The sequence below is a fragment of the Psychromarinibacter sediminicola genome (assembly GCF_029168335.1).
Taxonomy (GTDB): Bacteria; Pseudomonadota; Alphaproteobacteria; order Rhodobacterales; family Rhodobacteraceae; genus Psychromarinibacter; species Psychromarinibacter sediminicola.
Genome location: NZ_JARGYC010000016.1, coordinates 1 through 54,057, shown reverse-complemented (window position 1 = coordinate 54,057; position 54,057 = coordinate 1). Strand labels below are relative to the sequence as shown.

The 54,057-nt window shown below is 70.1% G+C and carries 57 protein-coding genes; 34 read left to right on the top strand and 23 right to left on the bottom strand.

Annotated elements, in window-relative coordinates; all coding sequences use genetic code 11:
• Positions 1–148: 148 nt before the first annotated feature.
• From P1J78_RS08095 to P1J78_RS08070, 6 genes are all read left to right on the top strand, one after another.
• Complete coding sequence (locus tag P1J78_RS08095) at positions 149–595, top strand: lytic transglycosylase domain-containing protein (RefSeq protein ID WP_275566832.1); 447 nt, start codon at positions 149–151, stop codon at positions 593–595.
• Positions 596–682: 87 nt separating this feature from the next.
• A complete protein-coding gene (locus P1J78_RS08090) occupies positions 683–1,471 on the top strand; it encodes an exodeoxyribonuclease III (RefSeq protein ID WP_275566831.1) in 789 nt (262 codons plus the stop codon).
• 67 nt (positions 1,472–1,538) lie between these two features.
• A complete protein-coding gene (locus P1J78_RS08085) occupies positions 1,539–2,195 on the top strand; it encodes a DUF924 family protein (RefSeq protein WP_275566830.1) in 657 nt (218 codons plus the stop codon).
• Between the two features lie 104 nt (positions 2,196–2,299).
• On the top strand, positions 2,300–3,238 hold the full coding sequence (locus tag P1J78_RS08080) for a thioredoxin family protein (protein ID WP_275566829.1): 939 nt from the start codon (positions 2,300–2,302) through the stop codon (positions 3,236–3,238).
• Positions 3,239–3,265: 27 nt separating this feature from the next.
• Positions 3,266–3,910 (top strand): LON peptidase substrate-binding domain-containing protein, encoded by a 645-nt coding sequence (locus P1J78_RS08075; protein ID WP_275566828.1) that lies wholly within the window; start codon positions 3,266–3,268, stop codon positions 3,908–3,910.
• Positions 3,907–4,098, top strand: coding sequence for a Trm112 family protein (locus tag P1J78_RS08070; protein WP_275566827.1), 192 nt, complete (start codon positions 3,907–3,909; stop codon positions 4,096–4,098). Before P1J78_RS08075 ends, P1J78_RS08070 begins: the two co-directional genes overlap by 4 nt.
• A gap of 98 nt (positions 4,099–4,196) precedes the next feature.
• Here the strand turns inward: P1J78_RS08070 and P1J78_RS08065 are convergent, their stop codons facing one another.
• Complete coding sequence (locus tag P1J78_RS08065) at positions 4,197–5,411, bottom strand: FAD-dependent monooxygenase (protein WP_275566826.1); 1,215 nt, start codon at positions 5,409–5,411, stop codon at positions 4,197–4,199.
• Between the two features lie 82 nt (positions 5,412–5,493).
• Between P1J78_RS08065 and P1J78_RS08060 the strand changes: the two genes are divergently transcribed.
• The 6 genes from P1J78_RS08060 (at position 5,494) to P1J78_RS08035 (ending at position 12,490) form a co-directional block, all read left to right on the top strand.
• Positions 5,494–6,825 (top strand): amidase, encoded by a 1,332-nt coding sequence (locus P1J78_RS08060; protein ID WP_275566825.1) that lies wholly within the window; start codon positions 5,494–5,496, stop codon positions 6,823–6,825.
• A 126-nt stretch (positions 6,826–6,951) separates the two neighbouring features.
• Positions 6,952–8,136: an aminotransferase class I/II-fold pyridoxal phosphate-dependent enzyme gene (locus tag P1J78_RS08055; RefSeq protein ID WP_275566824.1), complete on the top strand. Its 1,185-nt coding sequence runs from the start codon at positions 6,952–6,954 to the stop codon at positions 8,134–8,136.
• Positions 8,137–8,150: 14 nt separating this feature from the next.
• A complete protein-coding gene (locus P1J78_RS08050; RefSeq protein ID WP_275566823.1) occupies positions 8,151–11,147 on the top strand; it encodes a DNA translocase FtsK in 2,997 nt (998 codons plus the stop codon).
• Positions 11,148–11,242: 95 nt separating this feature from the next.
• A complete protein-coding gene (locus P1J78_RS08045) occupies positions 11,243–11,494 on the top strand; it encodes a type II toxin-antitoxin system CcdA family antitoxin (RefSeq protein WP_309568119.1) in 252 nt (83 codons plus the stop codon).
• 2 nt (positions 11,495–11,496) lie between these two features.
• Positions 11,497–11,796, top strand: coding sequence for a CcdB family protein (locus P1J78_RS08040; RefSeq protein WP_275566821.1), 300 nt, complete (start codon positions 11,497–11,499; stop codon positions 11,794–11,796).
• A 91-nt stretch (positions 11,797–11,887) separates the two neighbouring features.
• Positions 11,888–12,490, top strand: coding sequence for a LolA family protein (locus tag P1J78_RS08035; protein WP_275566820.1), 603 nt, complete (start codon positions 11,888–11,890; stop codon positions 12,488–12,490).
• 37 nt (positions 12,491–12,527) lie between these two features.
• Here P1J78_RS08035 and P1J78_RS08030 read toward each other — a convergent pair whose 3' ends face one another.
• Positions 12,528–13,109, bottom strand: a complete 582-nt coding sequence (locus P1J78_RS08030; protein WP_275566819.1) for a transglycosylase SLT domain-containing protein — start codon at positions 13,107–13,109, stop codon at positions 12,528–12,530.
• 225 nt (positions 13,110–13,334) lie between these two features.
• Between P1J78_RS08030 and hspQ the strand changes: the two genes are divergently transcribed.
• The gene (gene hspQ, locus P1J78_RS08025; protein WP_275566853.1) at positions 13,335–13,661 is read left to right on the top strand and encodes a heat shock protein HspQ; all 327 of its coding nucleotides are present in this window, start codon (positions 13,335–13,337) and stop codon (positions 13,659–13,661) included.
• Positions 13,662–13,685: 24 nt separating this feature from the next.
• On the opposite strand, the gene P1J78_RS08020 is transcribed toward hspQ, so the two are convergent.
• The 4 genes from P1J78_RS08020 to P1J78_RS08005 all read right to left on the bottom strand — a co-directional run bounded on the left by P1J78_RS08020 (position 13,686) and on the right by P1J78_RS08005 (position 16,736).
• Entirely contained in the window at positions 13,686–14,078 is a 393-nt protein-coding gene (locus P1J78_RS08020) for a rhodanese-like domain-containing protein (RefSeq protein WP_275566818.1), read from the bottom strand.
• Positions 14,079–14,088: 10 nt separating this feature from the next.
• Positions 14,089–15,672: a gamma-glutamyltransferase family protein gene (locus tag P1J78_RS08015; protein ID WP_275566817.1), complete on the bottom strand. Its 1,584-nt coding sequence runs from the start codon at positions 15,670–15,672 to the stop codon at positions 14,089–14,091.
• A 253-nt stretch (positions 15,673–15,925) separates the two neighbouring features.
• The gene (locus P1J78_RS08010) at positions 15,926–16,402 is read right to left on the bottom strand and encodes an ATP-binding protein (RefSeq protein ID WP_275566816.1); all 477 of its coding nucleotides are present in this window, start codon (positions 16,400–16,402) and stop codon (positions 15,926–15,928) included.
• Entirely contained in the window at positions 16,392–16,736 is a 345-nt protein-coding gene (locus tag P1J78_RS08005) for an STAS domain-containing protein (protein ID WP_275566815.1), read from the bottom strand. The genes P1J78_RS08010 and P1J78_RS08005 overlap by 11 nt, the downstream gene beginning before the upstream one ends.
• A gap of 96 nt (positions 16,737–16,832) precedes the next feature.
• Here P1J78_RS08005 and P1J78_RS08000 point away from each other — a divergent pair, with 96 nt between their 5' ends.
• From P1J78_RS08000 to P1J78_RS07990, 3 genes are read left to right on the top strand one after another with little or no spacing between them, the layout of a single operon-like run.
• Positions 16,833–18,011: a thiolase family protein gene (locus tag P1J78_RS08000; protein ID WP_275566814.1), complete on the top strand. Its 1,179-nt coding sequence runs from the start codon at positions 16,833–16,835 to the stop codon at positions 18,009–18,011.
• Positions 18,012–18,039: 28 nt separating this feature from the next.
• Positions 18,040–18,486, top strand: coding sequence for a free L-methionine (R)-S-oxide reductase MsrC (gene msrC / locus P1J78_RS07995; RefSeq protein ID WP_275566813.1), 447 nt, complete (start codon positions 18,040–18,042; stop codon positions 18,484–18,486).
• A gap of 37 nt (positions 18,487–18,523) precedes the next feature.
• A complete protein-coding gene (locus tag P1J78_RS07990) occupies positions 18,524–19,171 on the top strand; it encodes an RluA family pseudouridine synthase (protein ID WP_275566812.1) in 648 nt (215 codons plus the stop codon).
• Between the two features lie 63 nt (positions 19,172–19,234).
• Here P1J78_RS07990 and P1J78_RS07985 read toward each other — a convergent pair whose 3' ends face one another.
• A complete protein-coding gene (locus P1J78_RS07985) occupies positions 19,235–20,512 on the bottom strand; it encodes an ABC transporter substrate-binding protein (RefSeq protein WP_275566811.1) in 1,278 nt (425 codons plus the stop codon).
• Positions 20,513–20,770: 258 nt separating this feature from the next.
• Positions 20,771–22,165 carry a phosphatidylglycerol lysyltransferase domain-containing protein gene (locus P1J78_RS07980; protein ID WP_275566810.1) on the bottom strand — a complete coding sequence of 465 codons (1,395 nt, stop codon included), beginning with the start codon at positions 22,163–22,165 and terminating at the stop codon, positions 20,771–20,773.
• Between the two features lie 29 nt (positions 22,166–22,194).
• Here P1J78_RS07980 and P1J78_RS07975 point away from each other — a divergent pair, with 29 nt between their 5' ends.
• The 7 genes from P1J78_RS07975 to P1J78_RS07945 all read left to right on the top strand — a co-directional run bounded on the left by P1J78_RS07975 (position 22,195) and on the right by P1J78_RS07945 (position 30,634).
• Positions 22,195–22,947: a copper chaperone PCu(A)C domain-containing protein gene (locus P1J78_RS07975; RefSeq protein WP_275566809.1), complete on the top strand. Its 753-nt coding sequence runs from the start codon at positions 22,195–22,197 to the stop codon at positions 22,945–22,947.
• A 54-nt stretch (positions 22,948–23,001) separates the two neighbouring features.
• Complete coding sequence (locus P1J78_RS07970) at positions 23,002–25,050, top strand: hydantoinase/oxoprolinase family protein (RefSeq protein ID WP_275566808.1); 2,049 nt, start codon at positions 23,002–23,004, stop codon at positions 25,048–25,050.
• The gene (locus P1J78_RS07965) at positions 25,047–25,445 is read left to right on the top strand and encodes a DUF1801 domain-containing protein (RefSeq protein ID WP_275566807.1); all 399 of its coding nucleotides are present in this window, start codon (positions 25,047–25,049) and stop codon (positions 25,443–25,445) included. The genes P1J78_RS07970 and P1J78_RS07965 overlap by 4 nt, the downstream gene beginning before the upstream one ends.
• Positions 25,442–27,187 (top strand): hydantoinase B/oxoprolinase family protein, encoded by a 1,746-nt coding sequence (locus P1J78_RS07960; protein ID WP_275566806.1) that lies wholly within the window; start codon positions 25,442–25,444, stop codon positions 27,185–27,187. The genes P1J78_RS07965 and P1J78_RS07960 overlap by 4 nt, the downstream gene beginning before the upstream one ends.
• A gap of 226 nt (positions 27,188–27,413) precedes the next feature.
• Positions 27,414–29,114 carry a PAS domain-containing hybrid sensor histidine kinase/response regulator family protein gene (locus P1J78_RS07955; RefSeq protein ID WP_275566805.1) on the top strand — a complete coding sequence of 567 codons (1,701 nt, stop codon included), beginning with the start codon at positions 27,414–27,416 and terminating at the stop codon, positions 29,112–29,114.
• A gap of 161 nt (positions 29,115–29,275) precedes the next feature.
• Positions 29,276–30,073: an oxidoreductase gene (locus P1J78_RS07950; RefSeq protein ID WP_275566804.1), complete on the top strand. Its 798-nt coding sequence runs from the start codon at positions 29,276–29,278 to the stop codon at positions 30,071–30,073.
• Between the two features lie 117 nt (positions 30,074–30,190).
• Positions 30,191–30,634 carry an RrF2 family transcriptional regulator gene (locus P1J78_RS07945; RefSeq protein WP_275566803.1) on the top strand — a complete coding sequence of 148 codons (444 nt, stop codon included), beginning with the start codon at positions 30,191–30,193 and terminating at the stop codon, positions 30,632–30,634.
• 12 nt (positions 30,635–30,646) lie between these two features.
• Here P1J78_RS07945 and P1J78_RS07940 read toward each other — a convergent pair whose 3' ends face one another.
• The 6 genes from P1J78_RS07940 to P1J78_RS07915 form a co-directional block, all read right to left on the bottom strand.
• Complete coding sequence (locus P1J78_RS07940) at positions 30,647–31,969, bottom strand: ArnT family glycosyltransferase (RefSeq protein WP_275566802.1); 1,323 nt, start codon at positions 31,967–31,969, stop codon at positions 30,647–30,649.
• A gap of 165 nt (positions 31,970–32,134) precedes the next feature.
• On the bottom strand, positions 32,135–33,166 hold the full coding sequence (locus tag P1J78_RS07935) for a LacI family DNA-binding transcriptional regulator (RefSeq protein ID WP_275566801.1): 1,032 nt from the start codon (positions 33,164–33,166) through the stop codon (positions 32,135–32,137).
• A gap of 177 nt (positions 33,167–33,343) precedes the next feature.
• Entirely contained in the window at positions 33,344–34,039 is a 696-nt protein-coding gene (locus tag P1J78_RS07930) for an ABC transporter ATP-binding protein (protein WP_275566800.1), read from the bottom strand.
• The gene (locus P1J78_RS07925) at positions 34,032–34,739 is read right to left on the bottom strand and encodes an ABC transporter ATP-binding protein (RefSeq protein ID WP_275566799.1); all 708 of its coding nucleotides are present in this window, start codon (positions 34,737–34,739) and stop codon (positions 34,032–34,034) included. The genes P1J78_RS07930 and P1J78_RS07925 overlap by 8 nt, the downstream gene beginning before the upstream one ends.
• Positions 34,736–35,680, bottom strand: coding sequence for a branched-chain amino acid ABC transporter permease (locus P1J78_RS07920; protein WP_275566798.1), 945 nt, complete (start codon positions 35,678–35,680; stop codon positions 34,736–34,738). Before P1J78_RS07920 ends, P1J78_RS07925 begins: the two co-directional genes overlap by 4 nt.
• Positions 35,677–36,603, bottom strand: coding sequence for a branched-chain amino acid ABC transporter permease (locus tag P1J78_RS07915; RefSeq protein ID WP_275566797.1), 927 nt, complete (start codon positions 36,601–36,603; stop codon positions 35,677–35,679). The genes P1J78_RS07920 and P1J78_RS07915 overlap by 4 nt, the downstream gene beginning before the upstream one ends.
• Positions 36,604–36,733: 130 nt before the next feature.
• Between P1J78_RS07915 and P1J78_RS07910 the strand changes: the two genes are divergently transcribed.
• From P1J78_RS07910 to P1J78_RS07900, 3 genes are all read left to right on the top strand, one after another.
• Positions 36,734–37,321, top strand: coding sequence for a YdeI/OmpD-associated family protein (locus P1J78_RS07910; protein ID WP_275566796.1), 588 nt, complete (start codon positions 36,734–36,736; stop codon positions 37,319–37,321).
• A 258-nt stretch (positions 37,322–37,579) separates the two neighbouring features.
• Positions 37,580–38,539 (top strand): DMT family transporter, encoded by a 960-nt coding sequence (locus P1J78_RS07905; RefSeq protein ID WP_275566795.1) that lies wholly within the window; start codon positions 37,580–37,582, stop codon positions 38,537–38,539.
• A gap of 50 nt (positions 38,540–38,589) precedes the next feature.
• A complete protein-coding gene (locus P1J78_RS07900; protein WP_275566794.1) occupies positions 38,590–39,216 on the top strand; it encodes an HAD family hydrolase in 627 nt (208 codons plus the stop codon).
• A 2-nt stretch (positions 39,217–39,218) separates the two neighbouring features.
• Here P1J78_RS07900 and P1J78_RS07895 read toward each other — a convergent pair whose 3' ends face one another.
• On the bottom strand, positions 39,219–40,472 hold the full coding sequence (locus tag P1J78_RS07895) for an MFS transporter (RefSeq protein WP_275566793.1): 1,254 nt from the start codon (positions 40,470–40,472) through the stop codon (positions 39,219–39,221).
• Positions 40,473–40,592: 120 nt separating this feature from the next.
• On the opposite strand from P1J78_RS07895, the gene zapE reads away from it, so the two are divergent.
• Both zapE and thpR read left to right on the top strand, forming a co-directional pair.
• Positions 40,593–41,666, top strand: a complete 1,074-nt coding sequence (gene zapE / locus P1J78_RS07890; protein ID WP_275566792.1) for a cell division protein ZapE — start codon at positions 40,593–40,595, stop codon at positions 41,664–41,666.
• Positions 41,666–42,205, top strand: a complete 540-nt coding sequence (gene thpR / locus P1J78_RS07885) for an RNA 2',3'-cyclic phosphodiesterase (RefSeq protein ID WP_275566791.1) — start codon at positions 41,666–41,668, stop codon at positions 42,203–42,205. The genes zapE and thpR overlap by 1 nt, the downstream gene beginning before the upstream one ends.
• Positions 42,206–42,358: 153 nt before the next feature.
• Here the strand turns inward: thpR and P1J78_RS07880 are convergent, their stop codons facing one another.
• The 3 genes from P1J78_RS07880 to P1J78_RS07870 form a co-directional block, all read right to left on the bottom strand.
• Positions 42,359–43,630 carry a bifunctional folylpolyglutamate synthase/dihydrofolate synthase gene (locus P1J78_RS07880; RefSeq protein ID WP_275566790.1) on the bottom strand — a complete coding sequence of 424 codons (1,272 nt, stop codon included), beginning with the start codon at positions 43,628–43,630 and terminating at the stop codon, positions 42,359–42,361.
• Complete coding sequence (gene accD / locus P1J78_RS07875; protein ID WP_275566789.1) at positions 43,627–44,595, bottom strand: acetyl-CoA carboxylase, carboxyltransferase subunit beta; 969 nt, start codon at positions 44,593–44,595, stop codon at positions 43,627–43,629. Before accD ends, P1J78_RS07880 begins: the two co-directional genes overlap by 4 nt.
• Positions 44,596–44,658: 63 nt before the next feature.
• On the bottom strand, positions 44,659–45,528 hold the full coding sequence (locus P1J78_RS07870; protein ID WP_275566788.1) for a CPBP family intramembrane glutamic endopeptidase: 870 nt from the start codon (positions 45,526–45,528) through the stop codon (positions 44,659–44,661).
• 102 nt (positions 45,529–45,630) lie between these two features.
• Between P1J78_RS07870 and P1J78_RS07865 the strand changes: the two genes are divergently transcribed.
• The 3 genes from P1J78_RS07865 to P1J78_RS07855 all read left to right on the top strand — a co-directional run bounded on the left by P1J78_RS07865 (position 45,631) and on the right by P1J78_RS07855 (position 47,562).
• Entirely contained in the window at positions 45,631–46,311 is a 681-nt protein-coding gene (locus P1J78_RS07865) for a hypothetical protein (protein WP_275566787.1), read from the top strand.
• Positions 46,312–46,399: 88 nt separating this feature from the next.
• The gene (locus tag P1J78_RS07860; RefSeq protein ID WP_275566786.1) at positions 46,400–47,164 is read left to right on the top strand and encodes a DUF6478 family protein; all 765 of its coding nucleotides are present in this window, start codon (positions 46,400–46,402) and stop codon (positions 47,162–47,164) included.
• A gap of 14 nt (positions 47,165–47,178) precedes the next feature.
• On the top strand, positions 47,179–47,562 hold the full coding sequence (locus tag P1J78_RS07855; protein ID WP_275566785.1) for a hypothetical protein: 384 nt from the start codon (positions 47,179–47,181) through the stop codon (positions 47,560–47,562).
• 3 nt (positions 47,563–47,565) lie between these two features.
• Here the strand turns inward: P1J78_RS07855 and P1J78_RS07850 are convergent, their stop codons facing one another.
• Positions 47,566–47,952 carry a VanZ family protein gene (locus tag P1J78_RS07850; RefSeq protein WP_275566784.1) on the bottom strand — a complete coding sequence of 129 codons (387 nt, stop codon included), beginning with the start codon at positions 47,950–47,952 and terminating at the stop codon, positions 47,566–47,568.
• 291 nt (positions 47,953–48,243) lie between these two features.
• On the opposite strand from P1J78_RS07850, the gene P1J78_RS07845 reads away from it, so the two are divergent.
• Complete coding sequence (locus P1J78_RS07845; RefSeq protein WP_275566783.1) at positions 48,244–49,149, top strand: LysR family transcriptional regulator; 906 nt, start codon at positions 48,244–48,246, stop codon at positions 49,147–49,149.
• A gap of 27 nt (positions 49,150–49,176) precedes the next feature.
• Here P1J78_RS07845 and P1J78_RS07840 read toward each other — a convergent pair whose 3' ends face one another.
• The 4 genes from P1J78_RS07840 to P1J78_RS07825 are packed head-to-tail and all read right to left on the bottom strand — an operon-like array spanning position 49,177 to position 52,159.
• The gene (locus P1J78_RS07840; protein ID WP_275566782.1) at positions 49,177–50,115 is read right to left on the bottom strand and encodes an OmpA family protein; all 939 of its coding nucleotides are present in this window, start codon (positions 50,113–50,115) and stop codon (positions 49,177–49,179) included.
• Positions 50,112–50,687: a peroxidase-related enzyme gene (locus P1J78_RS07835; protein WP_275566781.1), complete on the bottom strand. Its 576-nt coding sequence runs from the start codon at positions 50,685–50,687 to the stop codon at positions 50,112–50,114. Before P1J78_RS07835 ends, P1J78_RS07840 begins: the two co-directional genes overlap by 4 nt.
• Positions 50,688–50,711: 24 nt before the next feature.
• Positions 50,712–51,431 (bottom strand): GNAT family N-acetyltransferase, encoded by a 720-nt coding sequence (locus P1J78_RS07830; RefSeq protein ID WP_275566780.1) that lies wholly within the window; start codon positions 51,429–51,431, stop codon positions 50,712–50,714.
• Complete coding sequence (locus P1J78_RS07825) at positions 51,428–52,159, bottom strand: competence/damage-inducible protein A (RefSeq protein WP_275566779.1); 732 nt, start codon at positions 52,157–52,159, stop codon at positions 51,428–51,430. Before P1J78_RS07825 ends, P1J78_RS07830 begins: the two co-directional genes overlap by 4 nt.
• Before the next feature lie 81 nt (positions 52,160–52,240).
• Here P1J78_RS07825 and sfsA point away from each other — a divergent pair, with 81 nt between their 5' ends.
• Positions 52,241–52,945, top strand: coding sequence for a DNA/RNA nuclease SfsA (gene sfsA / locus P1J78_RS07820; protein ID WP_275566778.1), 705 nt, complete (start codon positions 52,241–52,243; stop codon positions 52,943–52,945).
• Positions 52,946–53,041: 96 nt separating this feature from the next.
• Positions 53,042–53,914 (top strand): type I methionyl aminopeptidase, encoded by an 873-nt coding sequence (map, locus tag P1J78_RS07815; protein ID WP_275566777.1) that lies wholly within the window; start codon positions 53,042–53,044, stop codon positions 53,912–53,914.
• Positions 53,915–54,057 lie beyond the last annotated feature (143 nt).

The window sequence follows — 54,057 nt, the reverse complement described above, 5'->3', positions numbered from 1 at the left end:
TGTCTGGCGTCGGTGCATTCTGGCAGCCTGCCGGGTCCGGTCAAGCGTCGGCGCCGCGGCGCCTGCGCGCGGGGCGGGGGTTTCCGCCGGGCCGCCGGGGGCCTAGTCTGCGCGCGACGAAGGCGAAGACGAAGGCGGAGGCCGGCGGATGCTGCGGTGGATGATTGTCGGGCTGGGGCTGCTCCTGGCGGTGTCCTGCGGGCAGCGGGAGACGCGCGAGGCGGTGCCGCTCTACCAGGGCGAGACGCCGGCGCTGCGGGCGCTGATCAACGAGTATGCCGATTACTACGACGTGCCGCGGGCGCTGGTGCATCGCGTGGTGCAGCGCGAGAGCCGCTATCGGCCGGCGGCGCGGAACGGGCCCTATATAGGGCTGATGCAGATCCACCCGACGACGGCGCGGACGATGGGCTATCGCGGGCCGCCCGAGGGGCTTCTGGATGCGGAGACCAACCTGCGCTACGCCGTGAAGTACCTGCGCGGGGCGTGGATGGTGTCGGACGGCGATTTCGACACCGCCGTCGGGTGGTACGCGCGGGGCTATTACTACGAGGCGAAGCGGCGGGGACTTCTGGAGGAGACGGGGCTGCGCTGAGCGCTCGGCCGCCCTGGCGGGCGGTCTCGCGGGTTGAGCTTGGCCACCGGGGCGCCTATGGCTGGCGCGTCGAACGGGAGACGCGCCATGGCCTTTACCCTTGCCACCTGGAACATCAACTCGGTCCGCCTGCGCGCGCCGCTGGTGGAAAAGCTGATGCGCGAGGAGGCGCCGGACGTCATCTGCCTGCAGGAGTGCAAGTCGCCGGTGGAGAAGATCCCGGCCGAGACGTTCCGCGACCTGGGCTATCCCTACCTCGTGGCCCGGGGGCAAAAGGGCTATAACGGCGTGGCCGTGCTCTCGAAACGGCCGATCGAGGATGTGGGCGAGATGGATTTCGCCGCGCTGGGCCATGCGCGGCATGTGGGCGTGCGGCTGGAGAACGGCGTGGTGCTGCACAACTTCTACGTCCCCGCCGGCGGCGACGTGCCGGACCGCGCGGTGAACGAGAAGTTCGGGCAGAAGCTGGATTACCTGGCCGAGATGCGCGACTGGTTCCATGGTGACCGGCCGGAGAAGGCGATCCTGGTGGGCGATCTGAACATCGCCCCGCGCGAAGACGACGTGTGGTCGCACAAGCAGCTTCTGAAGATCGTCAGCCACACGCCGGTGGAGGTCGAGGCGCTGGGCGCGGCTCAGGAGGCCGGGAGCTGGGTAGACATCACCCGGCAGGACATCCCCGAGGGGCGGCTCTATTCCTGGTGGTCCTACCGCGCGAAGGACTGGAACGCGGCGGACAAGGGCCGGCGGCTGGACCATGTCTGGGCGACGCCCGACATCGCCGGCGCCGCGCATTCCAGCCGCATCCTGCGCGACGCGCGGGGGTGGGAGAAACCCTCGGACCACGCCCCGGTCTTCGCCAGCTTCGACCTCTGACGCTGGCCAGCGCCGCCGCGCCTGCGTAAGCTCTCCCGACGGGACACGGGGGGAGAGGGTATTCGCCATGCCGCAACGGGCGCCGGAGGCGGTGACGCCGCAGGACATTCTGGAATTCTGGTTTCCCGGGGCGCTGGCAAAGGGCGACGCGGACGATCACGCAGCGTTCTGGCGCAGCCGGATGCAGGGCGGGATGGACACGGCGCTGATCGGCGACTGGGCCGAGGTGACGCATGCGGCGGCGCGTGGCGCCTACGACGCATGGGCCGCGGATCCGCGCGGGCGGCTGGCGCTGCTTTTGACGCTCGACCAGTTCCCGCGGTCGGTCTGGCGCGACACGCCGGCCGCCTACGGGCAGGACATCAAGGCCTGCCGGCTGGTGCTGGAGGCGCTGGAGAATGGGCATTTCGAGGCACTCGACACGCCGTGGGAGCGGAATTTCCCCCTGATCGTCCTGTCGCATTGCGAGGGGCCCGATCACCTGGCGCGCATGGATCTGTGCGTCGAGCTGGCCGACACCATGGTCGCCCCCGCCTTCCCGCGCTACGACCATATCTACGGCGATGCCGGGATCCAGCCGCGCCGGGTGCGCGAGATCATCCGCCGCTTCGGGCGCCACCCGCATCGCAACGCCGTGCTCGGCCGGGTCTCCACCCCCGAGGAGGAAGACTACATCGCCACCGGCGACTTCCCGCACCTGCGCGCGCCCGACGCGCCGGCCTGACGCGCCCGCGCCCCCCGCCGCGCCCCCACCGCGCCCCTTGCAACGCGGGCCCGACTGCTCCATCTACAAACGCGAACACAGGCACGAGAGATGGGGCACCCGCCATGCTGGAACTGGGCCAGACGAACGACGCCGCCGCGCCGGCCGACCTGATCAAGGACGTCACCGAGCAGACCTTCGTCGCCGACGTGATGGAAGCGTCCAAGGAGGTTCCCGTCATCGTCGACTTCTGGGCGCCGTGGTGCGGCCCGTGCAAGACGCTGGGCCCGCAGCTGGAACAGGCGGTGACGGCGGCGCGCGGCAAGGTGAAGATGGCCAAGCTGAACGTCGACGAGAACCAGCGCCTGGCCTCGGCGCTGGCGCAGCAGGGCCTGCCGCTGCAGTCGATCCCGACGGTCGTGGCCTTCGTCGACGGGCAGCCGGTGGACATGTTCCAGGGCGCCGTGCCGCAATCGCAGATCAAGGAATTCATCGACCGCGTGGCCGCGATGAAGAGCGGCGGCGGCGAGGATGACGGCGGCCTGTCCGAGGCGCTGGAGGCGGCCGAGCAGATGCTGACCGACGGCGCCGCGACGGACGCGGCCCAGACCTTCGCCGCGATCCTGGGCGAAGAGCCGGAGAACGCCGCGGCCTATGGCGGGCTGGTGCGCGCCCATGTGGCGATGGACGACCTGGACCAGGCCGAGGCGATCCTGAACGGTGCCCCCGCCGGGATCAGCAAGGCGCCCGAGCTGGAGGCCGCGCATGCCAAGCTGGAGCTGGCCAAGCAGGCGGCCGGCGTCGGCCCCGTGGCCGAGCTGCAGGAGAAGGTCGACGCCGACCCGAACGACCACCAGGCGCGGTTCGACCTGGCGCAGGCGCTCTACGCCACGGGCGACGTGCAGGGCGCGGTCGACCAGTTGCTGGAACTGTTCCGCCGCGACCGCGAGTGGAACGACGGCGCCGCCAAGACGCAGCTTCTGACCATCTTCGAGGCGTTGAAGCCGCAGGATCCCATCGCATTGAGCGGGCGGCGGAAACTGTCCTCGATGATATTTGCCTGACCGGGCGCCCGGCCTAGCTTGGCCCTCATGTTTCCCGCGGCCGACCTGCCCGAGTCCATCCCGGTCTTTCCGCTGCCCGGCGCGCTCTTGCTGCCGCGCGCCAAGCTGCCGCTGCACATCTTCGAGCCGCGCTACCTGGCGATGCTGGACGACACGATGAAGACGACGCACCGGCTGATCGGCATGGTGCAGCCCTACGAGACGCCGGACGGCGACAACCACAGGCTGCACCGGATCGGCTGTGCCGGGCGGCTGACGGCGTTCTCGGAAACCGAGGACGGGCGCTACCTGGTCACCCTGACCGGCATCTCGCGGTTCCGCATCCGGCAGGAGCTGGACGGCTTCACCCCGTATCGCCGCTGCGAGGTCGACTGGGACGGCTTCGGCCGCGACCTGGGCGCGACCGAGCATGACGAGGGGTTCGACCGCGACGGCTTCTTCGACCTGCTCGGGCGGTACTTCGAGGAGGAAAGCCTGAAGACCGACTGGGACGCGCTGAAGGAGGCGGATGACGAGCTTCTGATCAACTCGCTGGCCATGCTCTGCCCGTTCGAGCCCGAGGACAAGCAGGCGCTGCTGGAGGCGCCGTCGCTGACCACCCGACGCGAGACGCTGGTGACCCTGATCGAGTTCGCCCTGCGCGGCGGCTACGGCGACGAGATGATGCAATGAGCCTGCCCGACGACACGCCCAAGTTCGACCCGCGGATGCTGGAGGCGCTGGTCTGCCCGCAGACCCACGCGGTGCTCAGCTACGACGCCGAGAACCAGGAGCTGATCTCCAAGGCCGCGCATCTCGCCTACCCGATCCGCGGCGGCATCCCGATGATGCTGATCGACGAGGCCCGCCCGCTGGAATAGCCCCGGCATCCCTGTTTCTTCTGGTCGGAAATATCCCGGGGGGTTTGGGGGGCTGGCCCCCCAACGCAAGCAACAGAACGCGCTGCAGGCGCTCCTTTTTACAGCGCCCGGCCGCGCAGGAGCTTCGGCACATCGCCCGTCACACCGGCCGCCTCGCGCATCAGGCCGCGGCGCAGGCCGGGCAGGCCGTTGATCACGCCGAGCCCGATGTCGCGGCCCAGGCGCAGGAGCGGATTGTCGTTCGAGAACAGGCGGTTGACGCCGTCGGTCATCCAGGCCAGCGTGGCCACGTCGAAGCGGCGCCAGCGTTCGTAGCGCTGCAGCACGTCGAGCCGGCCGATATCCTCGCCGCGGCGATGCGCCTCGACCAGCACCTCGGCCAGCGCGCCCACATCCTTCAGCCCGGCGTTCAGCCCCTGCCCCGCCAGCGGATGCACCCGGTGTGCCGCGTCGCCCACCAGCGCCACCCGGGGCGCGGCGAAGCGGTGGGCGATCGACAGCGGCACGGGATAGTGAAAGCGCCGGCCGGCGAGGGCGATGTCGCCCAGGAAATCGCCGACGCGCGGGCGCAGCAGGGCGAGATAGGCGTCGTCGTCCAGCTCGGCGATGCGGCGGGCGGCCGAGTCGGTCTCGGTCCAGACGATGGAGGAGCGGTTGCCAGGCAGCGGCAGGATCGCCAGCGGGCCGGGGGGCATGAAGAACTGGTGCGCGATGCCGTTATGCGGTTTCTCGTGGGAGATGGCGCAGGAGAACGAGGTCTGCCCGTAGGACCAGCTCATCCGGCCGATGCCGGCGCGGGCGGCGGTGCGGGAGGTCACGCCGTCGCAGCCGACGACCATCTGCGCCGTCAGCGCGCGGCCGTCGGACAGCGTCGCGGTGACGCCGCCGTCGTCCACCGCGTGGCCGGTGACGTCGACGCCGGTGATCTGGGTGATCCGCGGCTCGGCGTCCAGCGCGTCCTGGTAGGCGCGGCGCAGGTAGCGGTCCTCGACCACGTAGCCGGGGGGCCATTCCTCGATCTCGGCGCCGTCGAACAGCAGGAAGAACGGCGCCGCCCCCTCGCCCGCGCGGCCGTCGGTGACCTGGATCTTGTGGATCGGCTGGGCGTGGCCCGCCACCGCGTCCCAGATGCCGATGGCGCGCAGAAGCTGCGCGGGCGCGTGCGACAGCGCATAGCTGCGGCCGTCGAAATCGGGATCGGTGCGCAACTCTGGCGCGAGACGTTCGACGAGCGTGACCTCCAGCCCCGCCTGCGCGAGGGCCAGCGCCAGGGCGGGCCCGTTCAGGCCGCCGCCTATGAGGATCGCATCCATGCCCGGGTCATATGCGCCGCCGGGCGGGATTGTCCATGCGCCTTGCTGCCGCTAGCGTGGCGTTGCGAAATCGGAGGCGCGCATGTCCGAGGACTGGCTGTGGCAGACGGCGGCGGAACTCGGCCGCGGGATCGGGGCGGGCCGGATCGACCCCGTCGCGCTGACCGATACCTACCTCGCCGCGATCGACGGCCATGCCGATAGCGCCCGCATCTATGCGCGCACGACGCCGGACCGCGCCCGCGCCGAGGCGAAGGCGGCGGCCGAGCGGGCGCGGGCGGGCCTGCGCCGGTCGCCGCTGGACGGGGTGCCGATCTCCTGGAAGGACCTTTACGACAGCGCCGGCGTGGCGACCGAGGGCGGCTCCGCGCTGCTGAAAGGCCGGGTGCCGGAGCGCGACGCGCGGCTCCTGGCGAACGCGACGGCGGCGGGGCTGGTCTGTTTGGGCAAGACGCATCTGTCGGAGCTGGCGTTTTCCGGGCTGGGGCTGAACCCGGTCACCGCGACGCCGCCCAACGCGAACGACCCCGAGGCGGTGCCGGGCGGCTCCTCCTCCGGCGCGGCGGCCTCGGTGGCCTTCGGGCTGGCGGCGGCGGGGATCGGCTCGGATACCGGGGGGTCGGTGCGGGTGCCGGCGGCGTGGAACGACCTCGTCGGGCTGAAAAGCTCGCACGGGCGGCTGTCGCTGGCGGGGGCGCTGCCGCTGTGCGAGAGCTTCGACACCGCCGGGCCGCTGTGCCGCTCGGTCGAGGACGCGGCGCTGCTGCTGGCGGCGCTGGAGGGCGGCAGGGCGCCGGACCTGCGCGGCGCGGCGTTCCGGGGCACGCGCCTGATGGTCCTGACCACGGGCACGATGGACGCACTTCGCGACGAACCGCGCGCCGGATTCGAGAGCGCCATCGACCGGCTGCAGGCCGCCGGCGCGGAAATCGAATGGCGCGAGATTCCGCTGGTCGCCGAAATGCTGAAGCTCTCGCCGGTTCTCTACGCGACCGAAGCCTACGGCACCTGGAAAGAGACGATCGAGGCGGCGCCGGACAAGATGTTCCCGATGATCCTGGAGCGGTTTCGCGGCGGGGCGGCGTTCGGCGGCGCGGATTTCGTGGCTGCCTGGCGCGACCTGCGCCGCTATCGGGCCGGCTGGGCGCGTGAGGCGGCGCAATATGATGCGGTCATCATCCCGACGACCCCCAACATGCCCCCGAATGCGGCGCGTCTGATGGAGGACCACAGCTACTATGTCACCGAGAACCTGCTGACCCTGTCGCATACCCGGATCGGCAATCTGCTGGATCTCTGCGGGCTGACGCTGCCCACCGGGCTGCCCTCGGCCGGCGTGCTGTTCATGGCCCCGCCGGGGCAGGAGGAACGGCTGCTGCGCATCGGTGCGGCGGCCGAGGCGGCGCTGGCCTAAAAGCCACAACTCGCCGCGGCAAGGTCGCAAAAACGCTTGGCTTTCTGGACCGGTCCCGCCCCGCCCGTTACCTTCAAGGGCAAAACGGGGCGGCAACGACCCCGGACCTGAGGCACAAGAGCAGCAATGACGTTCCCGGAGCGGTTTTCGAACCTGCCAGAATACGCATTTCCGCGTCTGCGGACGCTGCTGGACGACTATGCGCCCGGCGGCGAGCCGATTCTGATGTCGCTGGGCGAGCCGCGGCACCCGTTCCCGGACTGGATCGGGCAGGTCATTGCGAGCCATCTCGACGAGTTCGGGCGCTATCCGCCGAACGACGGCTCGCCGGAGCTTCTGAACGCGATCACCGGATGGATCGGGCGGCGTTACGGGGTGCCCGTGGCGTTGGACCGGCAGATCATGGCGCTGAACGGCACGCGCGAGGGGCTGTTCAACGCCTGCATGGCGCTGTGCCCCGAGGTGACGCGCGGCGGGCGGGAGCCGGCGGTGCTGATGCCGAACCCGTTCTACCAGGTCTATGCCGTCGCCGCGCTGGCCGTCGGGGCCGAGCCCATCTATGTCCCCGCCACGCGCGAGACCGGGTTCCTGCCGGATTTCGCCGCGCTGCCGGCGGAGGTGCTGGAACGCGCCGAGATCGTCTATCTCTGCTCGCCCGCGAACCCGCAGGGCGTGGTCGCCGGGCGCCCGTACTGGGCGGAGCTGATCGAACTGGCCGAGCAGCACGATTTCACCGTCTTCGCCGACGAATGCTATAGCGAGCTGTACCGCGACGACCCGCCGGTCGGCGCGATGCAGGTCGCCTACGAGATGGGCGCCTCGCCGGAGCGGGTCGTGATCTTTCATTCGCTGTCGAAACGGTCGAACCTGCCGGGCCTGCGGTCGGGCTTCGTGGCCGGCGGACCGGAGAGCATCGCGCGGATCAAGACGCTGCGGGCCTATGCCGGCGCCCCCCTGCCCCTGCCGCTGCAGCGGGTGGCCGAGCGGCTCTGGGCCGACGAGGCGCATGTCGCGGAGAACCGCGCGCTCTATCAGGAGAAATACAGGCTCGCAGACGAGATCTTCGGCGACATCCCCGGCTATCTGCCGCCAGAGGCCGGGTTCTTCCTGTGGCTGCCGGTGGCCGACAGCGAGGAGGCGGCGTTGAAGCTCTGGACCGAGACCGGCGTGCGGGTGCTGCCCGGCGCCTATCTCGGCCGCGACACCGGAGACGGCAACCCGGGCGCGGGGTATATTCGGGCCGCACTGGTGGCCCCGTTCGAGGACACGCGGCGCGGGCTTACACAGCTCCGCGACTGCTTATACGGGTGAGGAACAAGAGTAACATGGCATCTTATCAGGTCAGACAGCGCGAGCGTCTTTTCGACAGCAAGACCCAGGCGGTGCTGGAGCGGCGCAGCAAGGAGCTTCTGGGCGTCACGCTGGTGGTGCTGGGCGTGCTGACGGGGATGATCCTGTTTTCCTACGTGCCGGACGACCCGTCGTGGATGTCGGCGACCGACGAGCCGGCGCGGAACCTGCTGGGCCGGTTCGGCGCCTCGATCGCGTCGCCGCTGTTCATCATCGTGGGCTTCGGCGCCTGGGGCTTTCCGCTGGTGTTCTTCGGCTGGGGCGTGCGGTTTTTGCTGCACAAGGGATCCGACCAGGCGCTGAGCCGGGTGATCTTTGCCCCGATCGCCATCGCGCTGGCCTCGGTCTATGCCTCGACCCACGTGCCGTCGAGCGTCTGGACGCATGCCTTCGGCCTGGGCGGGCTGTTCGGCGACACGGTGCTCGGCGCGGTGCTGGGCGTGGTGCCGATCACCGCGACCTTCGGGCTGAAGGTGCTGGCGCTGGTCTTCGCGCTGGGGACCGTGGGCATGGCCCTGTTCGTTCTGGGCTTCACCGTGGCGGAGCTGCGCGGGCTGGCGAAGTTCATGGGCGTGGGCTTCGTGCTGGCCTATGCCAGCCTTCTGTCGCTGCTCGGCCGCGGGGCGACCGGCGCCGTCACGGGCGCGATGCGCGGAACCGCGGCGCTGAAGGCGGCGCGGGCCGAGCGGGCGGAGCGCCGCCGGCTGGCCGCCGAACAGGCCGCCGCGGAGGAACAGGCGATGGCCGCCGAGATGGAGGTCGCCCCGCGGATGACCCGCGCGGCGCGGCCGCTGGTGGCGCGGCGGCCGGCGGAGGCGTTCGTCGAGGAGGCACCGCATCCCGAACCCGCGCCGGAGGCGTCGCAGAAGGCCGGCCTGCGCCTGCGCCTGCCGGGGCTGATGAAGCGCGAGACCGAGGACCTGCCCGAGCCGGAACTGGTGGAAACCGACGACACGCCCGAGCTGGAGCCGTTCGACGCGGAAAACGGCGACCGGATCAAGGCGAAGATCTCCAGCGCGGTGAAGGCGCGCGTGCGTCAGGTCTCCGGGCGGCACACCAGCCAGCCTGAGCCGTCGCTGACGCGCGGCCGGGGCCACGGGCCGAAGCCGATGCTGCTGAACAACCCGGCGGCGGCCGAGGGCGGGATGCCCGCCGAGCCGCCGCTGACCGCGCATCAGGCGCATCTGCAGGAGCCGCCGGTGACGACGCCGGTGCGGCCCTCCGCGCCGCAGCCCGCCGAGGACACGGAAGACGAGTCCTGGGCCGCCTATCACGCGACGCAGGCCGAGCCCGAGATGCAGAGCGAGCGGGTCGACCGCTCCGCCATCCCGGCGCCGCACCGCCCGCCGGAGCCCGAGCCGCGCGCCGTGGTCCAGCACGCCCCGCGCAAACCCACCGCGCCCTCGCGCCAGGCGCAGGCCGAGGCACAGCCGCAATTGCAGTTCGAGGAGCCGGCGGAGGCGTTCGAACACCCGCCGCTGTCGCTTCTGACCAACCCGGCCGAGATCACCCGGCATCACCTGTCCGACGAGGCGCTGGAGCAGAACGCGCGGATGCTGGAGACGGTGCTGGACGACTACGGCGTGAAGGGCGAGATCGTCGCGGTCCGCCCCGGCCCCGTCGTCACCATGTACGAGCTGGAGCCGGCGCCGGGCCTGAAAGCGAGCCGTGTCATCGGGCTGGCCGACGATATCGCGCGGTCGATGTCGGCGCTGTCGGCGCGCGTCTCCACCGTGCCGGGGCGGTCGGTCATCGGGATCGAATTGCCGAACGCCAACCGCGAGAAGGTGCTGCTGCGCGAGATCCTGTCGGCGCGCGACTTCGGCGACACCAACCAGAAGCTGCCGCTGGCGCTGGGCAAGGATATCGGCGGCGACTCGGTCGTCGCGAACCTGGCCAAGATGCCTCACCTGCTGATCGCGGGGACCACCGGCTCCGGTAAATCCGTCGCGATCAACACGATGATCCTGTCGCTCCTGTACCGGCTGACACCGGAGGAGTGCCGGCTGATCATGATCGACCCGAAGATGCTGGAACTGTCGGTCTATGACGGCATCCCGCACCTGCTGTCCCCGGTCGTCACCGACCCGAAGAAGGCCGTCGTGGCGCTGAAATGGGTCGTGGCCGAGATGGAGGAGCGCTATCGCAAGATGTCCAAGATGGGCGTGCGCAACATCGAGGGCTACAACGGCCGCGTGGACGACGCGCTGAGCCGCGGCGAGATGTTCAGCCGGACGGTGCAGACGGGCTTTGACGACGACACCGGCGAGCCGGTCTTCGAGACCGAGGAGTTCCAGCCCGAGAAGCTGCCCTATATCGTCGTGATCGTGGACGAGATGGCCGACCTGATGATGGTCGCCGGCAAGGAGATCGAGGCCTGCATCCAGCGTCTGGCGCAGATGGCGCGGGCCAGCGGTATCCACCTGATCATGGCGACGCAGCGGCCCTCGGTCGACGTCATCACCGGCACGATCAAGGCGAACTTCCCCACGCGGATTTCCTTCCAGGTCACGTCGAAGGTCGACTCGCGGACGATCCTGGGCGAGCAGGGCGCCGAGCAGCTTCTGGGCATGGGCGACATGCTCTACATGGCCGGCGGCGCGCGGATCACCCGGGTTCACGGGCCCTTCGTGTCGGACGAGGAGGTCGAGGAGATCGTCAACTACCTCAAGGCCTACGGCCCGCCGGACTACGTCGGCGGCGTCGTGGACGGGCCGGACGAGGAAAAGGAGAGCGACATCGACCTGGTGCTGGGCCTGGGCGGCAATACCGACGGCGAGGATGCGCTCTACGATCAGGCGGTTGCCATCGTCATCAAGGACCGCAAGTGCTCCACCTCCTACATCCAGCGCAAGCTGGCCATCGGCTACAACAAGGCCGCGCGGCTGGTGGAGCAGATGGAGGAAGAGGGGCTGGTCTCGGCGTCGAACCATGTCGGCAAGCGGGAGATCCTGGTGCCGGAACAGCAGTAGGATCGGAAACGTCCCGGTGTGAAAGGCCCCTGCCTTGCGCGGGGGCTTTTTCGTCGGGATGGCTTTCATGGCGCCAATGCGGTACTATTTGGGGTATGATCGGAGGTAGGGGCGCGATGACGCACCGGACACGCAGGTCCACGAGCATGACGCTGGATGGCGACGTTCTGGACGAGGCCAGGCGGCTCGGCATCAATATCTCGCAGGCCGCAGAGGGCGGGCTGGTCTCTGCAATCCGGGCGGAGCGGGCCAGGGTCTGGAAAGAGGAAAACGCCGGCGCGATCGACGATTACAACGCTTTCGTCGAAGCGAACGGCGTGCTCCTGAGCCGCTTCCGCAAATTCTGAGCTTGGCGTCGCAGTTCGACCTTTACCGGGTGGACGGCGGAGACCTTGTCGTCATCCTTCAAAGCGACCTTCTTGACCGGTTGCAGACACGTGTCGTTGCGCCGCTCGTTCCCGCCGGGTCTGTCGACCGGGTCATGACGTCGCTCAATCCCGCGGTCACATTGGGCGAGGCGCCCTACCTCGTCATGCCGCAATTGGCCGCGACGCTGGCGCTGGCGGAACTCGGAGAGCGCGTGGGATCGCTCGCCCAGATGCACGACGAGATCGTACGTGCCGTCGATGCCCTGCTGTCCGGAATCTGAGCGACGCCCGACCGCGCCGCTGTCGGCCAATCTCTGCAACGTGAAAGCCAAAGCGGGTGCAAACGCGCTGCGACATGGTTAAATGCGCGGCATGAAACTCGTTCGCTTACTCCTTCTGCCGCTGATGCTGGCGGCCATGGTGCAGCCCGCCTTTCCCGAGGCGCTGAACCTGAACCAGATTACCCGCTACCTGAACTCGATCGACACGGCGCAGGGGCGGTTCACGCAGATCAACAACGACGGCTCGATCTCGACCGGGACGATCTATATCCGCCGGCCCGGGCGCATCCGGTTCGAATACGACCCGCCCAACGACGCGCTGGTGATGGCCGGCGGCGGGCAGGTGGCGATCTTCGATCCCAAGTCGAACCAGCCGCCCGAGCAGTACCCGTTGAGCCGCACGCCGCTGAACCTGATCCTGAAGCGCGACGTGAACCTGCAGCGCGAGAACATGGTGACGGCCTTCGAATACGACGGCACGGCCACCATGATCGTGGCACAGGATCCCGAGAACCCGGAATACGGCAATATCCGCCTGAAATTCACCGGCCCGCCGGTCGAGCTGCGGCAGTGGATCATCACCAGCGGAGACGGCACGCGCACCACGGTGACGCTGAACGACCTACAGACGGACGCTTCGCTGCGCGCCGGGCTGTTCAACATCCCGCAGGAGATCCGGCGGCGCGGACGCTAACGCCCGCGCGGTCCGGGAGGGCGGGCCGCGACACGCCTCAGCGGCAGCGGTTCAGCTGCACCTCGTACATGATCGCGCGCTCCTGCACCCGGTCGGCATAGCGCATAAGCCACGGCTTGGCGCGATAGCTTTCCCGGGCATAGCCGGCCTGCCCCTCGTGATAGGCGAGGTACTGATTGCGCGCGTCGCGCTTGGAAATGCCCAGCCGCTTCTCGGTATTGGTCATGTACCAGCCGATGAAGTCGGCCGCGTCGCGGATATCGGTGCGCTTGGCGCGGCGGCGGCCCTCTTCGGCGAGGTATTCGTCCCAGGTGCCGTCCAGCGCCTGGCTGTAGCCGTAGGCCGAGCTTTGCCGGCCCATCGGGATCACGCCAAGCACGAAGCGCAGCGGTGTGCGCGCGTCGCCCTCGAACTTGGACTCGTGGTAAATGGTGGACATCATGACGTGCAGCGGCACGCCCCACTTACGTTCCGCCCGCTCGAAGGCGCGGCGGAAATCGGGACGCTCGCGCAGCATCGCGCAGGCGTTGTCCAGGTTGCGCGGCGGCGCCACGCTGCCGCCCCCGCCGCAGGACGCGACGAGAACCATCAGAATCAGCGCTCGGAGGGTCCTGCCCATTTGCCCCTCGATTTTTTCGTTGTTACCGCTTTCTAGCGAATTTTGACCGGGCCCGAAACGGATTTTCAAGACAGCCGGATCACAAAAGCGCAGGCTGTGCCGGCCGGCCCGCGCCGAATCACTGTCGGAGGCGGTTCCACACACTGTTTCTGGGAAATTCCGGCCCCCGGCATGGACAAGGACCTTCGCCATTCGCTAGGAAAATGGAGAAACGGGGGCGAAAATATGTTGAGAACGCGCGCAAAATACTCTCTCGGGCAGGTGGTTCGCCACAAAAAACACCCATTTCGCGGGGTCGTCTTTGACGTGGACGCCATGTTTTCCAACACCGAGGAATGGTACCGGGCCATCCCCGAGGACAGCCGTCCGTCCAAGGATCAGCCGTTCTACCACCTGCTGGCGGAGAACGAGAACAGCTATTACGTCGCCTATGTGTCCGAACAGAACCTCGTCGCGGATTACTCCGGCGAGCCTGTGGATCACCCCGACCTGCCGGACCTGTTCGGCGATTTCGAGGACGGGCACTACCCGCTGCATGTTCAGTTGAACTAGGCGGTTGCGGGCGGATCCCCCGCCCTACGGGTCGTCGGTCTCGACCGGCAGACCGCGCTTCTTCCACGCCGTGAAGCCGCCCTCGATCTCGGCCACGTTGTCGTGCCCGAACTGCTGCAGCGCGTCCGCCGCCAGGGCCGAGCGCCAGGCGCTGGCGCAGAACAGCACCAGCGTGCGGTCGGTGGCCAGCGGTTCCTTGTGATAGGGCGAGGCCGGGTCGATCCAGAATTCCAGCATGCCCCGCGGGGCGTGGAAGGCGCCGGGGATGCGGCCGGCGCGGGACAGCTCGCGGATGTCGCGGATGTCGACGAGCAGCGCCTCGCCCGCCTCGGCCTTCGCCCGCGCCTCGTCCGGGGTCAAGCTGGCGATGCGGGTCTTGGCCTCGGCGACCAGTTCCGTCACGGGGCGGATGGGCATGTCGATCTCCTCAATAGCCGAGCGCGCATCCGTCCTTGCGGGGGTCGGAGCCGCCCTCCAGCACGCCGATGTCGTGGTGGATGCGGATCGCCTGCGCGCCGCCGAGCCCGAAGGGCGGGCGGGCGACCTCGTGACCGCGGTTCGACAGGTTCTGCATCACCGCGTCGGAATAGCCGTCCTCGACCATCAGCGGCCCGCCCGGCTGGGGGAACAGGCGCGGGCCGTCGATGGCGGTCTGCGGGTCCATGCCGAAATCCACCATGTTGGACATGAACCGCACATGGCCGCAGGGCTGGTACTGCCCGCCCATCACGCCGAACGCGGTGTCGAGCCGCCCGCCCTTGCGCAGCATGCCGGGGATGATCGTGTGCATCGGCCGCTTGCCGCCGCCGGCCTCGTTCGGATGGCCCGCCTCCAGCGTGAAGCCGGCGCCGCGGTTCTGGAACAGGATGCCGAAGCGGTCGCTGGCCAGCCCCGACCCGAAGCTGTGGAAGATCGAACAGATCAGCGACACGGCCATGCGGTCGCGGTCGATCACGGTGATGTAGATCGTGTCGCGATGCACCGCCTCGGCCAGCGCGGCGGGGTTCGGCGCGGCGCGGTTGCGGTCGATCAGCCCGGCGAGCGCCTTGCCCGTGGCCGGATCCAACATGTGGGCCAGCCGGGTGACGTGGTCCGGGTCGGCCAGAAAGCGGTTGCGCGCGTCGTAGGCGAGCTTCGCCGCCTCCACCTCCAGATGCGCGCGGTCGGCGCAGAACGGGTCCAGCACCCCGAGGTCGAAATGCGACAGGATGTTGGCCATCAGGATCGCGGTGGCGCCCTGCCCGTTCGGCGGATGCTCCACCAGTTCCATGCCGCGGTAGTCGCCCGAGACCGGCTCGCCGTAGGCGCTGGCGGTGGCGGCGAAATCCTCGGCCGTGTGCGTGCCGCCCAGCGCGCGGAGCGAGGCGACCATGTCCTCGGCCACCTCGCCCTCGTAGAAGCCGGCGCGCCCCTCGGCGGCGATCCGGCGCAGCACCTCGGCCTGGCGGGGGTGGCGGAACAGGGTGCCGGCGCGCGGCGGGCGGCGATCGTGCAGGTAGTAGTCGCGGGCGACGCCCTGCAGCCAGCCCTTGGCCTCGGCCCAGTCGGCGGCCACGCGCGGGGCGACCGGCACGCCGGCCTCGGCATAGTGGATCGCGGGGGCCAGGACGTCGTCCAGCCCCTTCAGGCCGTAGTCGCCGGACAGCCGGCAGAAGGCATCGACGGCCCCGGGCACGGTGACGGCGGCGACGCCGTTCAGCGGCATCGTGCGGTGACCGGCGGCGCGCAGGTCCTGCGCCGACAGCCCCGCCGGCGCGCGGCCGGAGCCGTTCAGCGCCACGATCCGGGTGTCGCCGGGCGCCTTGATCAGTGCGAAGCAGTCGCCGCCGAGGCCGGTCATCTGCGGCTCGGCGATGCCCAGAACGGCGGACCCCGCCAGCGCCGCATCCACGGCATTGCCGCCCTGCTCCAGCATCGCGACGGCGACCTTGGCCGCCAGCGGGTGCGAGGTGGCGCAGATGCCGTTTTCGGCGAAGACCGGCGACCGGCCGGGCGTCTGGAACCGGCGCATGGAACCTCCCTGTTCGTGTCCGCTGCAGCCTAAGGGGCAACGCGGCCGGGGAAAACCGGAAAGCCGTATTCTCGGGGGAGGTGCAAACCCGGCGCCACGTGCTGGGTGGGGGCAAAAATCGACGCGGCGCCGGGTGAAGCCATGCAGCTACACCTGTGTTGTCGCCCCGGCGCGCGGCGCGGATAAGACCATGGCTGGGTGTTTTCGTGACAGATGCGCCCCGCCGCCACGCGGGCGCCGCAGGCGGGGCGGATCACCTGCCGGGTTCGCGCAGGCGCATTCGGAGCAGATTGCCCCCGGGCAGCCGCGCATATGTCAGGTCGTCGGCCAGGCTGCGGATCAGGTACCAGCCGAATCCACCCTCGGGCGTCCGGGCCGCGCGCGATGCCGTGTCCGGCAGGTCGCCCTGCGGAACGGTATCGCCGGGCATCGGCGCACCGTCGTCGAAGAGCCACAGGTCGAGCCCGTCGTCGCGCGTCTCGGAGTGCAGTTCGATCGTGCCGTCGGGGCGGTCCCGCTGAGCGTGTTCGACCACGTTGTTCAGCGCCTCCGCCAGCACCAGTTCGGCCCGGTCGATCAGCGCATCGGGCACGCCCTGTCCCCGCCAGTCGGCGCAGAGGTCGGCAAGGATGCGCCGCACGTCGCGCGCGCAGGGCTTCAGCCGGGTGCGCCGGAGCCGCGGGCCCGGGCGCGTGTCGCCGCAGGTCGACGCCTCCGCCTCAGGGGGCATCGGCCGTTGCGTCCATCGCCGTGGCGACATCGGGGTGGATGACGAAGACGGTATCCATCCGGGTCAGGCGGAACACTTTCTCGACCTTGCCGCGCGGCGCCGCGAGGTCGAGCCGGCGGTCCGGCGCCAGCAGTTTCATTGCCGCGACGACGGCGCCGAGGCCGCTGGAATCCAGAAACTCGACCTGGCCGAGGTCCAGGACCACCCGCCCCGGCGCATCCGCGGCGCAGTCGCGGAACGCATCCTTGAATTCGACGGCCGAGGCCGCGTCGATTCGCGGCTCGCAGACCCGGATCAGCCGCGTCCCGCCCACGGTTTCCGTTTCAAGCCGCATCACGCTCTCCTTCGTCCGGACGCGACGGCGACCCTAGACGGCAATCGTTACCATTCGGTATGCAGCGATGCGGAGACTCGGTTGGAGGACCAAGGCATGAAGGACGTCGTGATCGCCGGGGCGGCACGGACCCCGATGGGCGGATTCCAGGGCGCGCTGGCGCCGCTGACGGCCCCCGAGCTGGGCGGCGCGGCGATCCGCGCGGCGCTGGACGGGGCCGGCGCAGAGGCCGACGCCGTGGCCGAGGTGGTCATGGGCTGCGTGCTGCCCGCCGGCCAGGGCCAGGCGCCGGCCCGGCAGGCGGGCTTTGCCGCGGGCCTGGGCGAGGACGTCCCGGCGACGACGCTGAACAAGATGTGCGGCTCGGGGATGAAGGCGGCGATGCTCGGCGCCGACCAGATCGCGCTGGGCCGCGCCGACATTCTCGTCGCGGGCGGGATGGAGAGCATGACCAACGCCCCCTACCTGTTGCCGCAGATGCGCGGCGGCGCACGGATCGGGCACGGGCAGACCATCGACCACATGTTCCTGGACGGGCTGGAGGACGCCTATGACAAGGGCCGCCTGATGGGCACCTTCGCCGAGGACTGCGCCGAGAAATTCCAGCTGACCCGCGAGGCGCAGGACGAGTATGCGCTGGCCTCGCTGTCGCGCGCGCTGGAGGCGCAGGAAAGCGGCGCCTTCGACGACGAGATCGCCTGCGTCACCGTCACCACCCGCCGCGGCGAGGTCTATGTCGCGACCGACGAACAGCCGGGCAAGGCTCAGCCGGACAAGATCCCGCATCTGAAGCCCGCCTTCCGCAAGGACGGCACCGTGACGCCGGCGAATTCCTCGTCGATCTCCGACGGCGCGGCGGCGCTGGTGCTGGCCTCGGAGGAGGCCGCCGCAGCGCAGGGCCTGACCGTCCGCGCCCGGATCGTCGGCCATGCCGGCCACGCGCAGGAACCGGGCTGGTTTACCACGGCGCCGATCCCGGCGGCGCGGAAGCTGCTGGAGACGATCAGCTGGAAGACCGACGACGTCGATCTGTGGGAGGTCAACGAGGCCTTCGCCGTCGTACCGATGGTGTTCATGAAGGAACTCGCGCTCGACCACGCGCAGGTGAACGTCAACGGCGGCGCCTGCGCGCTGGGCCATCCCATCGGCGCCTCGGGCGCGCGGATCGTGACGACCCTGCTGAACGCGCTGGAGCGGCGGAACCTGAAGCGCGGGGTGGCCGCGATCTGCATCGGCGGCGGCGAGGGCACGGCCATCGCCATCGAGCGCCCCTGAGCGCCCTGCCCGATCCACGGAGCCACGCATGGACTACCCCGCCCTCGCCCGGACCATCGCCAGTCTGACCGCCGGCGAGACCGACGAGATCGCGCTGATGGCGACCGTGGCCTGCGAGCTGCACCATGCCGACGACCGGTTCGACTGGACCGGGTTCTACCGGGTCACCGCGCCCGGGCTTCTGAAGATCGGGCCGTACCAGGGCGGGCATGGCTGTCTCGTCATCCCGTTCGACCGCGGGGTCTGCGGCGCCGCGGCGCGGACGGGCGAGGTGCAGCTGGTGCCGGACGTGGCGGCCTTTCCCGGCCATATCGCCTGCGCCGCCTCCACCCGGTCCGAGATCGTGCTGCCGGTGCGGAACCGGGCGGGCGACCTGATCGCGGTCCGGGACATCGACAGCGACCGGCCGGACGCCTTCGACGAGACCGACGCGCAAGAGCTGGCGGCGATCCTGGACGCCGTCTTCGCGCGGTGACGGGCCCCTCGGCATCCCCGAGCCGGGCCGGGGCGGCATGAGCGCGGACTATGCCCCGCCCGACGTGCCGCTGGAGGTCCTCCACGCGGATCACGAGATCCTGGTGGTCGACAAGCCCGCGGGCCTGCTGTCGGTGCCCGGCAAGGGCGCGCATCTGGCCGACTGCCTGCTGGCCCGGGTGCAGGCGGCCTTCCCCGAGGCGCTGCTGGTCCACCGGCTGGACCGCGACACCTCCGGCGTCATGGTCTTTGCTCTGACGCAGCCGGCGCAGCGGCACCTCGGCCTGCAATTCGAGAAGCGGCAGGCGAAGAAGACCTACGTGGCGCGGGTCTGGGGCGCGCTGACCCCGGCGAAGGGCACCGTGGACCTGCCGCTGATCGTGGACTGGCCGAACCGGCCGCGACAGATGGTGGATCACGCGCGGGGCAAGCCGGCCCAGACGGACTGGCGCGTCATGCGGGTGGAGGACGGGACCACGCGGGTGCGATTGATGCCGAAGACGGGGCGGAGCCACCAGTTACGGGTGCATATGAAGGAACTCGGGCACCCGATCCTGGGCGACCCGTTCTACGCCGAGGGCGCGGCGCGCGACTGGCCCCGGCTGATGCTGCACTCCGAGAGCCTGCGGCTTAGGCATCCCGATGGCGGCGCCGGCGTGACCTACAAGGCGAAGGTGCCGTTCTGACCGGGCGCCCGTGTCGGACCCCCGGCCGCCCGCGCGCCTGCGACGGCGCGGCGGCGCAGCGGCTCAGAAGGACGTCGTGGTGTAGTCCACCTCGTCGGGATACATCGTGTCCTCGATCGACGTCGTGTGCACCACGTCCAGCCGCCCGTCGTTGACCCGGCTGATATATTGCTGGCCGAACACCTGGTGGGTCTTGCCGTTGAACCGCTTCGGCCCCTGCGGATGCTCGCGCGACTGCGGAAACTCGGTCATCGCCTCCACGGCCTCGACCAGAAGCTGGCGGTCCTGCGGTCCCGAATACCCGGCCGCCTCCATGGCGTCCTTGATGACGTAGAGCGTCTCCCAGCAGCCGAACATGTGGGCATAGGTCGACACGTCGGACGGGTCGCTGACCGAAGAGCCGGTGTCGTCGACGCCCACCTTCTCGCGGTAGAAGGCGTCGTACTCCGACTGGTCCGCCTGCGCATAGCGCGGCATCCCCTCCCAGAAATAGGTGTCGTTCAGGAAGTCCAGCCCCGGCGAATCCAGCGCCACGGCCTCCAGCGAGTCGATGAACCCGAAGATCGCCGGCGCCGACGGCCCGAAGAACTCGCCCAGCTCCTTCACGAAGGTCAGCACGGCGGGACCGACCATCACGTGATACAAGACTTCGGTCTCGCGCGGGATCTGCGGGAAATAGCGGGTGAACGAGGTCTCGGTCGGCGGGATCGGCACCAGCCCCACGATCTCGCCGCCATTCGCCTCGACCGCGGCCGAGAAGAAGTCGCGGTGGTCGTGGCCGAACGCATAGTCCGGAAACACCATCGTGACCTTCTTGCCGAGATTCCCCAGCACCCAGGGCGCCATCGACATCACCTGGCTCTTCACGTCGGTGATGCCGGGCTGCAGCGTCCAGCGGTTCAGCGCGCCCGAGGCCACGTGATGCCCCTCCGACACCACGAAATACGGCAGCTGCAGCTCGCCCGCGCGCGGGGCGGAGCCCATGACGACGTGGGAAAACAGCGTCCCGAAGCCGATGTCGCAGTTGTGTTGGTTGGCGAACTTCTCCACCACCTCGGCGCCCCGGCGCGGATCGGTGCCGTCGTCCTCGGCGACGATCTCCACCGGGCGGCCGTTGATTCCGCCCGCCTCGTTGATCAGCGTCGCGGCCGCCTGCGTCGTCCGGTCGTACCAGCGGCCATAGGCCGCCCCGATCCCGGTGCGGTGCACCTGGAACCCGATGCGGATCGGCTCGGCGCTCTGCGCGTGGGTGTAGCGAGCCCAGAGCGGCAGCGTCGCCGCGGCGCCGCCCCCGGCGGCAAGCGTCTTCAGCGCCCCGCGGCGCGTGGTGTTGCTGGTCATCTCCTGAACCCCCCGGTTCTGCCTGCGCGGACCCCGGTCCGCCGTTTGTGTCCCGAGTGTGCAAAGCAACCCCCGCACTGTCCACGGATTTCTTTGCGCATCCGCCGCGGCGCCACCCGCCCGAGACGCGCCCCCATGCTTCTTCTGGTCGGAAATATCCCGGGGGGCCGTTCATTGTGCGCCATCGGTGCGAGCACGATGGACGGCGGGGGCTGGCCCCCCACCTCGGTCGGATCGCGCAGCGATCCGAAACGTCCCTCAGAACCGCGGCGAGGCCAGCAGCCACAGCCCGAACAGCGTGTAGCCGATCATGAACAGCGCCAGCGGCGCCTGGCTCAGCGCCGCGCGCCGGCCGTCGCCCACCGCCTTCACCGCCAGCGCATGGGCCAGCAGCACCGCCAGGACGTGCCCGACCACGACCGCGCCTGCCTGCACCAGGTAGATCACCTGCACCGTGCCGGTGGTGTTGAAGAACCCGGTGGTGACATAGAACTCGCCCAGCCCCAGCAGATCCGCCCCGGTCAGGAACGGATCGCTCAGCGCCACCAGCGCGTACTGCCCGTCCACCATGAAGCTCGTCAGGTAATGTGCCACGTGATAGCCCAGCGCGATCGGCACCACCGACGGCGCGAACAGCGCGAAGGCCCGGGACAGGCGCATCCCGCTCCGCACCAGCCGCAGCCCGGCCCAGATGCAGCCGCTCAGCACCGCAACCAGCGCCAGGTTCGCCACGACCATCCCCGCCAGCGTCGGCCAGACGATGGCGGAGCGGCCGGGAAACTCGAACGGGTTCAGGCCCAGCACGCCCAGCCACCAGAAGGTCTCGTTGACGCCGTCGAAGCTGCCGGTGCCGAGGATCAGCACCGACAGGAGCGCCATTCCCGGCGCCGCCCGCCCGCGCAGGATCTGCCAGCCCGGCACCCCGATCCGCAGCCGCCCGCCGCGGCGGCCGAAGACGCCCACCCGCGCATAGGCCGCCAGCGCCATCGACAGCCCCTCGCCCCGGCGCAGCCAGCGCGGGCCGAAGACCAGTGCCATGCCGAAGGTGAACAGCCAGTAAAGCGCCACCGCCACGGCCAGCCGGTCCGGGTCCGCCGGCGCCGGGTCGGCCAGCAGGAAGCCGGCGAAGGCGAGGAAGGTCGCCACGCCCGGCCACACCCCGCTCCGCAACCGCCGCACCCGCCATCCGCCGGCGAGGCGCCGCAGCACGGCCAGCGGCCCGCTCCACGGGTTCAGCCAGGCCCAGAGGTTGCCCAGCAGGCCCTGCGCCACGACGAGCCCGACCCAGAAGACGGTCCAGACCACCAGCGGCAGCGGGTTCGCCAGCGGGTCGCGCGGCCCCGCGAGCCCCGCCACCACAAGCGCCGCCAGCAACAGGAAGGACAGGCAGCTTGCGACGACCCGCGCCCCCTCGGCCCGCCACCGCAGAACGGCCACCGACGCGAACAGCCGCGCCGCCCAGCCGGCGGGCAACAGCGCCAGCAGAACCACCGTTGCCGCCACCGCCGCCACGCCGGCGCCGGTGTAGAGATCCGTCGGCAGGAGCAGCACCAGCCCCTGTTCCGAGGCATGGGCCAGCGCCCGCCCCGGCACGACCGCGGCGAGCAGGAGAACGAAGGCTTTGCAGGCGCCGGGAAGAAGGTTAGCTTTCATGGCGCGGATGTTACGCGGCGGAGGGCGGCGTGAAACCCCTTTGGATCCTGGGTGCGGCAATCCTTCTCGGCCTGGCCGGTGCGGCGGTCTGGTATGTCGCCCTGCGCAGCCCCGACATCGCCCTGCGCGACGCCACGCTGGAGCCGCATGGCGACGGCCTCGCGCTGGCGCTGACCATCGACAACGCCGGCCCGCCGGACCGGCTGGTGGAGATCTCCACCGCCGCCGAGGGCCAGCTGATCCTCGCCGGCGCGCTGTTCTCCGAGGGCCTCGCGATCCCCGCCGGCGCCTCGCCGAAGCTGGCCGTCGACGGCGCCCACGGCATGCTCACCGGGCTGGAGGGCGGCACCGCGCCCGGCCGGCTGATCCCCGTGACCCTGCGCTTCGCCCAGGCGGGCGCCGTCTCCACCCGCGCCCGCATCGTCGAGGGCATGGGAGAGTCGCACGGCACCACACCCTACGCGGTGCCCGAGGGCGAGCCGGTCCCGTCGCTGTCGATGACCGTCACGCCCGAGGGCGACGGCTGGCGCGTTACCCTGGACACCGACAACATCGCCTTCGACGAGGCCGCCGTCGACGGCCCGCACGAGCCCGGCCACGGCCACGCGCATCTCTATCTCGACGGGCTGAAGCTCTCGCGCCTCTACGGCCCCAGCTACCGCATCGGCGCGCTGCCGCCCGGCAGCTACGAGGTGCGCGTCGCGCTCAACACCAACGACCACCGCGCCTACGAGGTGAACGGAGAGGTCATCGCCGCCTCGGCCCAGATCACCGTGGATTGACACCGCCGCCGCCCGCGCCTTCACTCGACCCGCGAGGGCAGGGCGAGGGACCGGATGGACAAGGCAGCGGGACAGGTCGCGGGCGTCGACGTGGGCGGCACCTTTACCGACCTCGTGCAGATCGACCCCGCCACCGGCGCCGTCCGGCTGGCCAAGGTCGCCTCCACCCCCGACAACCAGGCGTTCGGCGTGCTGAACGCGCTGTCTGCGGCCGAAACCGATCTCGCCGCGCTGTCGCTCATCGTCCACGGCACCACCACCACGACCAACGCGGTGCTAGAGCGCAAGCTCGCCCGCACCGGCCTGATCACCACCGCAGGCTTCCGCGACGTCCTCGAACTCGGCCGCCGCACCCGGCCGCAGCCCTACAGCATGAAGGGCGCCTTCCGCCCCATCATCCCCCGCGACCTGCGGCGCGAAGTGCCCGAACGCATGGACGCCGCCGGCGCCGTTGTCACCCCGCTGGACGAGCCCGCCCTGCGCGCCGCCGCCGAAACCCTGCTCGCGCAGGGTTGCGAGGCACTCGTCGTCCACTTCCTCCACGCCTACGCCAACCCCGCCCACGAGCTGCGCGCCGCCGAGATCCTGCGCGCCCTCTGGCCCAACGATCACATCACACTCGGCCATGCGCTCCTGTCGGAAAGCCGCGAGTTCGAGCGCGGCGTCACCGCCGCCGTCAACGCCTCGGTCCAGCCGCTGCTGGCGCGCTATATCCGCAGGCTAGAGACGGAACTGGCCGAGGGCGGCTATGCCGGCGACCTCCTGGTGATGAACGGCAATGGCGGCATGGTCTCGTCGCGCACCGTCGCCGACGAGGCCGCCAAGACGGTGATGTCCGGCCCCGCCTCCGGCGTCATGGCCGCCGCCTATACCGGGCGGGTGGCGGGGATGGAGAACCTGATCACCTACGACATGGGCGGCACCTCGACCGATGTGGCGCTGATCCGGAACGCCGAGCCGCAGGTCTCCAACGAGACCGAGATCGAATACGCCATGCCGATCCACGTGCCGATGGTCGACGTGCGCTCCGTCGGCGCCGGCGGCGGCTCCATCGCCCGCGTCAACGCCGCCGGGCTGCTGGAGGTCGGCCCGCAAAGCGCCGGCGCCGACCCGGGGCCGATCTGCTATGGCCTCGGCGGCACCGACCCCACGATCTCGGATGCCAACCTCCTGCTCGGCCGCCTCGACCCCGCCCGCATCAACGTCACGGGCGGCGTGTCGCTGGACGACATCCGCCGGATCTTCGCCGACCGCCTCGGCACGCCGCTGGGCCTGTCGCCGGAGGACGCCGCCGCCGCCGTGATCCGCGTCGCCAACACGCGCATGGCCGGGGCGATCCGCATGGTCTCGCTCTCGCTCGGCGCCGACCCCCGCGACTTCGCGCTCTTCGCCTTCGGCGGCGCCGGCCCGCTTCACGCCGCCGCGCTGGCCCGCGAACTCGGCATCCCCCGCGTCCTGGTCCCGCCGCGCCCGGGCATCACCAACGCCATCGGCTGCGTCGTCGCCGACCTGCGCCACGACTACGTGCGCACGATCAACACGCCGCTCGACCAGCTCGACATGGCCGACCTCCGCGCCGTCTTCGACGAGCAGGCCGCCGAGGGCGCGGCCGCGATCAACGCCGAGACCCTGCGCCTCGCCGACCTGCGCCGCGTGCATTCCGTCGACATGCAGTTCATCGGCCAGACCCACCTGATCCGCGTGCCCGTCCCCGACCCGCAGATCACGCGCGAGGCGCTGCAAACGGCGTTCGAAAGGGTCTATTTCGCCCGCTTTCGCGTCGCTCTCGACGAGATCCGTGCCAGCGTCGTCAATGCCAACAGCTCGGTCATCGGCACGCGCCCGCCCGTCGACCTGTCGACCCTGCTCGATCCGTCCGCCCGCCGCGTCACGCTGGACGCCGCCCGCGTCGCCACCCGCCCCGTCACCTTCGACAGCGGCCCGCAGGACACCCCCGTCTACCGGCGCGAGCACCTGCCGCCCGAGGCGCGGATCACCGGCCCGGCGGTCGTCGAGCAGATGGACACCACGCTCCTGATCGAACCGGGCGACACGGCCACGGCCGACCCGCACGGCAACCTGATCCTGGAGGTCGCCCGATGAGCCCGCGGATGCCCGACGCGGTCGCCGCCGCCTTCGCCGCCTTCCCCGACACGGCCCACGCCCGGCTCGACCGCGCTCGCGCGCTGATCTTCGCGCTGGCCGAAGAGACGGGGACCGGCCCGCTCACCGAGACCCTGAAATGGGGCGAGCCGGCCTACCTGACGGAACGGACGAAATCCGGCACCACGATCCGCCTCGGTCTCGTCTCGGGCGCCCCGGCCGTCCTCTTCAACTGCCAGACCACGCTGGTCGACAGCTTCCGCACCGACCTCCCCGATGTCTTCCAATACTCCGGCAACCGCGCCCTCCTCCTGCCCTACGACCCCGACGAACAGGCCCTCTCCCTCTGCCTCTCCCGCGCGCTCACCTATCACCGGGGCAAGAGACGCATATGACCCTCGACCCCATCACCCTCTCGGTCATCCAGTCCGGCCTGCAGCAGGTCTGCGACGAGATGGATCTCAGCTTCTCCCGCGCCGCCTTTTCGCCCGTCATCGCCGAGGCGAACGACCGTTCCGACGGCATCTACGCCACCGACGGCGCGCTGATCGCGCAAGGCGCCGGCGGCCTGCCGGTCTTCGTCGGCACCATGCAGGAATCCACCCGCATCCTGACCGAGCGTATCGCCGCCGGCCTTACCGCCGCGCCGGAGCCCGACGACATCTATATTGTCAACGACCCCTATCTCGGCGGCACCCACCTGATGGACGTGCGCTTCGCCCGGCCGTTCTACCGGCATGGCAGGCTCTATTGCTGGCTGTCCAATACCGGCCACTGGCCCGACACCGGCGGCGCCGTGCCCGGCGGCTTCTCGGCCTCGGCCACCGCCGTCGAGCAGGAAGGCCTGCGCCTGCCCCCGGTGAAACTCTTCAAGCGCGGCGAGATGGACCCCGAGATCTACCAGATCATCTGCTCCAACATCCGCGTCGCCGACCAGCGCATCGGCGATGTCAAGGCGCAGGCGGCCGCGCTGATGGTGGGCGAGGACCGCCTGACCGCGCTCATGGACCGCTACGGCGACGACACGGTGACCGAGGCCATCGCCGAGCTTCGCACCCGGGCGGCGCAACAGATGCGCGCCTTTATCGCCGACATCCCCGACGGCACCTATGACAGCACCGCCTGGATCGACAGCGACGGGGTCGTCAACGAACCGCTCGCCATCCGCCTGAGCGTCTCTAAACACGGCGAAGACCTGCGCTTCGACTTCGCGGGCTCAAGCCCGCCCTGCCTCGGCCCGATGAACTCGGTGCGCGCCACGACGCTGTCGTCGGTCTACCTCGCCATGCGCCACATCTTCCCCGAGGTGCCGATCTCCGCCGGCGCCTTCGAGCCGCTGCACGTCACCGGGATCGAGGCCACCTTCCTCGACGCGCAGTATCCCCGCCCGGTCTCCGGCTGCGCCGCCGAGGTGTCGCAGCGCATCGCCGAGGCCGTCTTCGCCGCCCTCGCCCCGGCGCTGCCCGACCGGGTCACCGCGGCCCCCGCCGGCACCTCCGGCAACTTCGCCCTCGGCGGCCACGACCCGGCGAAAGGGCGGGGCTATGTCATGTACCAGCTCTCCGGCGGCGGCTATGGCGGCAATGCCGACACCGACGGGCTGTCGAACGGCTGCTCGACCATCGGCATCTCCAAGGCGCCGCCGGTCGAGATCATGGAACAGGCGTTCCCGGTGCTCTACCACCACTACCGCCTGCACGAGGGCTCGGGCGGCGCGGGACGCCACCGCGGCGGCTTCGGGCTCGACTATCTCGTCGAACTGCGCCGCGGCGAGGCGCGCGCGAGCTTCGTCATGGACCACGGCCGCACCGGCCCGCAGGGCGCGCTGAGTGGCGGCGACGGGGCGCCCAACACGGTGACCGTTTGGCGCGGCGGCACCGCGCACGAACCGCCGCACCTGTCGAAGGAGCAGGACATCCCGCTGTCGCCCGGCGACCGCGTCCATGTCCGCACGCCGGGCGGCGGCGGCTATGGCGACCCGCTGACCCGCGACCCCGATGCGGTCGCCCGCGACGTGGCGTTGGGATACTACACGGCGGCGCAGGCGAAGACGCTGTTCGGCGTCGTGCTGGACACGGAGGGCGCGCCGGACCTGCGGGCGACGCAAAACTGCCGCACTAACAACATTCAATTATAAGAAGAGCTTACGCCACCCTTGTCAATGCACGGCGGAGTCGCAATAGACTGTCCACAGGGAAGCGAGTACCCATGTGAAGGGATGGCGGCTTATTGGTTCGAGGGAGTAGACCGGGTGATGCGCGCCCGCTGATCCGCAATGTGCCCTGCCCGACGGTCGGGCGCGGCACGGACGCGACGAAGGCTCCGGCAGTTCGAGGCGTGGACCCCGCAAGGGGCGCCTGACAATGCCCGAGGCGCCCGAAACGCCCACGCGCGGCCGACCGGCCGCCGGGCGCGTGCGCGGCAATTGGCTTCTGCGCCTGCTGGCCGGCGACGTTCTGCACGAGCGCGACGCATTGCGCCGTCGTCTGCAGGACGTGCGGTCCGAGCTGGAAGCCGAGCGCGCCGAATGCCGTCGCAGCGCGGCGCTGGCCGCGGAGCGCGCGGCGCGCCTGGAACAGGCGATGGACCTGGGGCAGCTCGGCTATATCGTCTGGAACGCAAAGACCGATGCCTGCGAACGATGCTCCCCCCAGATGGCCGCCGCCTTCGGCATGACGCCCCGGGAATTCATCGCCCGCGCCCACGGTATGCAGGGGCCGCACCTGCTGATCCATCCCGACGACCGCGCGACGTTCGGCGCGGCGTTCCGCAGGCTCCGGAGCGGAGAGCCCTTCGACATCGTCTATCGCACCAACAACGCCGCGGGCGCGCGTCTGCTGCGCGTCGTCGGGCGCCCCATCCGCGACGAGACGGGCCAGGTGGCCCGGTTCTTCTGCGTCGCGACCGACGTCACCGACCAGCAGGACGAAACCGCACGAAAGGCCGAATTGCTGCGGATGGAGAGCCTCGGCCGGCTGACGGGCGGTATCGCCCACGACTTCAACAACCTGCTTGCCGTGGTGCTCGGCAATCTCGAACTGCTGGACGAGGCCGCCGACCCGGCCGACCGGCAGGCGATGATCGAAGAGATGATCGCCGCCACCCTGCGCGGCCGCGACCTGACCCGCCGGATGCTGGGCTTCGCGCGGCGCGCGCCGCAGGCGCCGGACCGTGTCGACCTGGCGGCGGTGGTGCGCGACATGGGGCCACTGCTGTACCGCACGTTGCCCGAAACCATTTCGCTGGACCTTGCGCCCGGGCCTCCGACGGCGCCCGTCGTGGCGGACCGCAGCCTGATGGACAGCGCGCTGCTCAACCTCGCGATCAATGCCCGCGACGCCATGCCGGAGGGCGGCCGCCTGACCGTTTCGGTCCGCGACCTGCCGGCTGCGGACCCGGCAGCCGACGGATCGGAGGCGCAGGTGCGTCTGACCGTTGCGGATACCGGCGCAGGCATTCCGCCCGAGCTGCGGGACAAGGTGTTTCAGCCGTTCTTCAGCACCAAGGACGCGGTCGCCAATTCCGGCCTGGGCCTGGCCATGGTGCAGAGCTTCATCCGGCAGGCCGGCGGCCGGATCGAGGTGGACAGCGCGCCCGGGCGCGGCACCGCCTTCCACCTCTATTTCAACACTGTCCCGGAGGACGCCGCGGCCGACCCGGCGCCGCCGGCGGTCCGGTCCGAAGACATCCGGCCCCGGCGCGGCACGCGCGTCCTCGTCGTCGAGGACGAACCGGCCGTGCGCCGCATCCTCGCGTTGCAGCTCGAACGCTCCGGCATCGACGTGACCGAGGCGGCGGATGCCGAAGAGGCCGTCGCGGCCTTCGACGCCGGCGGGCCCTTCGACCTTCTCGTCAGCGACGTCGTGGTGCCCGGAGCGATGCAGGGGCCGGCGCTCGCGGCGCATCTGCGGGACCGGCAGCCGGACCTGAAGGTGATCTTCCAGTCCGGCTATCCGCAGGCGGCCGGAGAGATCGACGGCGACGGTCGCGGCGATATCGTGTTGCTGAAGCCGGTCAACCGGCAGGAGCTCCTGCACGCCGTACAAACCGCACTGGAGGCATGAGCGCCCTTCCCGCTGCGACCGGCTCCGGCGCGACCGGAAAGAGACACGCAGCACGGACCATCGTTCGAACGCGCGGATCGGCACGGGGTCCGCACCACCGACACGCTTGACCGCCCGCCCCGCCTGCGGCACCTCTTTCTCCGGCCGCACCGGAGGACCCCATGGACGCATTCCACGCCGACACCCACGCCCTGATCACCGGCGGCGCGCAGGGGCTCGGCCTTGCCGTCGCCCGCGAGCTGATCGCGCAGGGCTGCCGCCGGCTCGTCCTCGCCGACCGGAACCGCGAGGCCGGTCAGGCCGCCGCCGAAGCGCTCTCCGGGAACGGCGTCGACGCGGGCTTTCACCCCGTCGACATGGGCGACGCGCAGGCGGCACAGGACATGGTCGATGCCGCCGCCGGCCGCATGGGCCGGGTCACCGCGCTGGTCAACGCCGCGGCGCTCACCGATCGGGGGTCGATCCTCGACACCACGCCCGACCAGTGGGACCGCATCCAGAACGCCAACGCCCGCGGTCCGTTCTTCGCCCTCCAGCGCTTTGCGCAGCGCTGCATCGACGCCGGCCATCCGGGCGGCTGCGTCAACATCCTGTCCATCGTCGTGCACGGCGGGCTGCCCTTCCTCGCGCCTTACGGCGCCTCCAAGGCGTCGCTGCTCTACACGACGAAGAACGCGGCCAACACGCTCGCCCGTCACCGCATCCGGGTGAACGGCATCAATGTCGGCTGGATGGACACGCCGGCCGAGGACGCGGTCCAGCGCCGCTATCACGACCGGGCGGCGGGCTGGCAGGCCGAGGCCGCCGCGAACCTACCCTTCGGCGCGCTGGTCCAGCCCGAACAGGTCGCCCGCCAGACGGCCTTTTTCCTCGGGCCGCAATCCGGCGTCGTCACCGGGTCGGTCATGGATTTCGACCAGCGGGTTATCGGCGCCTACCCGGACACCAACGACACCTGACGCGGCGACTCCCGGGCCAATTCGGAATCCGAAACGCGCAATTGATCTGCATCAATTCGGCCCGCGCGCCCCGGTGGTATGTCCTTATCCCATCCGGCCAAGAGGAGTGTGCCCGAGATGCGGATTACCAAGCGGACCAACCTCGCCATGCGGGTGCTGATGTTTTGCGCCATCAACACCGATCGCAACGTGACAAAGGCCGAAATCGCCGCGGGCTGCAACTCGTCCGAGAACCACTTGGGCCACGTGGTCAACCGGCTGGGGCAGCTGGGCTTTCTGAAGACGATCCGGGGCCGCCGCGGCGGCATCCGGCTGGCCCGCGCGCCCGCGGAGATCTCGGTGGGCGACGTGTTCCGCAACCTCGAAGCCGATGTGCCGCTGGTCGAGTGCATGGTGGTCGAGGAGAACACCTGCCCGCTGGTCTCGGCCTGCCGCCTGCGCGGCTGCATCCTGGGGGCGATGGAGGCGTTCTACAGCCATCTCGACGCCGTCACGCTGTCGGAGCTCGTGGATTCGAACGACGGGCTGTGCCGTATCCTCGACCCGAGGCTCGTCGCCTGAGAGGCCGCGCGCCTAACGCAAGCAGCTTCCCGGAACCAGGTGGAGCACCTGCGGCCACCGGCGATAGGCCCCGTGATCGGGCGCGATCTCGGCCACTTCCATGACCTCGGTCGGGCACGGCGGCACAACGCCCAAACGCAGAATGAGCAGGACGTCACGCGCCTCGGGCACGCCGGACGCGCCGGGGGCATGGACGGCCACGCCGCGGCCGCGGCCGAAATAGGACAGATCCGCCCGTAATTCCGGATCCGCCGCCACGACGGCGCGGATCTTCAGGTCCGCCGCAATGTCGAGAACCGTCGCGCTCATCTCGCCGCGGCCCGCCCGGGTTTCGACCCATGGCAGGGTCTGCAGCAGGCCCCGTTCGGCCACGACGGGCGCCAGCGGCACGGCCAGGCAGACCAGCGCGTTCACGGCCAGACAGATCCTCCGCCAGCGCCGCTTTCCACGCAGCCAGGCCAGCGCCACCGGCAGCCCGGCCAGCCACGCCGCGGCCCAGCCGCCGCCGCCGATCCCCAGCGGCGCGGACAGCGCCGTCAGCGCGGCGACCGGTCCGAAGAAGATCAAAAGGAACTGCACGACCGGGTTGCCGGGCCGCTCCGCCGCCAGCACCAAGGGCACCGCCAGCGGCCCGGCCCCGAGGACCACGGCCAGGAACGCACCCCAGCCGCCCCAAGGGCCCGACACCGCCCAGGACAGCCCGCCTTCGACGGCACCGACCACCAGGTGCGGCGTCATGACGGCGCCCCAGACCGCCATCAGCAGCACCGCCTGCGACCGCGACGGCCGCGCCTCGGAGAAGACGCGGCCGGCCAGAACCGCGCTGGCCAGGAACAGGATCGCCCAGTAGCTCGCCAGGCAGGCCAGCCCCAGAAACAGGCCCGTCGCCGCCGCGACCCACGCCCGGTACTCGTCCAGAAGCTTCATGTAAAGCGCCAGCGCCGCGGCCAGCAGCGGCGCCATGACCGTCCCCGGTCCGGTGCCCAGCGCGGCGATGGCGACGGCCGGCAGCGTGATCCAGCCCACCGCCACCAGAGCCGCGACGCGCGCGCCGAACAGGCGGTCGGCGATGCCGCCCAGGATCAGCGCCGCCGCGGCATGGAGCAGCGGCCCCGGCAGGCGCAGCCAGACCGGGCCGTCCCCGAATTGCGCGAACAGCCAGATCACCCAGCCGGTCAGCGGCGGCGCGCCCAGCTGTCCGAGCCAGGGCGCCCCGGCCCAGGCCCGCGCTTCCGCGGCCGTGGCGTCGGCGCCGTCGAGCCACAGGAGGGCGACGCGACACAGCGTCACCGCGACGACCGCGGCCGTCGCCGGGACCAGCCAGCCCCGCGTCACCGCGCGCCCCGGCGCCTGTCCGGTGCCGCGCCGGCCCGATCATCAACGCAAAAACCTGCCACCGGCATGAACCGCACCGAACCCGTTCTGCCCGTGCCCGCACGGCACGGTCGCGTCATCCAGATATTCCGCGCCGGCCCGCCGACCAGGGCCGGCGGCGCACGGTCAGCGTTTCAGCGTCTCGCCCAGCTGCAGCGTCGGGGTCAGCACGACCCGTTCGTGGCCGCCTTCCTCGCCCGCGGCGCGGGCCGCGACGATCTTGGCCGCCTCGCGCCCGATCTCGGCACGGCAGGCGTCCATCGTCGCCAGCTTCACCGGCAGACCGTCCAGAAGCTCGACCCCATTGAACCCGGCCAGCCCGACGCGGCCGGGCACCTCGATCCCGTTGTCGCGGCAGTAAAGCAGACCGCCGGCGGCGATCATGTCGTTGGAATAGTACAGAAAATCGAGGTCCGGCGACCGTTTCAGGATCGCCTCGGTCATCTCGCGCCCCTTCAGAAGCGCCGAGCCGCCCTCGTAAAACTCGTGGTCGTGAATCTCCAGGCCGGCCTTCGCCAGCGCCTCGGTGAACCCCTCGAACCGCTTCCGGGCGCGGTGGTCCAGCGGCATCTTGGTGCCGAGAAACCCGATCTTGCGATAGCCCGCGTCGACGATCGCCCGCGCCATCTCGCGGCCGGCGCGGCGGTGGCTAATGCCGACCATGGCGTCGATCGGCTCGCCGTCGCTGTCCATGATCTCGACGATCGGAATGCCCGCGGCGGTCAGCATGGCGCGGCTGGCGTCGGAATGCTCCAGCCCGGCGATGATGACGCCCGAGGGCCGCCACGAGAGCATCTCGTACAGCACCTTCTCCTCGCGCTCGGGCTTGTAGTTGGTGACGCCCACGACCGGCTGCAGCGGCGTGTCGTCCAGCACTTCCGAGATGCCCGACAGCACCTCGGGGAAAACCAGGTTCTTCAGCGACGGGATGATGACGGTGACAAGGTTCACCCGCTGGCTGGCCAGCGCCCCGGCGATCTTGTTGGGCACGTAACCCAGCGATTTCGCGGCCTCCAGCACCTTTTCGCGGGTCGCCTCGCTGACGTCGCCCCGGTTGCGCAGCACCCGGCTGACCGTCATCTCGCTGACGCCGGAGGCTTCCGACACGTCCTTCAGCGTGAGGGGGCGATTGGGGTTTTCCAGGTCGTCACTCGGCACATTCGTCTCCCGCATCCGGCGCAGGAAAAAGTTAGCGGTAAAAACACGGGCTGTGCAAGCGGACCTTGGGGCCAACGCGCCTTCTGCCGGCCGCCGTTGCTGCAATGCCGAATGGGCGCGGCGGCCCCTCTCGCTCGTCGTCGGTCGCGACCGGGCGGCGCGCGCGACTCGCCCGCCCTAAACCCCCAGATACCGGTCGATCACCTCGTGCCGGCCGCGCAGCTCCGCCGCGGCCCAGGTCTCGCGCGCCCGTCCGTTCTCCAGGAAGGTCACGCGGTCGGCGACGGCCAGCACCGCGTCGATCCGCAGTTCCACCAGCAGGATCGCGACGCCCGCGCCGCGCATCCGCACGATAACGTCCCGGATCGCCGCGATCATCGACGGCTGCAACCCCTCCGTCGGCTCGTCCAGAAGCAGCACCTTCGGCTCCACGCAGAGCGCCCGCGCGGTGGCCAGCATCTGCTGCTCGCCGCCCGACAGGGTCTGCGCCCGCTGCCCCATCCGCTCGCGCAGCCGCGGGAACAGGTCCAGCACACGCTCGCGCACGTCGCGCCCGGCGCCGCGGGTCATCAGCCCGACCTCCAGGTTCTGAGCCACGGTCAGCTCGCCCCAGAGCCGCCGCCCCTGCGGGATATAGCCCACGCCGGTCCGTCCCACCTTGTGCGCGGGCAGCGGGCCGATCTCCGCGCCGTCGAGGGCGATCGCCCCGGCCCAGAGCGGCAGCAGCCCCGCGATGGCCTTCATCGTCGTGGTCTTGCCGGCCCCGTTCCGCCCCAGCAGGCAGTGGATCTCGCCCGCGCGCACCTCCAGCGACACCTCGCGCAGCACCTGCGCCGCGCCGTAGCCGGTGGAAATGCCCTTCAGCTCAAGCATCGCCGGTCCCCAGATAGGCGTCCTGCACCCGGCCGTCGGCATGGATCTCCTCGGGCGTGCCCTCGGCCAGCACCTCGCCGAAGTTCAGCACCGTGATCCGGTCGGCCGTGTCCATCACCACGCTCATGTTGTGCTCGATCAGCAGCACCGTCGCCTCGGCCCTCACCTCGCGCACCAGCGCCACGAACCCCTCGATCTCGCTGTCGGCCAGCCCCTGCGTCGGCTCGTCCAGGATCAGCAGCCGCGGCTTTTGCGCCAGCCCCATCGCGATCTCCAGAAGCCGCTGGTGGCCATAGCTCAGATCGCCCGCCAGCTGATCGGCCCGGTCCCCCAGCCCCACGCGCGCCAGCGCCGCCGGCACCTCCCGCGCCGCGTCGCCCTTCCGCCGCCGCACCGCCAGCGCCACGTTCTCGCGGCACGACAGTCGGGCGAAGACGGAGGTGATCTGGAACGTGTAGGCCATCCCCTCTCGGATGCGCCGATGCGCCGGCAGGCGCGAGATGTCGGCGCCCGCAAAGCGCACCGCCCCCGCCGTCGGGGCCACCCGGCCGCAGAGCATGCCCACGAAGGTGGTCTTGCCCGCCCCGTTCGGCCCGATCAGCGCCCGCACCTCGCCTTCGGGCAGGTCGAAATCCACGTCCTGCACCGCGTGCAGCCCGCCGAACGCCTTGGTCAGCCCCCGCGTCTGCAACAGGCTCATGGCAGTCCCCTCCAGACCCGCCGCCGGATCTCGCCGCCGATCCCCTGCGGTGCGAAGAGCGTCAGCGCGATGAGCACGACGCCGACGACAGCCATATAGGCCGTGGTGAACCCGCTGGTGATGTCGATCAGGTAGAAGGTGAAGAGCGCGCCGAGAAACGGCCCGATCACCGTGCCCGCTCCGCCCAAGAGCACCCACAGAAGCGGCAGGATCGAATACTGCACTCCCGCGAAGCTGGCGCCCGCATACCCGAACAGCAGCCCATAGGCCGCCCCCGCCGCCGCCGACATCGTGCCCGAGGCGACCACGGCGCCCAGCTTGTGCGCGAACACGTCGTAGCCCAGCATCTCCGCCCGCGCCTCGTTCTCGCGGATCGCGATCAGCACCTTGCCGAACGGCCGCCGCACCAGCCACAGCGACAGCACCAGGCAGACCGAGAACAGCACCAGCGCCGCGAGGTAGCGCACGCCCGCGTCGCTCAGGTCCAGACCCCACAGCACCCGCTCGGCCCGCTGCAGGACCAGCCCGTCATCGGCGTTGGTCCACTCGGCGAAATACAGGACCGTCAGATACACCGCCTGCGCGAACATCAGCGTCACGATCAGGAACGCCACCCCCACGGTGCGCAGCGCCAGCGCCCCGGCCACCAGCGACAGCAGGGCCCCCGCCGCCAGCCCGCTCAGCAGCGCCGGTCCCGGCGCCCAGCCCAGATGCGTCACCGGCAGCGCCATGCCGTACATCCCGGCCGCGAAGAACATCGCGTGGCCGAGGCTCAGAAGCCCGGTGTAGCCGAACAGCAGGTTGTAGCCCATCGCGTAGGTCGCCAGCACCATCACCCGCGCCAGGTTGCCGTGATGATAGGCCGGCAGGACGAAGTGCAGCGCGAAGAGCGCAGCGATGAGCGCCCCGTGCAGGACAGCCGCCTTCGCCCCGTCGCTCATGCCGCGCGCGTCCCGAACAGCCCCTGCGGCCGGAACACCAGCACCAGCGCGACCAGAAGCGTCGCCAGGATCTTCGCCAGCGTCGGTGAGAAGAAGACCGAGATGATGCCGTCCGACAGCCCGATCAGCAGCGCCGCCACCACCGTGCCGGGCAGCGAGCCCAGACCGCCGATGATCACCACGATGAACGACAGCAAGAGCGGATCGCCCCCCATCAGGTAGTGCGCCTGCTGGATCGGCACGATCAGCACCGCGCCCAGCGCCGCCAGCGCCGCGCCCAGCCCGAAGGTGAAGGCATAGACCCGCTCCACCGGGATGCCGAAGACCTGCGCCATCTCGCCGTCCATCTGCGTCGCCCGCAGCACGAGCCCGATCCGGGTGTGCCGCATCAACAGCCAAACGGCGGCCAGCACCACCGCCGCCGCGCCGATGACGAACAGCTTGTAGCTGGTGGTCGACAGCCCCCAGGGCCAGTAGAGCGCCGGCCCGCTTTCGCCCCACTCGACCCAGGGCAGGGCCAGCCGCGCGTTGAACGGCGGCTCCACCGGCCGCGCCTCCGGCCCGTAGGTCATCAGAACGACCTGCTGAATCACGTACAAAAGCCCGATGGTCACCACGATGGTCCGCTCCGGGTCATAGTCGACCCGTTTCAGCACCGTCACATCCGCCAGCGCCGCCAAGGCCCCCACCAGCAGCGGCGCCAGCACCGCCGCCGCGACGAAGCCGATGGCCGCGTGCCCGCCGAACCACGACGCCACCCACCAGGCCAGCACAGCGCCCAGCATGAAGAACTCGCCATGCGCGACGTTCACCACCCGCATGATCCCGAAGACCAGCGACAGGCCCACGGCGGTCAGCGCCAGCACCGCCGCCGTCACGGCGCCTTCCAGCGTGGCGAGCATCAGATAGGGTCCGAATTCCATGCCCGCGACGTTGCCCGCTGCGGCGCGCCCGGGCAAGCGCATTCCCGCCCCCGCCGGCCGCGCCCGTGGACGGCGCCACGGATTCGGGCGACACTCCCGGCGTCAATCCGGAACAGCGAAGAGGCACGCCATGGGAGAGCGAAACCCGCGCTTCGACAGGTTCTTCGACCGCGACACGCCGTGGAAGGCCGAGAAGAAACGGCTGCGCGAGATCGTCCTGGACCACCCGCTGACCGAGGAGTTGAAGTGGCGCCAGCCGGTCTATTGCCACGCGGGCGGCAATGTCGCCACGATCGACGGGCTGAAGGACCGCTGCGTCCTGTCCTTCTTCAAGGGCGCGCTGCTGACGGATCCCGAGGGGATGCTGGAGCCGCCCGGCCCGAATTCCCGCTCCGCCCGCTATGCGCCCTTCACGTCGCTGGAAGAGATCGACGCGCGCGCCGACGCGCTCCACGCCTACCTCGACGAGGCGATCGAGAACGAAAAGCGCGGCCTCTCCCCCGAGATGCCGCCCGACGACCTCGACCTGCCCGAGGAACTGGCCGCGGCGCTCGACGCCGACCCGGCGCTGGCCGAGGCCTGGGCCGCCCTCACGCCCGGCCGCCGCCGCGGCTGGGTCATCCATGTCTCGGGCGCGAAGCAGGCAAAGACGCGCACCGCCCGCGTCGAGAAGGCCGCGCCCAGGATACGCGACGGCAAGGGCTTCCACGACCGCTGAGCCGTCACTGGGGCCTGCAGGGCGTGCCAGAGGGTCCGGCGGACCGCCGACCCCACTCCTGCGCCCTCTCCCGAAAGGCGTGGCCCCAACTGCCGCACATCCCCAGGCTGACGAGCGCGCAGCATGGCCCGACCGCGGCACAGGCGGCCGCCTGTCGCCCTGCGTTGCGCCGGTCCCGCAGCCGCCGGACCATCGCCCGCTCTGGACCCCGCCGCCGCGCTCTGCCACAGATCGCGCACACGCCGGAGTCCGCGCCCCATGTCCACCGTCACCAAGGCCCCGCCCGTTGTCGGCGCGCTCTGCGGCGCGGTGGCGGTGTTCTGTTTCTCGGTCAACGACATGGCGATCAAGTTCCTCTCGGGCGACTATGCGCTGCACGAGGTGATCCTGCTGCGCTCGCTCTGCGCGCTCGTGCTGATCTTGGCCGTGGTGCTACCGGTCTCGGGCGGCCTGTCCGCCCTGAAGACTCGGCGGCCCGGGCTGCACGCGGTGCGCGGGCTCTGCGTCGTCGTCGCCAACATGGCCTTCTTCCTGGGCGTCGCCGCCCTGCCCCTGGCCGACGCGGTGGCCATCTTCTTCGTCAGCCCGCTGCTGATCACCGCCTTCTCGGTGATCTTCCTGGGCGAGACGGTCGGCCCGCGCCGCTGGGCCGCCATCGCGCTGGGGCTGGCGGGCGTGCTGATCGTGCTGCGGCCCGGCACCTCGGCGTTTCAGCCCGCGGCGCTGCTGCCGCTGCTGGGCGCGACGGGCTACGCGGGGCTTCACACCTTCACCCGGCGGCTGGGCACGACCGACAGCGCGGCCACGATGGCGGTCTATATCCAGCTGTCGTTCATTCTCGTCTCCGGCACCATCGGGCTGGCCATCGGCGACGGCCGCTTCACCGGGTGGGACAGCCCCTCGCTGGAGTTCTTCTTCCGCGGCTGGACCTGGCCGGCCGCCGGCGACTGGCCGGTGATCGGGCTGGTCGGGCTGTGCAGCGGCGCGGGCGGATTCTTCATCAGCCAGGCCTACCGGATCAGCGAGGCGGCGCTGGTCGCGCCGATGGAATACATCGCGATGCCGATGGCGGTGATCTGGGGCGTCACGATCTTCGGAGAGTGGCCGGACCTCGCCGCCTGGTGCGGGATCGTGCTGATCGTCGGCTCCGGTCTCTTCCTGATCTGGCGCGAGACGCAAGCCGGCCGCGAGGCCCCTCGGCCGCGCCTTCGGCGATGACGGGGATCAGGCGCCCCCAGGCAGACCACGGACAGGCAGGGAGTCCCGGAATGGCGACAATCGACGCGGTCGTCTTCGACATCGGCCGGGTGCTGCTGAACTGGGATCCCGAAGGGTACTATGACCGCCGGATCGGCCGTGCGGCGCGTGAGGCGCTGTTCGCGGCCGTGGACCTGGAAGGGATGAACCTGCGTTCGGACAAGGGCGAGGACATCGCCGCGCTGGTCGAGGAATACGCCGCGGCGCATCCGGCCCATGCCGATCTGATCCGGCTGTGGCACTCGGACTGGCTGCAGATGGCGCATTCGCTGATCCCGGGATCGGTGCGGTTGCTCCGGGCGCTGCGGTCGCGCGGGGTGCCGGTCTACGCGCTGACGAATTTCGGGGAGCGCACGCTGGCGATGGCCGACGCGGCCTATCCCGCGCTGACCGAGTTCGACGATCGCTTCGTCTCGGCCACGCTGCGTGCGATCAAGCCGGATCCGGAGATCTATGCCCGTTTAGAGACAGAAACCGGCGTCGCGCCGGAGCGGCTGTTCTTCACCGACGACAGGCCCGAGAACATCGAGGCGGCCCGCGCCCGCGGCTGGCAGGGGCACCTGTTCGAGGGGCCAAAGGGGCTGGCCCGGCGGCTGGTGGCGGAGCGGCTGCTGCCCGAAGACGCGGCCGCCGTCTGACCCTATTCCGCCGCGAGGGCCGGGCGCCGCAGGGCCAGCGGCTCTTCCCGCACCGGCAGGTGGACGATGGCGCTGAACGCACCGATGCCGACGCCGACCCACCAGACGGCGGTGTAGTCGCCGAAGGCGTCGTACATCCGCCCGCCCAGCCAGACGCCCAGGAACGAGCCAAGCTGGTGGCTGAAGAACACCAGCCCATAGAGCGTGCCCATGTAGCGCAGCCCGTAGATATGCGCCACGAGGCCGCTGGTCAGCGGGACGGTGGCGAGCCAGAGCGAGCCCATCACGACCGAGAAGACGATGACCGAGGCCGGCGTGATCGGCAGCAGGATGAACGTCGCCGCGGCAAGGGTCCGGGCGGTGTAGATCCCGGTCAGCAGGTACTTGCGCGGGATACGGTTGCCGAGCCAGCCGGCGGCGAGTGTCCCGCCGATATTCGCCAGCCCGATCACCGAGATCGCCACGGCGCCCAGCGCCGAGGTGGTGGCGACGCCGACCGAGGCGAGCGTGCCCGAGGGGTCGATCGCGCCGCACATCTCGGTCACCATCGCCGGGAAATGCGCGGTGATGAAGCCCAGCTGGTAGCCGCAGGAGAAAAAGCCCAGGAAGATCAGCGTATAGCTCGGGTCGCGCAGCGCCCGACCCAGCACCTCGCCCAGCGGCTCATCGAGGCCCGTGGCCGAGGCCTGCGGCGCGCCGCGCAGCATCGGCAGGGCGAAGAGCACCGCGAGGATCGCGGCGGCGAAGATCAGGAAAACCGTCTGCCAGGGCACCACGGTCATCAGCGCCTCGGCGATGGGAGCGCCGACGACCTGCCCCGCCGAGCCGGCGGCGGTGACGATGGCCAGCGCCATCGACCGGTTGGCGTCGCTCGCGGCGCGGCCGACCACCGCCAGCAGCACGCCGAAGCCGGTGCCGGCGATGCCGAAGCCCACCAGCACCTCCAGCGCCCAGTGCTGCGCCGGCGTCACGGCGAAGGCGGAGAGCGTCAGGCCAAGGGCATAGACCAGCGCGCCGAGGATCAGCGCGCGGCGGTCGCCGAACCGCTCCGCGAAGGCGCCGAACAGCGGCTGGCCGATGCCCCAGGCGAGGTTCTGGATGGCGATGGCCATGGAAAAATCGGCTCTGAGCCAGCCGAATTCCTCCGCCACGGGAATCTGGAACACGCCAAAGCTCGCCCGGATGGCGAAGTTGACCAGGATGATCAGGCATCCGCCGATCAGGATCGGGGTGACGAGGCGCGCGGACTGGGGCATCGGAGGTCTCCGGCTGTCGGGCGGCGAGAGTTGCCCCGGATGCTCGCCGGCGTCAAATTCAAAACCGTGAGGCGCAGCATCAGCTTTCCTTATCCGCGCGCGGAAGTTATCCGGGAGGAGATGGCCGAGCGTGTGCAGGACATATACGAGGCCCGCGTCGCGGCGGGCGAGCTGGCCGCCGACCCGGCGCAGCACGCGATACTGCCGGTGCTGGAGGAGATCCGGGCGCATTTCGAGACTGTTCCGGAGAAAAAGGGCCTGCGCGGGCTGTTTTCCAAGACGCCCGAGCCGCCCAGGGGGCTGTACCTGTGGGGCGGCGTCGGGCGCGGCAAGTCGATGCTGATGGACCTGTTCTACGGCACGGTCCCGATCGAGGCGAAGCGGCGGGTGCATTTCCATGCCTTCATGCAGGAAATCCATTCCGGCATGCACGAGGCCCGGCAGCGGGACGTCGACGACGCGCTAAAGCCGGTGGCCGAGAAGGTCGCGGACTCGGCGCGGCTTCTGTGCTTCGACGAGATGCAGATCTCGGACATCACCGACGCGATGATCGTTGGGCGGCTGTTCGAGACGTTGTTCGACGCGGGCGTCGTGGTGGTGACCACGTCGAACCGGGTGCCGGACGAGCTGTACAAGGACGGGCTGAACCGGGCGCTGTTCCTGCCGTTCATCGAGCTGATCAAGGAGCGGATGGTGGTGCACCACCTGCAGTCGCCCACCGACTACCGCCAGGACCGTTTGTCCCGTTCCAATGCCTATTTTACGCCCGCGAACGCCGAGGCGCGGGCGGAGATCGACCGGCTTTGGAACGATTTGACCGGCGGCGACTGGGCGCCGCTGACGCTGCGCGTGAAGGGGCGCGACGTGGTGCTTCCGGGGTATCAGAACGGTGTGGCGCGGTGTGAATTCTGGGAGTTATGCGGCCGGATGCTGGGGCCGGCGGACTATCTGGCGGTGGCCGAGGCGGTCCGGGTGCTGATCCTGGAGGACATCCCGCGATTGTCCCGTTCCAATTTCAACGAGGCCAAGCGCTTCGTCACCCTGATCGACGCGCTCTACGAGGCGCGCGTCAAGCTGATCGCCAGCGCGGCGGACGTGCCGGAGCGGCTCTATATCGAGGGCGAGGGCAGTTTCGAATTCGAACGCACCGCCAGCCGCCTGCGCGAGATGCAGTCGGCCGATTGGGGGCCGTGATGCGGGCCTTCGTCGCCGTCGACCTTCCCTTCGCCGTGCAGGAGGCGCTGGAAACCGTGCAGGAGCGGCTGCCGGTGGGGCGCCCGACCGATCCCGAGCAGTTCCATCTGACGCTCGCCTTCCTGGACGACCAGCCGGGCGACGTGCTGGAAGAACTGCACCACGAGCTGGAGCGAGTGAAGCTGCCGCGGTTCGCCCTGCAGATGCGCGGGCTGGGGACCTTCGGCAAGCACGAGCCACGGGTGCTTTGGGCCGGAGTAGAGCCTGAACCGGCGCTGAAGGAGCTGCGCGGCAAGGTACGCTCGGCGGCGCGGGTGGCCGGGATCGAGCTGTCGCGGGAACGGTTCCGGCCGCATGTGACACTGGCGCGGTTCGACGAGCGGATGGAGCCGGACGAGCTGGAAAAGCTGCGGCGGTTTTTGGAGATCTGGGAGACGTTTCCCTCGCCGCCCTTCGAGGTGACGGAATTCGTGCTGTACCGGTCGATCCTGGGCAAGGGCGGCGCGGTGCACGAGGCGCTGGCGGAATACCCGTTGTGAGGGGTGTTTCGGACCGCTGGCGCGGTCCGATCCGCTGGGGGGACGCTGTCCCCGTCGTCCATTGTGCTTGCACCAATGGCGCACAATGGACGACCCCCCTGGCGTATTTTCAACGAGAAGAAGAAGCGGGGGTCGGTACGGCTTGGAGCGGACTCAGCCGTTCTCGGCCAGGACCGTCCCCGCGAGGTAGAGCGAGCCGCAGACGAGGATCCGCGCGTCCGGGTCGGACGCCGCGATGGCCCGCACGGCATCGAGGACGGTGGCGGCCTCCGTCGCCTGCATCCCGGCCTCGCGCGCGGCGGCGGCGGTTTCGGCGGCGGACAGGGTGGCGGTGACACCGTCGATGCTGACCGCGTGCAGCGACTGGGCCAGCGGCGCGAGCGGCGTGAGGTAGCCGACCGGATCCTTGGTGTTCAGCATGCCGCAGATCAGATGCAGCGGCTTCGGCGGCATGTCCCCGAGCGTGCGGGCGAGGCTGGCCCCGGCGGCGGGGTTGTGGCCGCCGTCCAGCCACAGCTCGGCCCGGGGCGCCGCCTCGGGCAGGGGACCGCGGGTGAGGTACTGCATCCGCGCGGGCCACGCCACGCGCTGCATCGCGGCGTCGTGCGCTGTCTCCGGCAGGCCGAGTTGCCGCATGGCGGCCAAGGCGATGCCGGCATTGTCGAACTGGTGATGCCCCATGAGCCGCGGCAGGGGCAGGTCGAGTAGGCCCGCTTCGTCCTGATAGACCAGCCGGCCCTCCTCGGGCATGACGTGCCAGTCCTGCCCCTGGACCAGAAGCGGTGCGCCGAGGCGGGCGGCCTGCCGCTCGATCACCTCCAGCGCGGCGTCGTCCTGCCGGCCGACGATGCAGGGCACGCCGGGTTTCAGGATGCCGGCCTTCTCGGCGGCGATCTCCTCCAGCGTCTCGCCGAGATAGCCCTGGTGATCCATGGAGACGGGCGTGATGATCGTCAGCACCGGGTCGACCACATTGGTGGCGTCCAGCCGGCCGCCGAGGCCGACCTCCAGCAACGTGTAATCCGCCGCCGCGCGCGAGAAGGCGAGCAGCGCGGCGCAGGTGGTGATCTCGAAATAGGTGATGTCGGCCCCGCCATTGGCGGCCTCGCACTCGTCGAGCACGGCCGTCAGCGCGGATTCGTCGATGAGGTCTCCGGCCAGGCGGATGCGCTCGTGAAACCGCACGAGATGCGGCGAGGTATAGGCATGGGCGCGACGGCCCGCCCCCTCGATCCCGGCGCGCAGCATCGCCTGCACCGATCCCTTTCCGTTGGTCCCCGCAATGTGAATGACGGGCGGCAGCCGGTCCTGCGGGTCGCCCAGCGCGTGCAGGAGCCGCCAGACGCGGTCGAGCGTGAGGTCGATGATCTTGGGGTGGAGCGACATCATCCGGTCCAGGATGACGTCGGAGCTGTCGGCGCTCACTCCGGCTTCGCCTCCTCGGCGGGCTCTGACGCCCTGGTGTCCGGGGCCTCGGGCGCCGCCGGCTTCGCGAGGGCCTCGACGGGGTCCGGGGCGGGCAGGTCGCCGCGCACCGCCGGGCCCAGCCGCATGAGCATCCGAACGATGGCGATCAGCTCGTCCCGCATGTCCTTGCGATGCGTGACCCGGTCCAGCATCCCGTGGTCCAGCAGGTACTCGGCCCGCTGGAAGCCCTCGGGCAGCTTCTCGCGGATGGTCTGTTCGATGACGCGGGGGCCGGCGAAGCAGATCAGCGCGTTGGGCTCGGCGATGTGAATGTCGCCCAGCATCGCGTAGGAGGCGGTGACGCCGCCGGTCGTGGGATGGGTCAGCACCACGATATAGGGCAGCCCGGCCTCCTTCAGCATCTCGACCGCGACGGTGGTGCGCGGCATCTGCATCAGGCTGAGAATGCCCTCCTGCATCCGCGCGCCGCCGGCGGCGGAGAACAGGATCAGCGGCGACTGGGACTCCACCGCGCGTTCGGCGGCGGCGATGATCGCGTTGCCCACATACATGCCCATCGAGCCGCCCATGAAGCTGAAGTCCTGCGCCGCGCAGACCACCGGGGTTCGCCCGATCTCGCCCTGCGCGACCAGCATCGCCTCGTGCTCGCCGGTCTCGCGCTGGGCCGCGCGCATCCGCTCCGGATAGCGTTTCTGGTCGCGGAAATGCAGCGGGTCGGCCACCGGTTCGGGCACAGGCACGGTGGAGAAGACGCCGCCGTCGAACAGCGCGGCGAACCGCGCCCGCGGGGCGATCGCCATGTGGTGGTCGCAGCTGGTGCAGACGTTCAGATTCTCCGACACCTCGCGGTGAAACAGCATCGAGCCGCATTCCGGGCACTTCGTCCACAGGTTCTCGGGCGTTTCCCGCCGCGAGAACAGCGAATTGATCTTCGGTCGGACGTAGTTGGAAATCCAGTTCATCGCGCGCCCTGCGGCTGTTCGGAGTGTTGGGGGTCAGATAGTCGGCGGGGCCGCGGAATGCAATCAGCGCAGCAGCGCCCGCCGGGCCAGGCCCCAGCCGATCAGCAGCACGACGACGTCCCAGACGATCAGCCCGCCCGCTTCGCTGGCGACATAGGGCGTGCGGTAGAGCGCAAGGCCCGGCACGGTGCCTTCGGTCGCCAGAAGCAGAAGCGCGGTGGCGTTGTTGGCAAAGTGCATCCCCCAGGCGGCGGCCAGGCTGCCCGTGGCGGCGGTGAGATCGGCGGCGATGAGCCCGAAGATCAGCGTCGCGAGGACGATCTGCCAGGCGCTGTCGCCCATCGCGGGATCGTAGTGCAGCAGCCCGAACAGCAGAGATGGCAGCACCGCCCAGACCAGCGGCGAGCGGAACCGCGCCGCCAGTTGCTGCAGGAGGTAGCCGCGGAACAGGATCTCCTCCGCCCCGGCCTGCAGCGCCAGCACCGCGACGGAGAGCGGCAGGAACGTCAGCCAGAGGCCGAAGCCGACCCCCGGAACCGCGTCGTTGAACAGCGACCAGACGAGGACCGAGAGCACCTGCACGCCGCCGACGGCGGCCGCCGCGGTGGCGAAATCGCGAACCTCGCGGCCGGTATGGCCGAACAGCGTGACCGGCGGGCGCGCATGCAGCAGCGGGGCGGCGACCCAGGGGCCCAGCGCCATCGCCGCGAAAGAGCCCAGCAGCCACAGCGCCGCGCCGGGCGTCTGCGCCCGGGTGACCGCCAGGATGCTCGGCGCCCCGGGCAGGCCGGTGACGAGCACGAGGTACAGGTTCAGCCCGATCACGTAGATCACGGTGCAGAGCAGGCAGCCAAGCGCCAGCCGCCAGGGTTCCGGCGCGGCGCGGGCCGGGTGGACGAAGCTTTCCAGCGGATCGGGATAGCGCGGGGTCATGTCGGCGTGCTAGCGCCTTCGCGCGCGGCGGGCAAACCGCTTTGCTTGCCTCGGCCGTCCGGCTCGCCTATTCCCGACGCCACGCTGTTGATGGGAGTCACGATGCCCCGCACCGGACACGCCCCGCCGCCCCGCAACCGGGCCCGCGCCGCCGTCGCCGGCCTGGCCGTGCTCGGCCTGGCGGCCTGCGGCGGCTTCGGGTTGAGCCGGCCGCCGGAGACCGTGGCCGTCGCCGGCGGCGACGTGGTCATCGGCGGGCCGCAGGGCTACTGCATCGACCGGCCGGGCAGCCGCCTGACCGGCGAAAGCCCGTTCGTCCTGCTCGGCTCCTGCGCGTCGATCGCGCGCGACGCGGGCGCCGACGCGCCGCGGCAGCCCGGCGTCCTGACCGCCACCGTGTCGGCCCCGGGCGAAGGGCCCGGTTTCGCCGAGACCGTGCCGCAGCTGGAAAGCTTCCTTTCCTCCGCCCCCGGCCGCGCGGCACTCGCGCGCGACGGGCGGCCGGAATCGGTGGAAGTCCTGTCGACCCGGCGCGACGGCGCGGCGCTGATCATCCACCTGCGGGATACCAGCGCGAATGTCGTCCCGGGAACCGACCCGACCTACTGGCGCGGCCTGTTCGAGGCGAACGGGCGGCTGGTGACGGTCTCGGTGATGAGCTTTGCCGACCAGCCGATGGGCAGCGACCTGGCCCTCGCCACGCTGCGCGGCATGGTCGCGCGCATCCGGCAAGAAACGGCGGCACGGCACGCGCCCGCGCCGACGCAAGAGGAGGCAGGGTGATCGGGGCTTCCCTGTCCGGGACTATTGGTTTCTATTTCGGCAGCAGGATCAGTATGCCGTTAATCGTTTTGGGTTAGTGCCGCGGACCATGGGCAGGATCACCGACACTCTTCTGCACCGGCGCGTGCTGCGCCGCTGGGGTCGGGCGGCGCGCGAGGCGCAGACGCTCGATTTGGAGAACCTGCGCGCCCTGCGCGCCCGCGCGCGCGAGGTGCGGCGGCGGCTGAACAAGGCCCTGTATATCGCCGAGGAACGGCTGACCCTTCCGGCCATCGGCATCAACGCCATCCAGAAGCCGTTGAACTGCGACTGGGCCTACCGGCCGGAGCTGTGGCGCGGCCCGCTCGAACCCCGCGGCATGGTCGCCGTCGAGTCGAAGACCGAGTATGGCGACGAGGTAAAGGTGTTCCACGACTGCCGGGTGACCGAGCTGACCCTGCGGCAGATCCGGAACACCCGCGAATCCGATCTCGCCCCCTTCGGCCTGAAGATGGACGTCTTCCGCTTCGACGGCTCCTTCCTGTCGCTGGTCATCGAGCTGCCCGACACCGCCGCCCGCGGGCTGGAGCGGCGGCACCTGATCCGCCTGACGACGGTGGTCGAGGTCGAGAAGCCGCTGGAGATCTTCGCGCGGCTGAACATCAAGAACGGCCCCAACGTGGAGCAGATCGTGCGCGAGTTGCCGATGGGCGACGACGAGGAGACGATGGTGGAATTCGACCTGGCCTATACCAAGATGAACGAGAAGCGGGTGGAGCGGATGTGGCTCGACCTGATCTTCGAAGGGGCCGAGATGAACCAGATCATCCTGCGCGACGTGGCGCTGACGCGGCGGCCGCGGTCGGAAATCTGAAGGAGCGGGCGGAGATGACGGAGCTTTCGCTGGTCAAGACCCGGATCCAGGGCGGTATCTGGGAGGGCGTGCTGACGGCGCGCGGCGCCACGGTCGTCGAGGCGCCGGAGATTGAGGTCACGCATCTGGGCAAGCCGGTGGACACGGTGACGGTCACGCCCGATCCCTCCGCCCCCGGCACCTGGGGCGTGCGCATCGCGATCCCGCCCGAGCTTCTGTCCGACGGGGTCCAGACGTTCCTGATCACCGCGGCCGACAGCGGCGAGACGCTCGACAGCTTCACCATCGTCACCGGCGAACCGCTCAGCGACGACATCCGCGGCGAGGTCGACCTGCTGCGCGCCGAGCTGGATCTGCTCAAGCGCGCGTTCCGCCGGCACTGCGTCGAGACGATGTAGTTCTCAGTGGTCGGGCGCCGCGTGCCGCTCGACCAGCGCCCGCGCGACCCAAACCAGCGTGGCGGCGACGACGACGCCGACGAGGCTGGCGACGAAATCCACGGCCGACGGGCTGCGCCCCGGCACCAGAAGCTGCGCGTATTCGATGAGATTGGCACTGGCGACAAGCGCCAGCACGACGCTGGCGACGCCGAGAAGGTCGATCAGCGCCACGGTGAGCACCGCAAAGACAAGCCCGTAGATCAGCGGCATCGTGTCGGCGGGCATGTGCATGTCGGCGGCGACCGTGCCCAGCGCCACGAGGCCCCAGACCCCGACCAGCACGACGGGATAGATCGCGATGCTGATCAGGAACGACTTGGCCAGTTCGATGATCCGGCTGCCGAACATTTGGAACTCCTGTCCTCGGTCGCCGCCCAGGGTGCCGGCGCATTGCGGCGGATTTTTGGCGCAGGGGAGCGGGGGCGGCGAAACGGGCCCCGGCGCGCGGCGCGCCCGGCGACCGCGTTCCATGGCCAATAGGGGCAGGCCGCGCCGGCCGTTTCGCGATGCGGGGCCGGGCGTTTCCCCGACCACGACGATACGGGCGAAAACCCAGATATTGTCGGCCCTCGATCAAAGTCCTGCCCGATTTCGCCGCCATACCTCTGCACCGAGGGGCGAAGAGAGAACGGGTACGTTATGGACCGATTGACGGAAATGGAGGCCTTCGCCACGGTCGTGGACCAGGGGGGATTCACCGACGCTGCCAAGAAGATGGGAATCTCCAAATCCGCCGTGTCCAAGCATGTCTCCTCGCTGGAGGCCCGCTTGGGGGCCCGGTTGCTGAATCGCACGACGCGCCGGGTCAGCCCGACGGAGATCGGCCTGGCCTATTACGACCGCGCCCGCCGGGTGCTGAACGACGCGGGCGAGGCCGACGCGCTGGTAACCTCGATGCAATCCGCGCCCTCGGGCCTGTTGCGGATCAGCGTGGCCACGGATTTCGGCGTCAACCACCTGTCGCCGGTGCTGGGAGAGTTCCTGTCGGACTTCCCGGACGTCACCGTGAACATGGTGCTGAACAACCGCTACGTGGAGCTGATCTCGGAAGGGTTCGACATGGCGGTGCGGATCGGCGAGCTGGAGGACAGCACGCTGCGCGCCCGCAAGCTGACCGAGACGACGAAGCGGATGATCGGCTCGCCGTCCTATTTCCAGAAATACGGCCGGCCGCAGAAGATCGACGACCTGAACGAGCACAAGCTCTTGCACTATTCCAGCCAGTCAAGCGGCAATGTCTGGCGTCTGACCGCGCCCTCGGGCGAGAAGCGACAGGTGCGCACCGCCGGCTGGCTGAGCGTGAATGACGGCCAGTCCCTGCTGAACGCGGCGATCTCGGGGCTGGGCATCGCCTATCTGCCCAGCTTCCTTTACGCGGACGCGCTGGAAAAGGGTCTCGTGGAAGAGGCGATCCCGGATCTGCCGCACGAAACGCAAGGGATCTACGCGGTTTACCCGCCGGGGCGGTTCACCCAGCCGAAGGTGCGCGCATTTATCGACTTCCTTGTACACCATTTTGCAGACAAGGGCCCCGACAACTGGTAGAGTAGCACAAATCCCTCCAGGTGCACTTTACTGGGTCGAGGTGAGAATCACCTCGACCCTTCTGTTTTCGGTGCGTCCCTCGGGCGTCAGGTTGCTGGCCCGCGGCGCGAGGAACCCGACCCCGTCGGAGGCGACCTGGTCGGGCGGGATGTCGTATTGCTGGATCAGACGTTCCATCACCGCGGCGGCGCGGCGGCGGGACAGATCGACATTGGCGCTCAGCGGGCCTTCGGCATCGGTATGGCCCACGAGCATGACGCGACGGTCCGGATTGGCCTTCAGGTAGTCGGCCAGGCTCTTGAGCGACTCGAAATTGCCGCCGCCCAGCTCCGACGCCCCGCTGCGGAACGCCAGGTCGTCCAGCGTGGCGTGGCCTTCGCTCTCCAGAAGCGCGGCGACCGGCCCGTCCGGCGCCGGCACGACCGGCGCGTCGGGCGCGGGCGTCTTGGTCGACGCGGTGAAGGCCGTGGTGACCTCGGGGGCGCCGATCCGGGTGATCTGGACAAAGCCGGTATTGCTGCTGCGGCTGACCACGAGGCTCACGAATTCGGCCCCGTCGCCGCGCTTGCCGGCGAAATAGCGGAAATCGCCCAGGTTCACATGCATGTCCGGCTCCGGCAGCACGTCGATCTCGTACCGGAAGTCGAAGCCCCCGCATCCTTGCGTCTCGCATTCGAAGACCGGCCGGAACCCCGCGTCGATCAGCTGGTCGCGCAAGGGGCCCATCAGCTGCATCGTCGTCAGGTCGCCGTCGCCCACGACCCAGGCGGTCGTCTCCACCCGGCCCTCGGCGACGAGACCGTCGATCGACCCGTCGACATGCGGCCCGGTGGGCAGGAAATGGCTGTCATCCGCCACGACGCGATGCGCCGTCTGCTCGGCCGCGGCCGGAAAGCGCAGCGTCTCGGCCCAGGCCGGGGCCGCGGCGCCCAGCGCCAGCGCGGATATCGCCACCGCCCAGCTCATCGCGCCGCCGCGTGATACTCCGGATTCGGCGCCATCGCCACGGCAGAGGCCACCCGGTTCGTCATGTTGAAGAAGGCGGCGACGCTGGCGATGTCGAAGATGTCGCGGTCGGAGAACCCGGCCTCCCGCAGCGCCGCGCGGTCCGGCTCCTCGATCGTGTAGCTGGCCGTCGTCACCTTCTCGGCAAAGGCCAGCATCGCGCGCTGCCGCGCGTCCAGCTCGGCCGTGCGCCAGTTGAACGCCATGCGCTCGCCCAGCACCGGATCGCCCGACAGCTCGCGCACCGCGGCGCCATGCGCCACGAGGCAGTACCAGCAGCGATTGATCGAGCTGACGGCGACCGCGATCATCTCGCGTTCCAGCTTCGACAGCTCGCTGTCGCCCAGCATCAGGTCGTTGTACATCGCCGTGAAGGCGTTGAGCTTGTCGATATCGAAGGCGTAGGCCCGCAGGACATTGGGCACCAGGCCCAGCTTCTCCTGACAGATGTCGAAATACTTCTGCGTTGCGTCGGGCAACGGATCGACCATCGGCAGGTCGAGCGCGGTCGGCGGCGTCTTGGGGTCGGTCACAACTGCTCCATGGCCGTTTCGGCCTTATTTTAAGCGGTAGTGATAGTATCCGACAACCTGCATGCCAATGGAAGAATACAAACGATTTGCGGCGTCGTTTGCGCGGGTGACCGCCAGAGACAGCGTATCCGCTCCCCGATCTTGTGCCCAATGCGCGGCCGCCCGCATGATATTGGTGGCCACGCCCCGCCGCCGCAGGTCGGGCTGCACGTGGATCGCGTGAATCATTGCGGTTTTGCCGTCACAGGCGACAAAGGCGGCACCCGCCGGCGCGTCGTCGGTGCGGGCGAGAACGCCGGTCTTGTCGCCGCTTACGCGAGTCATCACCGCCTGCCGCGCCGGCCCGACTCCGCCCGCGGCCCAGAGATCGCGCATGATCGCCAGCGGTGGCCAGATGGTGAAGGCAGAGACCGGCGGCACGGGCGCATCGGTCAGCGCGGCGACTGGCATGGCGTAAAGCGCGACCGGATCGTGCAGGCGATAGCCGGCCTCTTCCAGCAGGCGGTCGAGCCTGTCCTCGCCCTCGCGCACCAGAAACAGGCACGGCTGGCCGAGCCGCTGCATCTCGGCCTCGGCCAGGGCGATATCGGCGGCGCTCACCGGCGCCTCGGCCGTTGCGGCGGACACACGTTGCCCGCCGCCCTGCCCGTCGCGGATCGTCCAGGGTCCGGCCCGGACCCGGCGCGCGGCGGGCCATGTCGCCTCGACCGCCCGGGACAGCTGCCGCGCGTCCGGCAGCGTCACGCGGCGACCCCTCCCAGCTCGGCCACGAGCGCATCGGCCACGGCATCGAGCGCGGCGGCGTCCTGCCCCCGGACGACGATGTTCACGCCGTAGACCCCGTCGCGGTTGAAGGGGTACGACCCGAAGGACAGCTCGGGATGCGCCCGGACGAACGCGCCCAGCGGCCCGGCGACGTCGCCTTCGGCGCGCTCGACCCGGACGGTGCGGGACAGCACCGGCGCGCCGCCGGTCAGCGTGGGCAGAACGCTTTCCACCATCGCCTCGAAGATCGCGGGCACCCCGGCCATCACGTGGACGTTGCGCAGGCTAAAGCCCGGCGCGGCCGACACCGGGTTGTCGATCAGCGCCGCGCCGTCCGGGATTCGCGCCATCCGCAGCCGCGCCGCGTTCATCTCGGTGCCCTGCCGTCGGTAATGCGCCTCCATCACCGCGCGGGCGTCCTCGCGCACGTCGATGCCCACCCCGAAGGCATCGGCCACCGCGTCGGCGGTGATGTCGTCATGCGTGGGCCCGATGCCGCCGGAGGTGAAGACGGTCCCGTATGCCCCGCGCAGCGCGTTCACCGCCGCCACGATGGCCGCGTGGTCGTCCGACACGACCCGCACTTCCTTCAGGTCGATGCCGGCCTCGGTCAGCTTGCCGGCGAGGTGGTACATGTTGGCGTCGCGGGTGCGGCCGGACAGGATCTCGTCGCCGATCACGAGCATGGCGGCGGTGGGGTTGGGCATTCCGGTCTCCTCTCTGGCGCGTCCCCGGGCGGGGCAAAATTCTTGTAGAAGAATTTTCCGCCCCGTGTAAGGCGGTGCGCCATGCAGTTCGACCGCCCGCTCGTGCCCGCCCGCCTGATCCGCCGCTACAAGAGGTTCCTCGCCGACATGCGGCTGGAGGACGGGCAGGAGGTGGTGGCGCACTGCCCGAACCCCGGCTCGATGATGGGGCTGGCGGAGCCGGGGCTGCGGGCCTGGCTGGAGCCGAACGACGACCCGCGCAAGAAGCTGAAATACGGCTGGCGGCTGGTCGAGCATACGGACGGGCATTTCACCGGCATCGATACGGCGCTGCCCAACCGGATGCTGAAAGCGGCGCTGGAGGCGCGGGCGGTGCCGGCGCTGGCGGCCTATCCCGAGGTGCGGGCCGAGGTGAAGTACGGCGCGAAGAGCCGGGTGGACTTCCTGCTGTCGGGCGCGGGGCTGCCGGACTGCTACGTGGAGGTGAAGTCGGTGACGCTGTGCCGCACGCCGGGGCTGGCCGAGTTTCCGGATGCGAAGACGGTGCGCGGGGCGCGGCACATGGGCGAGCTGGCGGCGATGGTGGCCGAGGGGCACCGGGCGGCGGTGCTGTTCCTGGTGCAGCGGACGGACGCGGCGCGGATGGGCGTGGCGGGCGACATCGACCCGGGCTACGCGGCCGCTTTCGCCGCGGCGCGGGCGGCCGGGGTCGAGGTGATCTGCCACCGCTGTGCGATCTCGCCGGAGGGCGTGACGCTCGACGCGCCGGTCGCGGTTCTGGACTAGGCGCGGCGCCGGGGGGCGGGAAATGGGGCGCCCCGGTCTGGCGTCGCGGAGCCTGTTCCCTTATGTAGCGCGGGTATTCAAGCGACGAGGCGCGACGTGGACGACACTAGCCGGGGGCGGCTGACCAAGGACGGCATCCGCATTCACGAGGCGGCGGATTTCGAGGGCATGCGCAAGGCGGGGGCGCTGGCCGCGCAGATCCTGGACGATATCGCGCCGATGATCGAGGTCGGGCGCGGCACCGGCGAGATCGACGCCGAGATCACGCGGATGGTCGACGAGGCGGGGGCAACCTCGGCGACGATCGGCTACAAGGGCTATCAGCACGCCTCCTGCATCAGCGTGAACCACGTGGTCTGCCACGGCATTCCCGGCAGCCCGGTGCCGATGTGGAAGAAGGAGACGAACTCCGCCCGGAAGGATCCGCTGCGGGGCGACGACCGGCTGAAAGACGGCGATATCCTGAACATCGACGTGACGGTGATCGTCGACGGGTGGTTCGGGGATACCAGCCGGATGTACGTGGCGGGCAAGCCCAAGGGGTTCGCGAAGCGGCTGATCGACGTGACCCACGACGCACTGTTCAAGGGGATCGAGGCGGTGAAGCCGGGCAATACCTTCGGCGATATCGGCCACGCGATCCAGCGCTTCGTCGAGGCGAACCAGATGTCGGTGGTGCGGGACTTCTGCGGCCACGGGCTGGGGCGGGTGTTTCATGCCCCACCGAACGTGCTCCATTATGGCCGGCCGGGGACCGGGCCGGTGCTGGAGGAGGGCATGTTCTTCACGATCGAGCCGATGGTGAACCTGGGCCGGCCGGAGACGAAGGTGCTGGCGGACGACTGGACGGCGGTGACGCTGGACAAGAACCTGTCGGCCCAGTTCGAGCATTCGGTGGGGGTGACGGCGGACGGGTACGAGCTGTTCACGCTGTCGCCGAAGGGGCTGTTTCATCCCACGTGGGAGTAGGTGTCCAAGGTTGGACGCATACTCAACCTTCTGAATTTATTGGATCTAGTCATCCGTGAACTATGGCTGGCAACGCTCATGAGCGTCACGCCGCGGCCTTTTCCTGTGCACATGATGGGCTGCGGCCGTAGAAAACGGCCAGC

Excerpts from the sequence above, each read along its gene's own strand:
- P1J78_RS08095 (WP_275566832.1), top strand. The coding sequence starts at position 149 with ATGCTGCGGTGGATGATTGTCGGGCTGGGGCTGCTCCTGGCGGTGTCC.
- P1J78_RS08090 (WP_275566831.1), top strand. The coding sequence starts at position 683 with ATGGCCTTTACCCTTGCCACCTGGAACATCAACTCGGTCCGCCTGCGC.
- P1J78_RS08085 (WP_275566830.1), top strand. The coding sequence starts at position 1,539 with ATGCCGCAACGGGCGCCGGAGGCGGTGACGCCGCAGGACATTCTGGAA.
- P1J78_RS08080 (WP_275566829.1), top strand. The coding sequence starts at position 2,300 with ATGCTGGAACTGGGCCAGACGAACGACGCCGCCGCGCCGGCCGACCTG.
- P1J78_RS08075 (WP_275566828.1), top strand. The coding sequence starts at position 3,266 with ATGTTTCCCGCGGCCGACCTGCCCGAGTCCATCCCGGTCTTTCCGCTG.
- P1J78_RS08070 (WP_275566827.1), top strand. The coding sequence starts at position 3,907 with ATGAGCCTGCCCGACGACACGCCCAAGTTCGACCCGCGGATGCTGGAG.
- P1J78_RS08065 (WP_275566826.1), bottom strand. The coding sequence starts at position 5,411 with ATGGATGCGATCCTCATAGGCGGCGGCCTGAACGGGCCCGCCCTGGCG.
- P1J78_RS08060 (WP_275566825.1), top strand. The coding sequence starts at position 5,494 with ATGTCCGAGGACTGGCTGTGGCAGACGGCGGCGGAACTCGGCCGCGGG.
- P1J78_RS08055 (WP_275566824.1), top strand. The coding sequence starts at position 6,952 with ATGACGTTCCCGGAGCGGTTTTCGAACCTGCCAGAATACGCATTTCCG.
- P1J78_RS08050 (WP_275566823.1), top strand. The coding sequence starts at position 8,151 with ATGGCATCTTATCAGGTCAGACAGCGCGAGCGTCTTTTCGACAGCAAG.
- P1J78_RS08045 (WP_309568119.1), top strand. The coding sequence starts at position 11,243 with ATGATCGGAGGTAGGGGCGCGATGACGCACCGGACACGCAGGTCCACG.
- P1J78_RS08035 (WP_275566820.1), top strand. The coding sequence starts at position 11,888 with ATGAAACTCGTTCGCTTACTCCTTCTGCCGCTGATGCTGGCGGCCATG.
- P1J78_RS08030 (WP_275566819.1), bottom strand. The coding sequence starts at position 13,109 with ATGGGCAGGACCCTCCGAGCGCTGATTCTGATGGTTCTCGTCGCGTCC.
- hspQ (WP_275566853.1), top strand. The coding sequence starts at position 13,335 with ATGTTGAGAACGCGCGCAAAATACTCTCTCGGGCAGGTGGTTCGCCAC.
- P1J78_RS08020 (WP_275566818.1), bottom strand. The coding sequence starts at position 14,078 with ATGCCCATCCGCCCCGTGACGGAACTGGTCGCCGAGGCCAAGACCCGC.
- P1J78_RS08015 (WP_275566817.1), bottom strand. The coding sequence starts at position 15,672 with ATGCGCCGGTTCCAGACGCCCGGCCGGTCGCCGGTCTTCGCCGAAAAC.
- P1J78_RS08010 (WP_275566816.1), bottom strand. The coding sequence starts at position 16,402 with ATGCCCCCTGAGGCGGAGGCGTCGACCTGCGGCGACACGCGCCCGGGC.
- P1J78_RS08005 (WP_275566815.1), bottom strand. The coding sequence starts at position 16,736 with ATGCGGCTTGAAACGGAAACCGTGGGCGGGACGCGGCTGATCCGGGTC.
- P1J78_RS08000 (WP_275566814.1), top strand. The coding sequence starts at position 16,833 with ATGAAGGACGTCGTGATCGCCGGGGCGGCACGGACCCCGATGGGCGGA.
- msrC (WP_275566813.1), top strand. The coding sequence starts at position 18,040 with ATGGACTACCCCGCCCTCGCCCGGACCATCGCCAGTCTGACCGCCGGC.
- P1J78_RS07990 (WP_275566812.1), top strand. The coding sequence starts at position 18,524 with ATGAGCGCGGACTATGCCCCGCCCGACGTGCCGCTGGAGGTCCTCCAC.
- P1J78_RS07985 (WP_275566811.1), bottom strand. The coding sequence starts at position 20,512 with ATGACCAGCAACACCACGCGCCGCGGGGCGCTGAAGACGCTTGCCGCC.
- P1J78_RS07980 (WP_275566810.1), bottom strand. The coding sequence starts at position 22,165 with ATGAAAGCTAACCTTCTTCCCGGCGCCTGCAAAGCCTTCGTTCTCCTG.
- P1J78_RS07970 (WP_275566808.1), top strand. The coding sequence starts at position 23,002 with ATGGACAAGGCAGCGGGACAGGTCGCGGGCGTCGACGTGGGCGGCACC.
- P1J78_RS07965 (WP_275566807.1), top strand. The coding sequence starts at position 25,047 with ATGAGCCCGCGGATGCCCGACGCGGTCGCCGCCGCCTTCGCCGCCTTC.
- P1J78_RS07960 (WP_275566806.1), top strand. The coding sequence starts at position 25,442 with ATGACCCTCGACCCCATCACCCTCTCGGTCATCCAGTCCGGCCTGCAG.
- P1J78_RS07955 (WP_275566805.1), top strand. The coding sequence starts at position 27,414 with ATGCCCGAGGCGCCCGAAACGCCCACGCGCGGCCGACCGGCCGCCGGG.
- P1J78_RS07950 (WP_275566804.1), top strand. The coding sequence starts at position 29,276 with ATGGACGCATTCCACGCCGACACCCACGCCCTGATCACCGGCGGCGCG.
- P1J78_RS07945 (WP_275566803.1), top strand. The coding sequence starts at position 30,191 with ATGCGGATTACCAAGCGGACCAACCTCGCCATGCGGGTGCTGATGTTT.
- P1J78_RS07930 (WP_275566800.1), bottom strand. The coding sequence starts at position 34,039 with ATGCTTGAGCTGAAGGGCATTTCCACCGGCTACGGCGCGGCGCAGGTG.
- P1J78_RS07925 (WP_275566799.1), bottom strand. The coding sequence starts at position 34,739 with ATGAGCCTGTTGCAGACGCGGGGGCTGACCAAGGCGTTCGGCGGGCTG.
- P1J78_RS07920 (WP_275566798.1), bottom strand. The coding sequence starts at position 35,680 with ATGAGCGACGGGGCGAAGGCGGCTGTCCTGCACGGGGCGCTCATCGCT.
- P1J78_RS07915 (WP_275566797.1), bottom strand. The coding sequence starts at position 36,603 with ATGGAATTCGGACCCTATCTGATGCTCGCCACGCTGGAAGGCGCCGTG.
- P1J78_RS07910 (WP_275566796.1), top strand. The coding sequence starts at position 36,734 with ATGGGAGAGCGAAACCCGCGCTTCGACAGGTTCTTCGACCGCGACACG.
- P1J78_RS07905 (WP_275566795.1), top strand. The coding sequence starts at position 37,580 with ATGTCCACCGTCACCAAGGCCCCGCCCGTTGTCGGCGCGCTCTGCGGC.
- P1J78_RS07900 (WP_275566794.1), top strand. The coding sequence starts at position 38,590 with ATGGCGACAATCGACGCGGTCGTCTTCGACATCGGCCGGGTGCTGCTG.
- P1J78_RS07895 (WP_275566793.1), bottom strand. The coding sequence starts at position 40,472 with ATGCCCCAGTCCGCGCGCCTCGTCACCCCGATCCTGATCGGCGGATGC.
- zapE (WP_275566792.1), top strand. The coding sequence starts at position 40,593 with ATGGCCGAGCGTGTGCAGGACATATACGAGGCCCGCGTCGCGGCGGGC.
- thpR (WP_275566791.1), top strand. The coding sequence starts at position 41,666 with ATGCGGGCCTTCGTCGCCGTCGACCTTCCCTTCGCCGTGCAGGAGGCG.
- accD (WP_275566789.1), bottom strand. The coding sequence starts at position 44,595 with ATGAACTGGATTTCCAACTACGTCCGACCGAAGATCAATTCGCTGTTC.
- P1J78_RS07870 (WP_275566788.1), bottom strand. The coding sequence starts at position 45,528 with ATGACCCCGCGCTATCCCGATCCGCTGGAAAGCTTCGTCCACCCGGCC.
- P1J78_RS07865 (WP_275566787.1), top strand. The coding sequence starts at position 45,631 with ATGCCCCGCACCGGACACGCCCCGCCGCCCCGCAACCGGGCCCGCGCC.
- P1J78_RS07860 (WP_275566786.1), top strand. The coding sequence starts at position 46,400 with ATGGGCAGGATCACCGACACTCTTCTGCACCGGCGCGTGCTGCGCCGC.
- P1J78_RS07855 (WP_275566785.1), top strand. The coding sequence starts at position 47,179 with ATGACGGAGCTTTCGCTGGTCAAGACCCGGATCCAGGGCGGTATCTGG.
- P1J78_RS07850 (WP_275566784.1), bottom strand. The coding sequence starts at position 47,952 with ATGTTCGGCAGCCGGATCATCGAACTGGCCAAGTCGTTCCTGATCAGC.
- P1J78_RS07845 (WP_275566783.1), top strand. The coding sequence starts at position 48,244 with ATGGACCGATTGACGGAAATGGAGGCCTTCGCCACGGTCGTGGACCAG.
- P1J78_RS07840 (WP_275566782.1), bottom strand. The coding sequence starts at position 50,115 with ATGAGCTGGGCGGTGGCGATATCCGCGCTGGCGCTGGGCGCCGCGGCC.
- P1J78_RS07825 (WP_275566779.1), bottom strand. The coding sequence starts at position 52,159 with ATGCCCAACCCCACCGCCGCCATGCTCGTGATCGGCGACGAGATCCTG.
- sfsA (WP_275566778.1), top strand. The coding sequence starts at position 52,241 with ATGCAGTTCGACCGCCCGCTCGTGCCCGCCCGCCTGATCCGCCGCTAC.